Source organism: Vampirovibrio chlorellavorus (genome assembly GCF_003149375.1).
GTDB lineage: Bacteria > Cyanobacteriota > Vampirovibrionia > Vampirovibrionales > Vampirovibrionaceae > Vampirovibrio > Vampirovibrio chlorellavorus_B.
In genome coordinates this window covers 281,975-339,645 of the sequence record NZ_QFWH01000001.1, presented here as the reverse complement: position 1 = coordinate 339,645, position 57,671 = coordinate 281,975, and the positions used below count along the sequence as shown (strand labels likewise).

The window sequence follows — 57,671 nt, the reverse complement described above, 5'->3', positions numbered from 1 at the left end:
TGTCATAGCGTATAAAACAATTCAGGCAGTTTATATAGCATGGCATATAATATTGATAAAAAATATGCCATACTATATAATCCAGTCATGAACGAGTTGATACAGATACTGAGCCGAGCAAGAAAACGCATCGGTCTTAGTCAGGCCGCTTTAGGTCAAAAGCTAGGCATGCCGCAAAGCCATATCTCCAAAATTGAAAAAGGAGAGGTGGATCTCAGGCTTAGCAGCCTGATCGATATGGCCCGCCTTTTGGGCCTAGATCTGCTCATTGTTCCCAGAGAGCTAACGCCTGTCATCCAAAGCCTGATGATGCCTGCCTCATCAGGACAAGAGGAAAAGTCTCTTCCTGAGATGCTGCTTTCAGAAAGTAGTGAGGAGCTTGAGTGATGACCGAAATCACTATCCTTGAAGTGTTCTTGTATGAGCAGTTAATCGGGCATCTCACGCGACTGCCCGGTGATAATAACCTGTTTGCTTTCGATGAACGTTATGTGCGTGATCCGGAAAGGCCCACGCTATCCCTTTCGTTTAAAAATTCTTTAGGGGGTCTGAAGTTGCCAGACAGGCGACCGATTCGCACCAAGTTACCCCCATTTTTTTCAAACTTACTGCCAGAAGGCCACATGAGAGAGTATCTGGCCAAACAAGGAGATATTAACCCGGAACGGGAATTTTTCCTGTTGAAGTTGTTAGGGAGCGACTTGCCCGGCGCCTTAACGGTCCGGGAGTCAAGAACCCAGCCCATGTACTTGCCCCAAACCGATGAAATGCCTGTAGTGCCGAGTGATCAACCGGCCAAGCAGGTGTTTCACTTCTCATTGGCCGGGGTTCAGATGAAGTTCTCAGCGATTGAGGAAACCCAGGGAGGCCTTACCATTCCGGTGAATGGGATGGGTGGGCATTGGATCATCAAGTTGCCTTCTGCGAAGTGGAACGGTGTTCCTGAGAATGAATATAGTATGATGCAATTGGCAAAAGCGATGGGGCTAATCGTGCCAGAGGTGAAGCTTGTGGCCTCTGACAAGATAGAGGGATTGCCAAAAGGGGTCATGAACGCTCAGGATTTTGGGCAGTCTTTGGCCATTAAACGATTTGACCGGGGAGACAATGAGCGGCGGATTCATATCGAAGATATGGCTCAGGTTTTTGGCATTTATCCCAGAGATAAGTATAAAAAGGTGAGCTATGAAAATATTGGGAAATTGCTTTGGTTAGAAGCAGGAGAAGAAGCCTTACTGGAATACGTGCGCTTGCTGGTCTTTAACCTTGCGATAGGGAACGGGGATGCCCACCTGAAGAATTGGTCCTTAATATATCCCGATCGACGCCATCCCAAGCTCTCTCCTGCCTACGATCTGGTGTCTACTATCGCTTATATTAATGAACCTGAGATGGGGCTTTCTCTGGCTAAAACCAAAAACATGCTGGAAATATCACAGGCCTCATTCGAGGCTTTTGCCAAAAGGGCAGACTTGCCCGTTCGGCTTGTGGTCCAAACGGCGCTAGAAATGGCCGCTCGCTTTGAGGATGTTTGGAAGGCTCAGGCCCATGAATTGCCGATGGGTGATCACGTCAGGAATAGGATCATCAACCATAAGCAACAAATCCCGCTTTTTCATGAACTAGGCATTGGGCGTATCAAGTCAAAAACAACTCAGGCGAAGGCAACCTCTTCAGAGCAAGTAGAATAGAAGCCAAACCCTTCTTACAGCAAGAGTCTTTTACCATGTTTACAGAAAACCCCGAAACCTTTGCCCGTTAGACCGCTAGGCGGTAGGTCACAGGTTCGAATCCTGTCTGGGGTGTTTTTATTGCCTATTATTTAATGGCTGTGGCTGTGTTTTTTGCCACAGCATTGGCCGTGTTTGTGATCATGGCCGGTGTGGCTCTCATGCTTATGCGACGTCTGTGTTGCTGGCTGCTCGGCAGGCGCAGGGGTTGCCGTGACCGCGGGGGTGCTTGCGGCAGTCGTGGTGGTCTCTTGCGGCTTCGATTGCCCAAACAGGCTGGCGCAAAAGTCCTTGAACTTCTGCCAAGTGGCTTTCACCCAGTCAAAAAACTGCTGAAAACGGGATTGACGCTCTCCCTTTTGGCCTTCGGTGCAGTTCTTGTCACTGCAAGCCTGCCCATCGGCATGGACGTGCCCGGGGCCGTGCCCAAATCGCACACTGCTCTGGGGCAGGGATCGGGATGGAGTTCCTGTCCGAAGCGGATTGGGAGTATAAACCGGGCGGTGAGCAATGGAGGAAATCATAAAAACCTTTCAGTGTGTTTTGTCAAAGTAAGGATCTTCTATCTAACGGTGTCTTTTCCGTTCGGAAGGCTATGGCCAGTCTACCGGGGCTTGGGCGCAGGGCGGCACTGTTCCCACATGTGTTTTATGTCCTTAAAAAAACCTGCCACCAATGCCTGAAACCATAGGCCTACTTTTTGCAGCACGTTTTTATCAGCCAGCGGGTGCGGTGGGGCTTCGGGGTCGGGTTTATTGGGAATAACCTTGTGGGGCATGAACAAGTCCAGGGCGAAAGTTTTCAACCACTCCCGGGTATCTTTGGGTTGGGGCCTGGGGGCATGCCCGAACTGTAGCCTGCGCTGCTCCCCTGTGGATGAAAGCAGATAAGTTGCACGGCTGAGTTGGCTTGGGATGATCATGGCTGCGTCTTTCTGTCGTGCTGACGGGCCTGATGCGAACCCAGCATGGCGGAGCCCATTTGCACGGCCTCATTGGCGCAAATCAGGCTGGCACAGCACCCGTTGGCGCAAATGGTACCGGCTCCGGCCCGGGCCGCAGTATCCGATGCCGCGGTGGCTTGCGCTGTACTTTGGCCCGGCCAGGATTTGGCAGGCAGGGGAATGGCTTTGCCCACCGCGGGCAAGATCGCCAGACCGGTCAGGGTGGTCAGGGCCGATAGCAGAATGCGCGTGGCGGTGGCCGGTAAATGCAGATATGTCTGAGCGGGCTGTTCCGCTTTTTCTCCCAGATAATGATTCAGCCCAGCCAATCCCCCCACCAGAGGGGAGAGGATAACCCCGTGCAAAACATTTTGCAGGTTCAGTTTGGTAACAAGCGGCGTGACCACGGCCACGTTGAACATGGCGCTGAGCCAAACGGGGGGCTTCCAGTGGATGGCCTTTTGAGCTTCTCCCAATCCGCCAATGGCCAGAAGCACCTTGGCCCACTCCTTCCAGTCCGTGGAAAACAGCCGAAAATGGGAAACCGTCCGTGCGGGCAATTTTTTTAGCAGAAGAGCGCCAGTAATCAAAGCGGCGCCCTTACCCACATGCAGCAGGGTCGAATTTTGATGGCTGACATGGGCATTCAAGACCGGTGACTGGGCCTTTGGAGTCTGACCTGCACCCGCTATTGCGGATACCGCCAGGGGAGAAACACCTGTTGCCTGCTTCCAGGCGGAAGGAAGCCCCGGGTTTAGAGCGGTGGCTGGATAGAGTCCGTTAAGGCCGGGCGTGAAGGTAACCATGATAATTGGTAATTGTCCGTTGGATTTTGGTGAGCTTTTATAAAAAGGTTCCGCAAGGGCACAAAATGAAAATGATTTTCATTTTTAAGTAGAGACACCGGTTTGTCAAACGAATAAAATCCACGAGCGTGTCCAGAATGTTTATGCTAACATTCGGCCACAAATAAAAATGGTTTTCATTTCATGAGCGTAGTCACCTCCAATCGTCCAGCCAAATCCACTCAGGCTGTGCTGGAAGCCCTTCAGCAGCTAAACCACGCCACGGCACCCGATGTCATGGACTGGATCAATCGAGCCCCCGGTGCCAAAAAAGTCAGTTTGACCAGTGTATACCGGGCCTTGAACCAGCTGGTCTCGGAGGCTCGCATTAAGCCGCTCAATTTTAATGATGGCCAGGTGCGCTATGAATTGAACAATCAGCACATGCATCATCACCACCTGATTTGCACCCGGTGCGAAAAAGTGCAGATGCTGGACAGCTGCCCGTTTCAGCCCGTTCTCAGTGAACTGAAAGGCAAGTTCCGGGTGGATTACCACAATTTTGAAGTGTTTGGGCTCTGCGCCAGTTGTATGCAAACCCCTTAAATTTTTTTGATTCCGCTGCTATCGATGGAAGGTACAAAACTTGGCTAATGCAAAATCGCTTTCTTTAACCGTTTCCAACCAGGAAACAGAGGCCTCTGATGCTTCTCGTCGGGTGGCCTTGAGTTTCCGATACAGCAAAATTGCCCTGAAAAGTTTCTTATTTGTGCCCCTGTTTCCCTTGTTAGGGCACTATCTGATCGATCAAACCGGCATGAGTCAATGGTTGATCACAACGGGCATTGTGCCTGCCCAAATTTTGGGGGAAGGCTTCGGGCATGTGGGCTTGTGCTTTTCCATTCATTATTTGTTTACGGGACTAAAGGCTGTTTGGAAAATGCTGGCCCTGTTTTGGGTTCGCTAAGCCTCATCACCTATATATAAATACATACACTCCCAGATATAAGGCCAGACCGCATTTTAGGCCTTTTTTCGGTTGTAGGGGATGTTAAAAAAACTTAATCTTCTGGCAGAAGGGCACAATTACGCTCATTTGATTGTTTTTATTACATTGAGAGTATATTTTGATAGTTTTCTTTTTGTATTTCCAGTTTTCCTTTTGCACGAATTTTAATAGAGAGCGCGAGCAATATGATGCAACCCCTTAGCCTTCAAGCCAGACCTTTGGCTGGCCGCCTGCCCTTAATGGCCGCCAGTGTCCCTTTATCTCTTGCTCCTCAAGTGGATGTCACTTCTACTGTGAGCAGTGCTGCTGCCGGTAGTTCGTTCAACATAATGTCCATAGTCCAAATCCTGGTGCAATTAATGCCATTTCTTGAGAGGGAACTGGGCTCCAAACAACCGCAGGCCGGTACAGGCAGTGCCGATGCTTCAAAGGCCCCAGTTGGTGCCGATGCCACAAAGGCAGTGGCAGGCGCTGATCTGGGCTCAGGTGCTGCTGCACCCGGTGGTGCTGCCATTACCGGCAGCCTACCTGCCCTTCCAAGTCTTCCGGGTCTTCCGGGTTATGCTGGCGCAACGTCTCCTGCACCGGTGACACCGCCGGGCTCTGGTGACCCGCCCCCTCCTGCCGGTGGTGGTTATGGTGCCGCAACGTCTCCTGCACCGGTGACACCGCCGGGCTATGGTGGCGCAACGCCTCCCGCACCGGCTACACCGCCAGGTTATGGTGGCGCGACGCCTCCTGCCGGTGGTGGTTATGGTGGCCTAGCACCCAATGTGCCGGGCGCTCCGGGTGGTGCTGTAGTGCCCCCGGGTGGTAAAAAACGTGGCTGTCCCGGTGGCGGCGGAGCTGCCGATATTCCCGGTGCTGGCGCTCCTGGCGCTGTTCCTCCGGGAGGTGCTGCTGGTGCGCCAGGCACGATTCCACCAACAAATGGCATTGGCTCTGCCGATAGTATGACCATTGAGCAGCGTCGGGCCCTGAATTACAGCGACCTGAAAGCCAATCCCAATGGTGGAGCTGACTATGCCAACGTTCGGGGCGGCAAGCAAGCCTTCAATGGCGTATCCGGACGTGATGCCGCCATCATGCACATGGGTGGCCGCGCTCATATTTCCGCTGGCACCAGCGCCAATGGCGTGTCTGGCTCGGCCCGGATTTATGGCAACGTATTGAACAACCCCAACAACTTTACTCCGGATGAAGTAACCATGATTCAGCAGTATGCCGCCGATGAAAAAGCCCGGTACGGGATGATCACCGGCTCCAATCTGGATCACGACTTTGCGGATCAGATGGCAGCTCGCGGCGATATTTCGCCCGAAAAGCTACAGGCTTACCATCAGGCCATTGACGCCCGAGTGGCCAAAATGGTCAACAATCCCAACCGGGAAGCCGTGCTGCAGGAAATAAACCAGCCACTCAATATTACCAGTGATATTGGGACCCTGGAACAACAATCGGGACTAAGCCGGTATGAGCAGGCCGTATACCGTTTGGCAGGTCACGCTACCCTGTTCAGCGGTGACGGCAGTGTCGATGGCGATATTCTGGCCATTACCCTGGGGAACGCGAATTCACTGGATGGACGCTCCTTTGGAAACCAGGACACCAATATCGACCCTGAAACACTGTCCCTGCTGCAGAATGACCTGGCTATTGATGGTCAGTTGAACGGGGATGCCTTGCGGGCGGCCAACGAGAAAGTTCTGGACAAGATCTTCATGGGTGCCCCCGGTGTCACTGCACAGCAAGTTCAAGCCCAGTCCGTGCAGCGTGCCCAGCAAAATGGTCGCACCGCCGCACAAATCCAGCAAAGCCTGCAACTCAGCGCCAATCAAGCCATTCAACAGTTTGGCGGCTTCGTGAAAGATCACCCGGTGATCAGCGCGGTGGGTGCCGGAGCAATGGTCACAGGCGCTGCCGTTTGCCCCTTCCTGGCCGGAACCATGGCCGTGGGTGCGGGTATCGCCGCAGGCACCAAGCTGATGAGCCAGCAAGCCAGACCGGCCGCCTAGATCATCAGCCTCCATACGTCAAAACACGGTAACGACCAAAGCCTACTGGGTTTTGGTCGTTACGTTTGTATGAATCGCCTGACCCCAGTCGCATAAAACGATGCCCTCATAATACAATCAGGTCAAAGGTACTCTGTAACGTGTGGGAAAAGTGCTTATGACCCTTACAAACACAATTTTGCCGCTTAACGGCGACAGCCTGACTCTGGAAGGCTTGCAAGAGGCCAGCTTGAACGCTGCCATCAGGATTGCGCTGGCCGATGACTGTTTGGCCAAATTGCAAGCCTCCCGGCAAGTGGTGGAGGATGTCCTGAAGTCGGGCAAAATGGTGTATGGCGTCAACACAGGGTTTGGGGCACTCAGTCACGTCTCTATTTCCGCCGAGCAGGTGGACCAGTTGCAGGCTAATCTGGTGCGCAGCCATGCCGCTGGGACTGGCCCTGTTCTGGAATTTCCGGTGGTGCGGGCCATGATGCTGCTCCGGGCCAATACCCTGGCCAAAGGCTTTTCCGGGGTTCGCCCGGTGGTGGTGGAAACCTTGCTGGCTTTACTGAATGCCGGGGTTTATCCCAGCATTCCCTCCCAGGGTTCTTTGGGGGCCAGTGGGGACTTGGCGCCCCTGGCCCATATGACGCTGGTGCTGATGGGCGAAGGCAAGGCCTATTACCAAGGCGATTGGTTACCCGGTGCGGAGGCGTTGAAACGAGCTAATATCCAGCCTTTAACGCTGAAAGCCAAAGAAGGGCTGGCCCTGCTGAATGGCACCCAGATGATGACAGCGGTGGGAGCGCTGACCCTGTTACAGGCGGAATCGCTGCTGGCCGTGGCGGAAGTGGCCGGGGCCATGACCATTGAGGCTGTAAAAGGCAGCCAAAAACCCTTTGATGCCCGAGTGGCACAGGTTCGAGCCCATGCCGGACATGCCCAATCGGCGGCTATTATTCGGAATTTACTGGCCGGTAGCGAGATTATGGAATCGCATCGGGATTGCGCCAAAGTGCAGGACGCCTACTCGTTGCGCTGCATTCCGCAAGTGCATGGGGCCGCTCGAGAGTTGATCGCCTCAGCCCGGAAAACGCTGGAAATCGAGATCAATTCGGCCACTGATAACCCGCTGGTTTTTCCCAATGGCGATATCATCTCTCAGGGCAATTTTCACGGGGAGCCCGTGGCCATGGCCATGGAGCAATTGGGACTGGCTTTGTGCGAATTGGGCAGTATCAGCGAGCGGCGCATTGATAAGCTGATGAATCCGGCTTTCAGTGAGCTACCCGCCTTTTTGGCCGGAAAGCAGCAAGAAGGTTTGAATTCGGGCCTGATGATCATTCACTACACGGCGGCGTCCCTGGTTTCGGAAAATAAAATTCTGGCCCACCCGGCGGTGGTGGATACCATTCCCACCTCCAACGATAAAGAGGATCACGTGAGCATGGGAGCCATTGCCGCCCGCAAGGCCGCTAAAATTCTGGAGCATACCCGCTGGGTGCTGGCCGCCGAATTACTGGCCGCCGCCGAAGGTCTGGAGTATCGGGGCAACCTGCAACCCGGCCACGGGGTATGGCGGGTGTACCAAAAAATTCGGGAAATTATTCCGCCCTTGACCGTGGATCGCACCCTGGCCGGGGATGTAGCCCTGCTGGTGCGCCAGATTGAGGACGGCCGTTTGCTGGCAACCGTGCAGGATTGTTTGTCCGCCTAGGCGCAAGTTTTTTAAGAAACCAAGAGCTTCTGGCGAACCCGCTCTTCCAAAATCGGCAATAATCTGGCCGGGGCCTCGGCGATGGAAAATTCCATGGTACAGCCAGCGGCCATTTTATGCCCCCCGCCCCCAAACAACCCCATCACGGCGGCTACGTCAATATCGTGGGAATCGCTGCGGATGCTGATTTTGGTCTGCCCCTGCTCGGTTTCCTTGAACACCACGGCCACCAGCACGGTATCCACCCGGCGAATGGTTTCCACCATGCCGTCCAGATGCTCATCCAAAGCCCCGTGACGGCCTAAAAGCTCCCGAGAGACTACCGTCCAGCCGATGGTTTTATCGGCGTTAAACTGGGTCTGCAACATGGCATCGGCCTGCAACATCACCTGACACAAGGGTTGCTCTTCGTACAATTGCTTAAAAATGTATTCCGGATCGGCCCCGGCGGCGATCAGGCTGGCGGCGGTTTCCATCACTCGCACGGTGGTATTACTGTACTTAAAGCCGCCCGTATCGGTCACAATCCCAGTGTATAGACAAGTAGCGATACTGGCATCCAGCGGAATAGCCATGGCCTTGAAGATATGAAAAGCCACCTCGGCGCTGGCCGCGGCAGTCGGCTCAACAACATTGATGGTGCCAAAGCGATCGTTGCTGACATGGTGATCGATGTTCACGGAGACCTTGGCCCCTTCAAAAATGGGCCGAGCCAGCCCCAGACGATCCGCGGAGCCGCAATCCACCGAAATGGCCATGTCGTATTGACTCAGCAAGGTGGTGGCCGTTTCCATGCGCAACACCTCCTGAATGCCCGGTAAAAAACGGTAGGTATCGGGCATTTTGCCGGAAATCACGCAATCAATGCGCTTAATATGGGGGCAGGCCTTGGCAAAGGCGAACTTGATAGCCAGCATAGAGCCCAGAGTATCCCCATCCGGGCCCACATGGGCAGTGACAAAAATGGTTTTGGCCTGGCCGACTGCGGCTATAAAATCGTCGTAAATGACAAGACTCCTTGTGAATGCTATGTTTGCTCAATATTATACTCCGCCCATAAGCCCCGGAGCCAGAGCCGGAAAACAGGCCGCTCCCCCGGCCCTCACGCCTCAGGAATCGCCGCCGTATGACTCAAGACACCATTCTCGCCCAAGTACAACAAGCCCAAGGCATTGATAAACTGCTGCAAGTAGTGGCCCAGCTTCGTCACCCGGAACACGGTTGTCCCTGGGATCTCAAGCAAACCCACAGCAGCCTGAAACGCTTTATGCTGGAAGAGGCTTACGAAGCGGTGGAGGCCATTGATGAAACCCAGCAAAGCGGCGATTATTCAGCATTAAAAGAGGAACTGGGCGACGTGTTGCTGCAAGTGGTGCTACACAGTCAACTGGCCCAGGACGCTGGCACCTTTGACTTTCAGCAAGTCTGCGATGCCATTGCCGAAAAGCTGATCCGTCGTCACCCGCACGTTTTTGGCACTGTCTCCGTAGACAATGCCGAGGCCGTGGTCAGCAACTGGGAGGCCATCAAGCAAGCTGAAAAGGGGCATGCCAAGCAGACCAGCATTCTGGAAGGCATTTCCAAAAGCCAACCGGCCCTGAGCCGAGCCCTGGAAACCAGCCAAAAAGCGGTTAAAGTGGGTTTTGAATGGCCCAATCTGGATTCCCTGTGGGCGTGTGTGATGAGCGAATACCAGGAATTCCGGGCGGAAGTGGACGCCCTGCCAAGCACTCAACCGATTCCAGCGGAAGCATTCGAGCGACTGGAATCGGAAATGGGGGATATTTACTTTGCCAGCGTCAATCTGGCCCGGCATTTCAAAATCGATCCGGAAGTGGCCCTGACCAAGGCAACGGCCAAATTCACCCAGCGCTTTCAGGCCATGGAAGCCCTGATTTTAGAGCGCTACCCCCAGGCGGAATCTTTGGAAGCCGCCATGGCCAACCTCGATTTTGAAAGCTGGGACGCCCTGTGGCGAGAGGCCAAGCAAAGAACCAGTCTGCTCTAGCTTCATTTTTCAGGGCAGAGTTTCCCACGTCCTACACATTGCAAAATGCCCTGAACCGATTACCTTAACAGTACCCAGCGCCCCCGAACCCAAATTCGACAAGCGGGGCAAAACAAGCTCTGCCGCTTGTTTTTTGGAACATTTCAAGCCAATCCATTGTCTAATCCAATCAAAGCGTACCAGTCCACTCTCAACCGGTCGGATCCAACCCGTTTTTGTGTACAGCCGTTCACGAGCCCCCCTAAGATCTAAAAGCCAAGGGAAACCGCGGGGGGTAACAGGAGCCCGTTGCATGCCTCACCCCGCCCTGATCACACCACCCGCCACACAAAGAAAAACAGACCTTCCCGGCAACATTTTCAGTCCCATCACCCCGCCCACCGGAGTGGCCCGTCGTATGGCGGCCTTAATGGCGCAACTGCCGGAAGCCAGCCGATGGCAACGTATATTTTTGCGCTTTACCAGCCAGTTCAAGCAAAACATGGCCGAACTGGAAGCCCTGATGCACTACAGCAGCAGCCCGGCGGTCTGGGACATTGCCCGTCTGACCCGCAAAAAGGCTCAACAAAAACTCAGCCCCACCGAGCAACAGGAACTGGACTGCCTGACCACGTTCCACGACAGCCCGTCCGTTCACCGCATTACCAGCCTGAAGCTCAAAGAATACACACGCTCAATCAGCGTGGTGGAGCAGCGGGAGTTGACCCACCTGCAGCGCAATCTGTATCAGGGAAAGGGCATTCCGACTCAGGTACTGGACTTGCTTTGGACTCAACCGCCGCAGAACCTAAGCGACCATTTTATTTAATAACGTACTGACTCATAGCGTGGGAGAGAAACAATCAAGATGCTGAGCTTACTCCAGTCCTCCACCCTGATTTATGCAGGCGCTTTATACGCGGTGCTTTGGACGATTCAGGGCCTTCATAACAACAACCGGCTGCAAGCCGCATGGGCTTGCGCTCACATCCACCAAACGCCCCCATTAACCGGTCTGAGCGGCTCCCGATGGCCGTAATTCCAGCTCATCACCAATTTGCGTGACACTTTGGGCAATGGCTCCCGCCGGCAATTCCAGCACCACCTTACCCCCCTTCACAAAGCGAGACACCCGCCAGGGCTTCATGCCCTCCAGCAGGTACAGCACCGTGCCATTGGCATCCAGAAAAAGAGCGTCAAACTCAAAGCGCATAAAAAAGGAATGAATGTCCTGACAAGGGACAATCCACAGCCCAAAGCCCGGCGGAATACCCGGCTTGCCCATCAGGCCCACCAGCCGTTTGAAATAGGAATCCGCCTTTTGCACCTGGTTGGCCACCACGGTCTGCCGGGTTTTGTTAATCACCTCGTACCCCATTGCGCCTGCTCCTCTCACGGCCTCCTACAAAGCAACTACCTCTATTATAGGACGCCTGCCCGGATGCGGCGGATCATCGTCCACCCTTTGGCCGATGAGACTCCCCCAAAAAATTGACCCTTCAGCCGGGAATATCCAACCTTCAGATGATGAGCGGCTTTAAAAAGCTGAGATATGATACTAACAAGATTACTTTAATCAAACGAGTGTGAAAGACGGAATCGGTAGGCTATTTGTGGTGCCCCCTCATTAAGCGCATCACGGATTCGGTATGAAACAGTAATCCCGGTTTGATCCATTTTTTAACTTTGTGGAAGTGTGTGTGTCAGGGAGCTTTAGGAGAAAACGATTCATATGATGAGACGGATGCAATCCTCGGAAACCACTGTGTTTATCGTGGATGATAACGCCAATCACAGCGCGGGCATTAAACAGTTGCTGGAATTACAATCGGATTACCATTTGGCCGGTATCGCCACCAACGGCGAAGATGCCGTCAAGCGTCTGGCCGAAGCCAATGTGGACATCGTGCTGATGGACATCAATATGCCCGAAGTGGATGGCGTTGCGGCCATTCAGCAAATTATGGCCATCAACCCCAACCTAAAAATCCTGGCTCTGACCGGCTACGATGAGTCGGATCTGATCTTCCGGGCCATGAAACACGGGGCCAAAGGCTACATCCTCAAAACCATGGTCACCTCTCAGTTGATTGCGGCCATCGAGGAAGTCCTGAACGGAAAAGTGTATCTGCCGCCCATTCTGGCCACCAAGTTTTTTGATGAGTTCCAGAGCCGCATGGGTAAATCCAACCGGGTGGATCCCACCAAGCAAGCCCTGCTCGGCTATCTCACCTCTCGTGAAAAAGAAGTGCTGAAACTGCTGACCGATGGCATTACCTACAAAGGCGTGGCCGATAAACTGGTCATCAGCGAAACCACGGTTAAAACGCACGTCAACAACATCTTCCAGAAGTTGCAGGTCAACGATCGCACCCAGGCGGTGCTGTACGCCCTGAAATACGGTCTGGTGGATGGCGGTTCCAACCCTTCTCAAATGGCCGGATAAGCTGCACGGGTTTGAAACCCCACACGGTTCCTGACACCAGTTATAATGAGATCAAACACGATGAAATCCCCCGGCCCACCCGCTTGGGGATTTCGTCTTGACTGTATGGCGAGTGAGTGATTTGAAGCAAGGCGTTAAAAAAATCCAGCTGGATGGACTGTTTGGGCATCTATGCTCCTCCACGGGCATGTATTCCCGAGAGACTTTTCAGAGTCTGTATAGCTGTATTACCCGCATGGTGCGGGACTACCGCATGCCGGGCTTTGTGATGACCCGCACCCTGGACGACGAGGTCTTTGAGACCATGGCCCACGCCCTGGCTGATATTCCAGAGCTGCCACTCTTCCGCTTCAATCAACCCGATCTGTTTCCGGTGGAAAGCGGCATTTGCGATCAAACCGGTTTTCTCATTGTGCTGACCAATCGACTCTGCGCCACCTTATACTGGTCGGCAGCCACCCACCCCACCTATCGCATGTACGAAGGGGGATGGACGTTTCATCCGGGGGATACCCGCACCCTGGCCGGGCACCTGATTGCCCACTTGCAGCAGCCCGAACTGGACACCCTGCTGAAAGAAACGCCCGTGGACAGGCGCTACGATGACAAGCTGAACATGTTGATCACCTCGCTGGTGCATGGTCTGGAAAATCGCAACCGGGAGCTGACCGTGGCCCTGGATCAGGTGCAAATTTTAAACAAACGGAACGTGGACACCGAACGGCTGGCAGCCATCGGCCAGCTTTCCTCGGTAATCGCCCATGAAATCCGAAATCCGCTGGGCCTCATCGATCTGTACGCCAAACTGACCGAAGATCATTTGGGGCAATTAAATCTCATCGCCGACAGTGATAAAAAAGCCCTACTGCTCAAAAATTTATCGCTCATCCGCCAAGCCACCAGCAGCCTGGAAGGCATTTTATCGGAGCTGACCAACTACTCTCGTCCCTTGCAACTCAATCCAAAACCGGTTGAACTCTACCAGTTGGTTCGGGATATTTGTGAGTTTTACCAGCCCTCCTATCAGGAACAGCAAATCACCCTGAGCGGCCCGGAAACCGGCCTGATGGAATGGTTAACGCTGGATGCCGACAAGCTCCGCCAAGCCTTGCTCAACCTGCTTAAAAACGCCTTGGAAGCATCCAAACCCGGCACACAGGTCACCGTGCAAGTGGAAAGTAACCCCCTCGACTCCCAGGTGTGGGTCAAGATCACGGATCAGGGAACCGGCATTACCCCGCAAAACAGCCAGAAATTATTCACCCCCTACTTTTCCACCAAGGGCAGCGGTACCGGTCTGGGGCTGGCCCATAGCCGAAAAATCCTGCAAGCCCACGGCGGCAGCGTGGAGCTGCTGTCCAGCGTTCCCGGACAAGGCAGCGTGTTTGCCATTGTTTTGCCCAAAACCTATTCTCAGGAGCCTGTGGCATGAAAAAATTGACGACCACCTCTCAAGCATCTCGCCGTTTTCTACAACGGTTCTTGCCCCTACTCCTGCTATTAATGAGCTCCATCACCTGGAGCGGCTGCGAAATGAAACTGCCCCCCATGCCCTGGGACAAACCCGCCCCCACTGACAAAGCCCATGGCAACAAAGGAGAAGAAGCCACAACCGAAGAGGCTACCGCCGAGGAAAACGCTGAGCCGGCCGAGCCTGCCGATGAGCGCATGCTACTGCCCAAAGCCATGCATGACCTACCCTTTGAGGAAGTTTCCATCCCGCTTTCGGATCAACTGGTCATCTACGGTCGTTTATACGATCCCAGCCTGAGCGAGCCGGGAGAAAATGACATCCCCGACAGTGAAGCGTATCAGGGCCCCAAGTACCCGCTGGTTATTTTACTGCACGGCCTCAACCGGGATCATCTGGCCTGGAGCGACTTACCGGCCACCCTGACCAAAGCCGGTTATGCCGTTTACGCCATGGACCTGCGGGGCCACGGCAAAAGCACCATCACCACCTGGAAGCGTCGGGTCAGTTGGCGCTTGCTGCAGCCCGAGCAGTGGAAAAACCTGCATCGCGATATCATCCAGGTGATTCAGTATTTTAAAAAAGGAGAAGATTACCCGGAGGTGGACGGGAGCCAAGTGGCGCTCATCGGGGAAAAACTGGGAGCCAACGTGGCAACGTTTGCCGGTAAAAACAGTACCGAGGTCAAAGCGCTGGTGCTTCTGTCCCCCGGTATTGAGTTCAAGGGCATCGACGCCAGCCGGGGGTTACTGGAATACGGCAACCCCACCCTGATCCTCAGTAACCATGACTTCAAGGAATCACACAGCCAGGCCCAGCACATGTATAACTGGATTACCGGCCCCAAAACCTTGCAGGTTTACGAAAAAATCGGGGAAGGGGCCGAAATGCTGGGCAATCAGCCCGGGGTGGGTCTACAGATTGAAGCCTGGTTATCCAACATATTAAAGCCCGTACCCGGGGCAAAAGCGGCTGCCGCCGAGGTGAGCGCAGAAACCAGTGGCCACTCACCCGCTGGCAATCCATTAGCAGTGGGCCATAACAGCGAAGCGGCCCAAAAAGAGGATGCCAGCGCCGCCACACCACCCCCGGCCAAGCATTAACGGCGGATCTGATTAAAACCAGGCCAGACAGCCTTCCCCAGACGTTTGTAATTGTTCGAGTACAGCGAGTTCAAGATGGATGCCGGGCAACTTCGCAAAAGCAAATCCATAGTCTGTGTAAGCGGCACGCCGTTTTACAAACGTCTGGGGAAGGCTGCCTTGCCTGAGGTTCAAAACAAGAAGCACCGTTAAGAGGGCAGAGAGAGCGCCGGAATACTGACCACCGTGGGGTGCTTCATGGCCAAAGCCTGAAAGGGCATGCGGCGACTGGTTTCATAGAAACGATCCGGTTCGGCGGTGACAAAATAATCCACCTCCGCAATGGGACGACCGGTCACCTGCGGATTGGCCAGCTGATGCTCAGCCAGCAACCGCTTGGCATCCAGGGCCATAAATACCGCCGGATCCAGAACATCCGCGTTGGGTGACAGAGCGGCCACCTGATCCATGACATAGGGGTAATGGGTGCAACCCAGCACAATGGCCTCCGCCCCCCGATCCTGCAATGGACGCAAATACTGGCGCAATAAAGCATGACAGGCAGGCGTTTCCCCTTGTCCCGCTTCAATCAGGGAGGCCAGATGATCGCATCCCACCTGTGAAAGCAAAACAGGGGCGTTCAAGTCATCCAGCAAAATCTGATACCGGTTGGACGCCACCGTGGCCGGCGTGGCCATCACCCCCACGGTGCGATACTGCCTAGTAGTGGCCAGCCATCGGCAAATGGGCGTCACCGGATCCACAAAAGGCACACCCGGATAACGGCTGAACAATTGGGGAGCCACCGATGCCGCGGTATTACAGGCCACCACCATCATCTTGACCTGATGCCGCTCAAACAGCCAGTGCAGGGAGGCGGACAGATATTCGGTCACCTGAGCCTGGGTTTTCTCCCCATAGGGCATGTGCAAGGTATCGCCGAGGTACACAAATCGCTCGTCAGGCAAGGTTTGCATCAGACGATCCAGAACCCGCAGCCCCCCCAGCCCGGAATCAAATACCCCAATCGGATTTTGAGCGGTGTGCTGGGGAGAAAATGGCAGGGGTTGATTCATTCAGTGGCTACTTTACTGCGTTGGCGGACACTCGGGTTTTCAAATAGTCTACAACACCATCCGCAATGGATCGAGCGGTTTTGGACTTACGCTCATAGGTCTGTAAGGCCGTCAGCTCATTAGGGTTGGACACATAACCCACCTCACACAAAATAGCCGGTACGTTGGTGTGGTGAATCACGTAAAACATGGCCTTCTTGACCCCGCCATCCCGGGCGCTCACCGCGTTAATCTCCCGGTTATGCACGCTTCGGGCCAAGGCAATGCTTTGGGGCGTATAGTAGTAAGTTTCTATGCCATTGGCCGCCGCATTAACCGAGGCATTGTGGTGAATGCTGATAAACAGATCCGGACGAATCTGGTTGGTAATGGCCGTAATTTTAGGCAAGGGCAAAAACTCATCCGTGCTGCGGGTCATAAACACTTTAAACCCTTTGGCCTCCAGCGCATCTCGCAACATCAAAGCCAAAGACAAGTTCAGGTCTTTCTCGTTCACGCCCCCCCGCATGGCTCCAAAATCTTTACCGCCATGGCCGGCGTCCACCACGATTCGGGCGGGAAAAGGGGCCTTGCCGGCAGCAGCCAAGCCCGCCAGATTGGGGAAAGCGCCCGTGCTTTTCGCCACGCGATCGGCGGAGATTTGCAGTTCCAGCACTTTGCCATCATCGGAAATGGAGGGAATGATCCGGGTATCGGCCTGCACCAGCTGAATGGCCAATTTGCTGTTGGGCTGACCTTCGGTCAGGGGCTCCAGACGCATTTTCTCAATTTCAGGGTACTGACGGGCATCAAAGTTGATGTTGGTGGGATGAGCGGCCTGATTCAGCAAGTCCAGCACCAGCCGATCGTCTTTCTTCAGGAAACGATGCACAATGGGGGTGCTGGCAGCCAACCGCAGAATGGTATTGCCCCCTTCCCGTCGCAGGTCGATACTTTGCACCTCACCCAACTGGGTATTCGCCGAGAGCTTGGTGATAGAGGTTCCAGAATCCGGGGTCAGGGCCAGCAGATTTCTCTCGCCGCCATTGTAAATGGCCTCCAGCTGGTCAGGATCGCTGGACTCAATCACAACACGAACCGTATTCTCATCAAATTGACCCACCCGAACCTGACGCATTTCAGGCAGTCGGGTGCTAATGGGTTCCAGCAACTGACGACTGCGCAATACAGCACCCTCCAGCTCCAGCACCAGACGACTGGGATCGCTCAGGGTAAAGCGCTTCTTGATGCGCAAGGTCGTGCCTGCCACCGACTGAATGAACAACTTGTTGTCCCGCACCTGGATGCTTTCAATGATGGCCGTCCCGGCAGGGACCGGCGTATTGAGAATGGTGGTTTGCACGGCCGGGGTTTGCGTTTCCGGCTTGGGAGGAAGCGTCGCCAAAACAGGCGGCTGAGCGGGTATCTTCACGGCAGGCTTGGCCACAGGAGGCAAGGGCTGAGCCACCTTGCCCGCTTGCACGGCGGGCTTGGCCACAAAACTGGTGGAGGCGATCTGGGCCGGGGAAAGTGATGCCGGCGCCAAGCCCAGCACCTTGAGGGTTTTTCCTTCAAATTCCGGGGTCAGTCGGGCCAGGGTCTGATTGTTGTCCACATAAATGGTGGCCCGAACCGAACTGTAAAAAGGACTTTGCGTATCACTGAGTTCAACCCGGTCAATACCCTGTTGATTAATGCGGAAGACGTTTTGCCCACCGGCCAACCGGGCGTTGGGAATATCCAGCACAATGCGGTAGGGAGAGGGCAGTTTTAAAACCGTAAAATTCCGGGTTTCCACCCCGGTAAAAACACGGTTGGCCTCCAGAACAAGCCCGCTGCCATCCGGGCTCACCTGAACCCCCGAAATGCTGAGCAAACTGGACTGAGCCGACTGATGGCGGCTGGCAGCGAATGCACTGGTGCCGCCACCAAACCCACTGACAGCCATCAACGCGCAAGCCAACAAAACGCTCAACAAACGCTGAATCCGGGGTACAAACACCATGCTGATTTCTCCCTGATTGGCTAAATCTGCTAACTCAACTCTAAAAACGACTTTCACAAAACCATTTGAGACGAAACCAAAGCCGGAAGGCTCATGAACAAAAAGCACGCCGGCTTCGGGCCAATGTAATACGCCATTACAAGTGGATTAACCGCCTCAAACAGCTTATTACTATATTAATTGTAGCGGTTTTGACCGGGAAAAGGAAGTCCTTACCGTCAATAGAATCCGTCAACACCCTGAAAGCTCAACCTTAGGCCTTCCTCAAGGCCTTCCTCAAAAAGTGGAACTGCCGTGGAACGCCCCGCGTAGCATCTGTTGAAGCTCGGTCGGGTTCTCGGAGGTCTCCAGCGCGTCTTCGGGCGTAATCAAACCATTGCGAAACGCATTATGCAGAGAATGGTTGAGGCTGTGGGCCCCCTCAAACTCGGCATTGTTCAACAACTGATAAATTTCGCCCATTTCATCCCGCAAAATATAATCGCGAATGGCCGGTGAAACCACCATAACTTCAGACACAGCCACCCGGCCCTTGCCTTCGGCTTTTTTAACCAAACGCTGAGAAACTGTACCTTGCAGCACGCCCGCCAATTGGTTACGGATGGAGTCACGCTCGTAAGGCTCAAAGGCATTGATGATCCGGTTTATGGTCTGCACCGAATCCGTGGTGTGAAGGGTCGAAAAGACCACGTGACCGGTCTCCGCCGCGTGCAAGGCGGCCATCATGGTTTCCCGATCCCGCATCTCGCCTATTAGAATGACATCGGGGTCCTGCCGCAAGGCGTACTTGATGCCATTGGGAAAGGTGTCTGTGTCCATCCCCAACTGTCGCTGGGTGACCACGCTCTTGTCGCTCTGGTAAACGTACTCCACCGGGTCTTCCAGAGTGACGATGTGCTTGTACCGGGTACGGTTAATGGTATTGAGCAAGGCGGCCAACGTGGTGGACTTCCCCGAGCCGGTAGGGCCGGTGACCAGCACCAGCCCCTTGTGCAAGTCCGCAAAACGGCTAATCACCGGAGGATGCCCCAAATCATCCAGCGTGGGAATTTGCAGGGGGATCAAACGCATCACCAGCCCCAGCCGCCCCATTTCGTAAAACAGGTTGACCCGGAAGCGACAGCTGTTATCCAGCATAAAGCTGAAGTCAAAATCCGTCCGATTTTTAAGCCGGGGCAGGGTTTTTTCGGGAATAATGCTTTTGGCGAAATTTTGAATGTCCAACTCCGACAGCGGTGGCATTTTGGTTGGCAACATGTCGCCATCCTTACGCATCACCGGGGCGGCCCCCGCCCGAACGTGGATATCGGAGACACCCTGGGCCACAGCCATTCTCAGAAAGATATCCAGGTCTATCCCGCCCGAGACAGGGCCAGAGGATGATCCGGAGACGTCAGGAGAAGATGCTTGTGGAGGAATGCTCATACCAGTTCCTTGCTTCTTGGGGCGCACAGTCGGGTTGAACCGTTCCTGAAGTATGGGCGCAGCACCTCAGGAATGGCTACCTCCTGATGACTGATTTGATAATTTTCCAGAATGGCGGCCAAGGTACGACCCACGGCCAAGCCGGAACCGTTGATGGTATGCACAAACGCAGGCTTACCAGTGGCTTCAGAGCGGTATTTCAGGCCAATACGACGGGCCTGAAAGTCTGTAAAAGTGCTGCAACTGGAAATTTCCCGATAAACGCCCTGCGCAGGCATCCACACCTCGATATCAAAGCACCGGGCGGCGGAAAACCCGATATCTCCAGCGCAGAGGGCCACTACTCGATAGGGCAACTCCAGCTTTTGCAGGATCATTTCGGCATCTTCCAGCAATTTCAGATGCTCCGCAGGGCTGTCCTCCGGCCTGCACAGCTTGACCAGCTCAATCTTGTCGAATTGGTGCTGACGAATCAACCCACGGGTATCTTTGCCCGCACTGCCCGCTTCCCGACGGAAGCACGGGGTATAGGCCGTCATGTTCAGGGGCAGTTGATCCTCGGACAGCAATTCTCCGGCGTACAGGTTGGTCACCGGCACTTCCGCCGTGGGAATCAGGAACAACTCGTCATCCTTGCAGCGGAACATATCGGCTTCAAACTTGGGCAGCTGGCCCGTACCGGTCATGGCTTGCCGGTTGACCAGAAAGGGCGGCAACACTTCCTCGTAACCCCGCTCGGTATGCGTATCCAGCATAAAGTTAATCAGGGCCCGCTCCAGCCGGGAGCCTTCCCCCCGCATCACCGAAAAGCGGGACTGGGCGATTTTGACGCCTCGCTCAAAGTCCAGAATGCCCAGATTGGCCCCAATTTCATAATGCGGCAACGTGTCCGGGCAGTAACGGGATTTGAATTCATCGCCCCAGGTTCGTAGCACCACATTTTCGGACTCATCGGCCCCATCGGGCGTTTCTGGCAAGGGCATATTGGGAATTTCCAGCAACAAGGCAGATTGTTGCTCCGCCAGCGCTTCCTTTTGGGCTTCAATGTCCTTAATCCGATCAGCCAGGGCACGGGTTTGCTGCTGAATCGCCTCGGTGTCGCGACCTTCTTTTTTGGCCTGGGCAATTTGCTGGGTAATCTGATTACGTTGACTTCTCAAAGACTCTTCTTCCTGAAGCAACTCCCGACGCCGAGCGTCCAGGGCCAGTATGGCATCCACGGACAAATCCGGCTTCCGGCGTTTCAGGGCCTGATTAACAGCATCGGGGTTTTCTCGAATCAGTTTAATATCCAGCATGTTTCCATCCAGGGCACGACCCAAGGGCAATCAGGAAAAGCCTAAACGCTGACTTATGCCGTACCATCGCAAATTCCAACAGGCCCATTATACCCCAGCCCTTCCTTCAGTTATCGGATGGCAAAAGCACTCAATCCAATTACACTGAAAATAAACCCAACGGTAAGTAACAGCAGTTAGCTGATGGCCGACTGGTACAGCATATAAATCCATCCGGCCACAACACCAGCAATGGCCGCAATAATAATGATATTGATGAAATAGGACAGGTACTTGGTTGTGATCAGAATAATTTGCTGCTTATCCAGTTTCATAATGCAACACTCACCGATTTCAGGGGGTCAGGCTTTTTATCGGTCCATTGGCAGTAAAACTTTAATTATTTTGGTGTGTGCGTGTATTGGCCCGGTGGGCTTTGCCAATAGCCCCGAAGAAAACTGGCCGGAACCGGTCTATTTTCCCCAAAAACAAACCACGCCGGAAAAAGACGTCAGCACAAAACCGGAAAAAGACGAGGGCAAAAAGTGGTTTTGGCCCTTCGAAAAAAAAGCCGCCAAGGAAACACCGGGCGCCAGCCAAGCCCCAAACGAATCCAAAACGGGCCCCAAGGACCCGCCAGCCAGCCCCTATCCTTTAATCCGCATTCCCATGGCATTTCAGACCAACCAGGGCCCTATCCCCACAGGCATTTACCTTCTACAGCCCAGCCCCTGCCAACCGGCAAGCGACCCCAGCAAACCCTCCCACAAGTGCTTTAGCTTAACCCAGCGCAATAAACGCCTACTGGTCTTTGAGGCCCATCCAGTCAGCCTGCCCGATATCAATCTGGCAAAAGAAGGCACCCCCAGCCCCTTATCCAAAGCCGATCCCCAAAAACCGGACCCACTCATTGCCAACATCAAACTCTCTCCCGATCAAAAAACACTCTCCCTGCAAGTTCAACAGGGACAAAACACCCTGGAGAGCGATCCTTTTCCGGTTTTTGTGGATCAACGCACCATTTTGACTTATTGATTGATGGATCAGCGCCTGCAATTTGTTAAGTGGAGGCTGCCCTGAAAACACGTTTGCAAAACTGCGTGCAGCTCAAACAAAGGCGAACCGGTCTCAAACATTGCGAACCCTTCACCTTAATAGCAGGGCAGGGTACTTTAAGATACAATAGTCGTCCATAGAGCGCTAAATTTCCGCAGGTACTCTCAGCGATTCTAGACCGTTACGTGTGTTTAATTAAGGAATCTGGAATGATGAACCTCGAACTCCCCGTGCCGACTGGACGGCCCTCTCGCTCCGTGGCAGATATTTTAAAAGAGGCCAAAGAGAAAAAAGTTAAACTGATCCGGCTGCAATTCGTGGACATCCACGGCATGCCCAAAAGCATGGGTATCCATGTGGATCAGCTGGAAAAGGCCCTGAACAATGAAATTATGCTGGATGGCTCCTCCATCGCCGGCTTTCGCACCATTGAAACTTCCGATATGTACTTTTACCCGGATCTCAGCACCTTCTCTGTGATGCCTCAAACCGAGGGCGATCGGGTGGTCGGTCGGGTGATTTGCGACATTTACAACCCGGACGGCACCCCGTTTGATGGTTGCCCCCGGAATAACCTGAAGCGGGTGCTGCAAGAAGCCCAAAAACTGGGCTACATCTACAACGTTGGCCCTGAACTGGAGTTTTTCCTGTTTAAGCGCAACGAGGATGGTACCCCCTCTACCGAAACCCATGATGCCGCCGGATACTACGACATCGGGCCGGATGATCTGGGTGAAATCGTTCGGGGCGAAATCGTGGACACCCTGGAGCGTCTGGGCTTTGAAATGGAGGCCGATCACCACGAAGTGGCCAGCGGTCAGCACGAAATTGACTTTAAATACTCCGATGCGCTGTCTCAGGCTGACAACGTCACCACCGTCAAAATTATTACCCGCCAAATTGCCGCCAAACATGGCCTGCATGCCTCCTTTATGCCCAAGCCGGTCTTTGGGGTCAATGGTTCCGGGATGCACTGCAACCAGTCGCTGGCCAAAGTGGCGGGCGGTAACGCTTTTTACGATGAAAAAGGCGACTATCAACTGTCAGAAACCTCCCTGCACTTTATTGGCGGCCTGCTAAAGAACATTCGGGGTATTACGGCCATTACCAACCCGCTGGTAAACAGCTACAAACGGTTGGTGCCAGGTTATGAAGCCCCGGTTTACGTGGCATGGTCCGCGGCCAACCGTAGCGCCCTGTTGCGCGTACCGGCCAAACGGGGCAACGCCACCCGCGTGGAACTGCGTTCTCCCGATCCGGCGGCCAACCCCTACATCGCTTTTGCCGCCATGTTGCTGGCGGGCCTGGATGGGGTAAAGAACAAGATTGAGCCCCCCAGCCCAGTGACCGCCAACATCTACAAGCTATCCGCCGATGAGCGCCGGGAGCAAAAAATCCCAGCCTTGCCGGGTAGCCTGTATGAAGCCCTGGAAGAGATGAAAAACAGCAGCGTGGCCAAAGAAGCCTTGGGCGAGCATATCTTCCACGAGTACATTAAAGCCAAAACCATTGAGTGGGACGCTTATCGCACCGATGTGACCCCCTGGGAAATCAACCGGTACATGGCCCGCTACTAAACTGACTGGCAGGCTTTTCAAGCAAAGCGGGAGTGCCCTGACCGGCGCTCCCGTTTTTTGTGGCTTTTAATCAGGGTGGTCAATAATCAAGGCAAGTTTGCCCTGATCGATCATAAGTCTCGCAAGGATTGAAGCAATACGGCAGTTTGAGAACCCTTCACCGTCACATCATGCAGCACGTGGGGGTTGATTTCCAGAATATCGCCGGGTTCCACATCAATCACGCCATAGCCCGGAAAGGCAAACTGTAACTGGCCTTGCACCACGACCAGCACTCTGGTCTGATGAAATTTCATTTCCAGAGAGCGGCTGTGGCCTGCCAATTCACTTTGAGAAGGCTGCAACCCCTCTCGATGCATCATGCGGGTCAAAAACTCAAGACTAGGGGAATCGGGAGACTCCCAACGCATAATTTCAAACGGCTTTGAGTTCATCGTCACTTACTGATCGAACGCTTACCAAGTACATAATTATTATATACTAAATTTATTTGGAAGACATCTTGGCCGGTTTGGTACCAATGATGGGCGAGAGCGCGTCGATGTGCGGTCGAACGATCAGGCCACCACCAAAGCGCCAGCGGTTAAACTGTCCGCCCGCGTCCAGATAATCCACATCGCCGTAAGCGGCCAGCCAGTCCGTAAAGTTCAAAATCACGTTGGCATCAAAGGCCGTGCTGAGAGAGGTACCGTTGCCCTCTTCCCGAATGCCATGGCCCAGACGGACGGTTTGCGCCCCGATGCTGCCACCGAATTTGTATTCCAGAAACTTGTTGAACAAACTACCCCGAAAATCCAGACGGCCTGCGTTCATAATAAACAGCTTGGGACTGTAATAACCGCCAAACACATAGTTTGAATTCGCCAGGGTCACCGGCCTCAGGTTGACCACCGGATCTGTGACGCCAGCGGCGGTTGTGTCAAAGAAGCCGTTGGTAGCATTTTTGCTGTAGCCAAAATAGAGGAACTCATAGCCCACGCGCACCTGATGCTTGGCCGCGTAATGCCAGGTATAGCCCAGCGAGGTGAAGGCCTGATTCTTGTAGTTGGTGGGGACTTTGGAACCATTCACCCAAGCCCAGGCATAGCCCAGATTCCAGTCCACATTTTGACTGAAAGGGTTGGTATTGAGTTCAGCGTAAATACTGTTTTCACGGGCCTGACCGATCAGATCACCCCGGAAGGCGCCCAGACCGGGTCTTAAACCAGTCAGGGTCAACAGGGAGGTGTACTGCGGCAAACGGCTCATGCCCACCTTGGCCCGGATGCTATCGGTAAAATCGTATTGGGCCTGGGCCTGAAAAGTCACGTTGGTGCTGTCACTCTGGCTAAAGCGGGTAAAGGCCACATCCCCATCCAAAGTGAAGCGATCCCAGTATTTAATGGTGCTGCCAAAGCCATACTCAAACCCGGCGGTACTATCCGGCGCAACCCCATTGGGTAGATAGAAGCGACCGGGCCGAAAGGCGGCCCGAACCCGAATTTGCGGGGTCAGGGACAGGCTTAACTGGCTGGGAAATCCCCAACTGGAAAGCCGGTTGGTGGTAGCGTTCCCACCCTGACGGGAGTATAAAAACCCGGAGCGGATCATGGGCCGCAAATCGTTGGCCAACCCGCGCTCCAGGTCATCCAGATCATCATTCCTGAAGCGACCCAATCCCGATAAGAGGGGGTTAGTGTCATAATCCAGCGCCGTGTAGGCACCATAAGCTCTGGTCATGCCACTGCGGCCAACCGCGTTGCCCGCAGTCTGACTGGCCGTGCCTTCCGAATTATCGGACCGATTGCCCACACCGGAAAAATCCGCCACATACGTGCCACTCATACCCGACTCATCGGGGGCCTGTAGACTCATCTGATCGGGAACGGCGTCCTGCGTACTCCGAATATTCTGGTTGAGCGTGTTCAACTGCCGACGGGCACTTTGCTGAAGCAATTTGAGGGTTTCCACCGCATCGCTAAAGGCGTCAATTTCCGAGCGCAAGGATTGCACCTCATCGGCGCTGGCATCGGCGATCAATACCCGCGACGCTTCTTGCTGGCCAATGGGCAAGCCAACCGGTCGAGACGGCGGTTTGGGCAGGCCCGCATTCCCATGCGGCAAACTGCCCTCCACGGAAGCGCACTGATCCACAACCCCTACCGGCTCAATCAGGAAGTCCGGCTTCAAATTGCGTTGAAAGGAATCACGCTCGATAGACGTATTGCCTACCAGCACGTAAGACGCCCCCGCGTCCAGAAGCGGCATAAAACCGGATTCCGGCGCTTTTACCGCATCCGAACCGGCCTGATTTTGATCCATCAGGGGCTTGATTTGCTGAATGATTTTCATGGCCTGATCGTAGCGGCCCATCATTTTTTCAGTCTGGGCCAGACCAATGGCCACATCCACGTCATCAGGATACTGCTGGCGCAAATCCTGAAAGAATTTTTTGGCTTCCAACTTGCGACCGCTCCACAAGATGACATATCCCTTGCCCACCAGAGCTTCCCGATGCTCCGGATTCCGGCTGAGAACCGATTCAAAGGCGTCCATGGCCTCACCCAGCTTATGCTCATAGGAGAGCAACTTGCCGTAAGCCGCCAGAATGTCCAAATCGGTCGTGTCTTCTTCGGTCATTTTTTTCAGTAAACGCAGGTTCTCGGCCCGATGCCGCTCACTGGAGAGCAGCAAACCCAGCCACTCCCGCTTGATGGTGCCATCGTCCGGGTAACGCTTGACCAGCTTGCTGTAGGTTTCTACCGATTCGGTGTAATAGTTCTTGTCATTGCGGTAAGCCCGGGCCACCGCCATCCAGATGGCCTTGTTCTGCGGGTACAGGTTCACAATTTCCTGATACACAGGGATCATGGCCGTGGTGGGTTTGTGCCACTTCAGCACTTCCTCAATCCGGCTTTCCCACGCTTCCGTGTTAGCAATATCGGTTTTGCCCAATTCCACGTACAAGCGCAAGGCTTCCGCCCGACGATCCGGTTGCCAGGACAAGAACTCGGCATAGGCGCTCTTGGTCGCCACGTCATCCGGGTTCTGGGCTATCAGGTTTTTAAACAAGTCTTCCACCACAGCGGGCTGGGATTTGTCCGTCTTGATGAAATCCAGAAATTCCTTTTGCACGCTGGCGCTGTTTTGCAAGGCCGGATGGCTTAATGCCTGCTGATAGCGCTTCAACGCCTCATCAAAGCGATTTTGCTCCGCGTATAGCCTGCCAATGCGTAAAGCGACTTCCGGGTCGTCTGGCGATTCGGCAGCGGCTTCGGTGTACAGTTTTTCCACCAGCTCAGGGGCAGGCATGGCGTCGGGGGACAAGTTCAGCGTGCGGAGGTACTCGGCGTACTCCAGTTTTTCACCGGCATTCAGGAGTCCCGCTTCATACAGGCGATGAAACCGATCAATGGCCTCCGGCACCCGAAACAGGCGGGTTAAGGCCCGGGCCTGACGCAACTGGGTGTCCTTGGTCCGCTGAACGGCAGCCGGTAAGGTTTGATCCCACTGAAAGGATTCGGCATACAGGCCCAAATCAAAGGCCAGGGACGATAAAGACTGAATGGTGTCCGCGTCGTTGGCCAAAGGGGTTTTGGCAATATCCCGGGTAATGGCCTCATACAGAGCTTGGGCCTTTTGTTTTTGACCACTGCCCAGCAAGGCCCGGGCCTGCTGAATGCTCAGGCTCGCGTTTTGCCGCCCGCCTTCACTCTGTAGCAGCGTGCTATAAATTTTCAGGGCTTCTTCGGCATGGCCGGTCAAAGACAGCATTTGCGCGTAATCGGCCATAAATTTTTTGTCATCACGATAAATCGTGGCAATGGGCGCCGCATAACGCAGGGCATCCATGGCGTTGCCCTGCCAGAACAAAGCCTGCGCCAGTTTTTTAGAAATACCGGCCTCTCGGGGGTTCAATTGCGAGGCCCGTTGCAGCAAGGTTACCGCCTCGGCCCGCATGGCCGGGTCCCAACTCCACATTTCACCCAGATTGGACAAGGCTTCCACCTGCTTGGGATTCAACTGTAGCACTTGCTGATAGGCGGCTTTGGCCTTGGTGAAATCGGCGGGTGTACCCTGCTTTTGGTAAGCACGGGCCAGCCATAAAAAGGCTTCTTCGCTTTGTGGATTTTGGCGGGTGGCTTGCTCAAACAACGGAATGGCCTTGGCCACAAAACCCCGGTTGTAGTTGGAAATCCCCTGCTTTAAAACGGAACTACCGCCGCCCGATGCTTTGGTGGCTGGCCGATTGGGCGTTTTGGCCAAGGCCAGCAACTGACCCTCCTGAGGGCTCTCATACAGCCGCTGATACCGGTGTGAATCTTCCAGAGCCAGGCCCTGAAACTCAATGGCTTCTTGCGAGGCGTCCTCCGGCAACGGATTTGAATCAGCCTGAGGATAACGCCACTGCATCGCCCCGGTACCGGTAATGGTCGCCGGTGTGATGGCCTGAGCGCTAACGCCAAGACCAATACTCAGAGCCAAGGTTATTCCAACCAATTCTTTTTTCATCTTACTCGTCTGTCCCGTTATTCCAGGGGAGGCTGTCCCCAGTTCGCTATGCGCTTTACCCGGTGTACTCACATCTAAGCGGTCAGGTCACTGAACACAAAAAGTAATGACACTCGAAACTACTGATCTGACTTACGTTACTGACTTACGCTTTTATACTTATCTCATCATTATACTTGTTTTTATTATTATTTAGCATTCCATCCACGGAAAGGCTGCTTTATTCCGCCATCAGGGTTTTAAAAGCCTTGCTTTCCGGCGGCTCGTGCAGGCGGGCGCTCAACAGATCCAGCGTTTTCATATCCAGTCCGTCAAAGTAAACCAGGGCCACATGGTTGCCATAGTAAACCGACACGTCAATGACTTCTCCCGGGTATTTTTCGGCCTGCTGACCATCCCAGGAGAGCTGAATCCAGACTTTTTGACGAATCTGCAAATCGGTGCGCGCTTTTAAATGCACAATCACGCCCAGCTCGCTGACCTCTTGGGTCATACCGGCCACCGGTGCGGAGCCATCCACCGGAATGAGGGTACAGTTCATAAACTTGCTGACCGAAGGCGCCACCCGAATCAAGCGCTCTTTGGGGCGATAAATTTGTCGGGCCAGATCCACCCGTTGCTCGTTGGTCAACTGGGAAAATTCCAGTCCCGCTTTCAACTGGCCACCGCCCACATCCTCAATCCGGCGGACCACGGCGGATAGCTCGCTGATATCTCCCGATTGCCACTGAATGCGGATACGGACAGGCTGTTCCACTTGCAGTTGCGGGCCTTTCTTTAAATAAACGGAAACACCCGATTCACTGATTTCATTGGAAAAACCCACCACAAACTGGTTGTTCACATTCAAAACACAGGACAGAGTGGCCTGAAAACGGGGCGCTCCCCGGCGCAAGGGGGCTTCCACCGCCGAACTCAGGCGGAATGGGGTCATCATTAATTGCCAGAAAGATTTGGAGGTGTGGGTGTACACGTAATCCTCGGCCCAAATCTCGGCGAAGCCAAACATGTGGCGCACCAGTTTTTGATGCTGCTCCTCGGTGCGGTTGACCACCTGAAAGCCAACGTAATGACGGTTGTTTTCATCCACAATGCTGCGCACCACCTGCACGGACAAAATGGTGGTCTCGTTGATATCCCAATCCATAATTTTGAGCAGCACGGTTCCAGAAAGGGGCACCGGCTCATCAAAGACCACCGCCACGCCACTTTCACTGATGTTGGTGGTATACCCCACGGCGATGGAGTTATCCAGCAATTTCAGCTCACACCGAATGCGGCGAAAAATACGCGGGGTGATGCGAAACTGGGGACGCTCCTGAGCCACGTAAATAGCGCCCAGCAACAGCACCAGATTATACAGGGCCCAAACCAGGTTGGTGTAAATCCCCCCGGCATACTCCGGTGTCTGGATGCCCCGAATGATGGCCATACCAATGCCCACCACGGTCAGGGCGGCAATCATGACCTGCGGGAATACAATACGCCAGTTGAAATTCAGTTTTTCGGTCAGCCCCCCCTTGGGTGTCACCCGAAACTTGGCCCGGGTAGGCGAGAGAAAGGTGAGGAAGGTGGTCAGGCTGAGGTAAATACAAAAACAGGTTTCATACACCTCCGACCAAAAACTGTGCCGCACCCCCCGGGAAACGATGGTATACCCCAGGGTGGTGGCCAAAAAGCTGGGCACATAGTAAATCAGGACTTCCACAAAACCGGAGTTGACGGTTTTGTAGCCAAACAGCAGAAAGAAGAGCGGCGCCACCATAAAGATGAGACGGGGCAGCCCGTGGAAAAAGTACCAAATGCCCGTAAAGTAACACAGTCGCTGGGCCAGACTGAGGCCCCGGGCGAACAGCGGGTTCTCCAGACAGTAGATCTGGGTCATGCCCCGGGCCCACCGCAACCGCTGCTTAATGACATCGGCAAAGCTATCCTGGGCCATGCCCGCGGCCAAATCCCGGTTGTAGTACAGGGACTTCCAACCCTGCCCATGAATGCGCATACCGGTATGCACATCTTCGGTAATGGTTTCTACAGCGAACCCGCCCACGCTTTGCAGGGCGGCCCGACGGAACAAGGCCCCGCTTCCGGCGAAAAAGGCAGCGCCCCAGTAATCGTTGCCCGGCTGAATGACGTGGAAAAACAAATCCTGCTCGTTGTTAATTTCCTTAGCCGCCAGTAGATTGCGCTGGAACGGGTCATCGGTGAAAAAGTGCTGGGGCGTTTGTACAAAGCCCATCCGCTCATCCAGAAAGAATCCCACCGTCTCATTCAAAAAGTTTTTACAGGGCACGTGATCCGCGTCAAACACCAGTACCAGCTCCCCGGCACTGTAGCGCATGGCGTTGTTTAAATTACCGGCCTTGGCATGAGTATTTTCTGCCCGGCTGATGTAGGTGACTTTCAGCTTCTCGGCCAGCTCTTTCATTTCCGGTCGGTTGCCGTCATCGCACAAATAAACTGTCTTCTTGGGATAATCAATGGCCTGACACCCCACCAGAGAACGATACAAAACGCTGACCGGTTCCCCGTAGGTACACACCATAATATCCACGCTGGGTAATTGCTCCGGGGTAAACCGGCTGATGCTGATGGCCTGATGATCGGTTTGTCCCCACACCTGAAAATAACCGATGACCATGGCAAAAAAGGCGGTCAACTCCGCCCCGTAGATCAGGACGGAAATAAAAACGGAAAGCGGAGAGCTGAAATCCAGTGTTTCAATGCCCCGCCACAACAGATGGCGAACACTGGTAAGAACCGTCAGCAACATAATCCAGCGCCGTGCCGCCGGGAAAAAGATAGAGGAGACCACAATGCCCACCACCAGCAAGCAAGACCAAAGCACTTGCAGCATCAAGGGCAGGAAAAGGGATTTTTCCGGGAACAGCGGGCGAGACAGAACACCGGAGTAGGTGGAGGCGTAATCGGCAATGGAAGCGCCAGAAGAAAAGGCCGCTGAGGCTGAATCCTGGGTAGGAATTTGCCAGAACACAAAGAGTACGGCACAAACGCCTACCGCCAAGACAATCAGAGCCAACAATTTTTTAAAAGCGCCATTCATCAAGACAGGTTTCCTACAACTTCTTCCACCACTCACTAACTCGGTACAATCCGGCCAGCCTAGAGTTATCATCCCTGTGTCGCCAGAATGAGACACCCTCCAAACGGAGGAGATGTAAAGCCGGTCTTTTTTAAAAAAAGAGGGTGGGCAGCCTGCCTTAAAAATTACACCCAGTGCCGGACATTGGCCGTCACCCAGATGATGTAGGGTGTCCGCCCCAGCAAGACATTCCAGGACAACCAGAGAGCCACCAGGCCAAAAATACCCAGAAAGGCCAGTGGCAACATTGTCAGCCCACTGCCTAAACCAATCACCAAAACGGTTAACCCGCACAACCTGAATACAGACAATAGCAATTGCAAGCCCGAGAAAATCAGAAAATAGGCCAACAGCACAAAAGCGTTCAAAATCAGGCCGGTTAAAATGTGAAAGCGGATAAAGTAGGGGGCCTCTCGTCCGGAACGCCCCACCAGCAGCCAATAAGCACCAGCCATGAGCAAAACCAGGAACATCTTCCATTGAAAGGCCAGTAAAAAGACAACCAGCAGGATGATGAGCAGCAGGCGATTTTGCTGCAAGTAAGACTGATACCGCCCCCCCTGCCGCACAAAAAACTGATACAACACCCCCAGCAGGATGATGAGCATGAAGCCGTTACCGGAAAATCCCATTTCCAGGGTGATCATGTACCCCACAAAAAACAGGAAAAGCACGGCAAACAGCTTAAGGCTCCAATCGCTGGACTTACCGCCGGGAAATTTTAGAACATTGGATGATCTCATACTGATCAGCCTACCTGAAAGCCCCTGATACAAACAAGCTGTTAAACATCAAATCCATCAGACATCCGAGATTGAGCCCCATAAACAACACCTTGGCAGCATGCCCCGCATCGCCCACTTAAGGAAGATTTTTATTGATGGATGTTTTGGCGTTATTCATAAAATTTGGCAGATCGGACTTCACGGCGGTCAGCAATAAGCTGCGGGGCACTAACGGGCCGGGATCCAGTTTCAATGTGTAGCTCAAAATGGTTTTGGTGCCATTGTCTGCCGGGATGAGCCGCCAGGCCCCCTGAATGTCCTTAAAACTGCCGCTGACCCGATGAAAATTAATCAGATACGGCGGCGATAACTCTTGCAGCAAAATGTAGTTAAAGGCCGGAAACAAACTGGTCATGATGACACTAAAAGAGACGTTCTGTTTGTTGGCGGATCGAGACAGCACTTTAACCTGTTTTACCTTCCGCTCAGACTCCAGAAGGGTTTCAGGATCACTGACCACCGTCCAGACTTTTTCCGGCGGTTTGGGAATCAGTATTCTCGCCTCCACCGAAGGCACCGTGTTGGGAGCCGTATATTGCTTGACCACCACCTTGCCCTGTTTCAGGGTTTGCCATTCCACGGAATCCGCAAAGACCGGCGTACTGAAAAGAGCAAGCCAAAAAGCAGTCAGGCTCAGACCCGCAAACAGGCAAGCAACAAACTGTGGCCGGAGAGATTGCCAGGACAGCGACCTCAAAAATGGAATCAACACTGTGACAATCCTCCAAAAGTTTCAGGAAAAGCGCTTTCCGTAATAATATATTATATAACAAGCCCCAAGGCTGACCTTTCAGGACGCTATAACGTATGAGGCCCAGGGTTCCCCATCTATGGACTACCAGAAGCGCTTAGAGTTTCATCCCTTATGTTATCCCCAAGTCAGTGCATTCGCTTATCCATGAGCAAATTAAAACCACCCACAGCCATAAACCAGAAAACAGACACAGCCAACAGGCGGAGCCTGTATTCCTTTGCCTTTGCCGGGCTGGGGGTTATCACGGTGCTGTTGGCCTATATCTGGTTCACCCGGCAAGCCGACTGGCTACCGGAACCCATGCGCGAGGTGTTACTGCCACTAAGCGGGGAACAGAAGATTTTTGTGGCCACCGTGGATGTGGATCGGGAAACCGCCCGCTCTCTGTACCGGGACGCCCTAAAAAACCTGCAGGAAAGCAATTATGAAGCGGCGCTCTCTCAATTCAAGCGAATAGAACCAGTTTATCCAGGACTTCAGGACTTTTTATGGCTACATGAGGCGGAAGCCTACGCAGGACAAGGCAACGAATGGGCCGTGCAAAAAAAGCTGAACAGCCTGCTGAAAAGCCATGCCCACAGTCCCCTGATGGCGACGGCCATCTATCGCATTGGGCAATCCCAGTTTCGGGGGAGCGAATGGGACGCAGCCGAAAAGACGTTTAAGAGCGTCCGAACGGATTACCCCAACACCGACTACGCCATTGGCAGCCTGTATTATCTGGGCGCGTTGAAAAACAAATCGGAGACAACCAGGACAGAGGCCGCCGAGCTGCTGAAGAGCTACCTAAAGAAATGCCCGGACTGCAAATTCAGTGGAGAGGCGGCTGATTTGCTGGAGAAAATACTGCCCAAGCCCACCCCAGAGGAGCATACGCTGATCGGCATAGCCGCTGCCAACCGATCCGAGGAACTTAAAAAAGCGCTAACCCACCTCACGCAGGGAGAGCGGCAAAGTACCTGGCTGGCACTTGGAAAAACCCAGTTGCAAGCCGGACAAACCCAGGCGGGGATGCAAACCCTGATTGATGGCCTGTCATTCGCCAAGACCACCGATGAAACCCGGGCGGCCATCGACGCCCTACTGGCCCACACAAGTGGTGCCAGCCAGCAAATGGCCTTGCTCAAAACCATTCAGTCCAAATTACCCAGCGTCGGGGGCGATTACGTCCTGTGGAAGCTGGCCCAACTGGATGAAGCCCAAGCGCCTGCGCTGTACCGGCAAATTGTCAGCCAGTACTCGCAGGGGGATTACGCCCCGGAAAGCGGCTGGCAACTGCTGTGGCCCTTGTTATCCTCCGGGCAACAGGCCCGGTTCATTGAGGAGGGGCAAAAGTATCTGGCCCAGTACCCCTACAGTAAAGCCGCCCCCAAAGTGCTTTTCTGGGTGGGCAAGTTGCTGGAAAAAAGCCAGCCCAATGAGGCCACCCGGGCCTATCAACGCCTGACCGAGCTATATCCGGCCAACTATTACGCCTTCCGGGCCTCAGGACGCCTGCGGGTTCTCACCCAGAACCGCCCCGATCCGGGCTGGCCCACCCTGAGCAATCGAAGCGACTACCCCCCCACCAATACCGATTTAAACAGTCTGGACATCCTGCCCAAGCCCGATGCCTTTGGAGCCGGACAAACCGGCTGGTACCTTCGCAACGCCGCCAAGGAACTGCAACGCATTGGGGCCACCGAAGACCTGAAACTGCTGGCCACCGAAACCATGGGCACCGTGCCAGCCAGCATCGAGAGCTGGGCAGCCCAGGTCTCCGGCGACCGGGCCAAGGGGCTTCGGGCCATTCGGGATGGCCTGGATCAGCAGGTCAAGGACTCCTTCATCAATAGTGGACGCACCGCCATTCAACCCGCAGGCACCCGGGATGAACTGAAGCTGCTTTACCCGGTCTATTTTGCTGAATTCATCCGACAAGCGGGCAGTAAAAACCGGCTGGACCCTTTCCTGATTCAATCGCTGATGCGGGAAGAGAGCTACTTCAACGAATTTGCCATTAGCACCTCCAACGCCCGGGGCCTGATGCAGCTATTGCCCTCCACGGCCAGAGAAGTGGCTGGCTGGGAAGGCTTAGGGGGCTTTCAAACCCCTGATTTATTTACCCCGGCCATCAACATTCAGTTAGGCTCACGCTATTTAGCACACCTGCACGAGCTGTTTAGCGGAAACTCCATGCCCGCCGTGGGCGCCTACAATGGCGGCCCCAACGCCATGAAACGCTGGGTACAGGCTAGTAACGGCTTTAACAGCGATCCGGATATGTTCGTGGAAAAAATCCCCTACGATCAAAGCCGGGATTACATCAAAAAAGTATTTACCAGCTACTGGAACTACAGCCGCCTTTACAGCCAGCCCGCCATTTAGAAACCCACCCCATCCAGCTCAGCCATAACCTCAACTTTGCAAAGCATGCCTGTATCGTGTAAGATGGGCGGCAATGTTGGTGTGGATGGATGATTATGAAACATTACGGTTCTTTCGTTCTAATGCTACACAGCCACCTGCCGTTTTATCGGAAAGCCGGGATGTGGCCTTTTGGGGAAGAAAACCTTTATGACTGCATGTTGGAAACTTATATTCCCCTGCTCAACGCGCTGAACGAACTACGGGAAGAGGGCATTAAAGCCGGAATTACCGTGGGCTTAACCCCCATTCTCACCGAACAGTTGGCCGACGAGCATCTGCAAGAAGGCTTCATCAAGTTTGTCAAAGGCCGCATTGCGGTGATTGATGAAGATGTGGAGCGCTATCCCGATCCCAAGGTGCCCCATTCCGAGCATCTCAGCTTTTTGGCAGGCTACTACCAACAGTATTATTCCAAAATTCTGGAAGACTTTACCGTCAAGTACCAGAAAAATCTGGTCAACGCGTTTAAAGAACTGCAAGACGCGGACTGCATTGAAATCACCACCTCCGGGGCCACCCACGGCTTTTTACCCCTCCTGGGCACCGATGAGAGCATTCAGGCCCAAATCAAGGTGGGCGTGGAATCCTACAAACGCCACTTCGGCAGAGCGCCTAAAGGCATCTGGCTGCCCGAATGCGCCTACCGGCCTGCCCAAGAGCATGTCGATCCGGAAACCGGAAAGCCCACCTTGCGCCCGGCCATTGAAGCCTTCCTGTTCGAGCATGGCATCAAGCACTTCTTTACCGAATACCATGCCATTGAAGGCAGCGTCAGCAGCGAAATTCGCCGGGATTTTGGCGTGTACCGGGATATTCAGTACATTCCGCTGCCCAACCGTGGCCAAACTGGGTTGACCACGCACGAAGCCTACTGGCTGAAAGATTATCCCGTAGCGGTGATTGGCCGCAACAACCGGGCCAGCTTTCAGGTGTGGTCGGCGGCCCACGGCTACCCAGGCGACGGATTGTACCGGGAGTTCCACCGCAAGGATGCTAATTCCGGCATGAAATACTGGCGCTTAACCAGTAAAGACGCCGAATTAGGCGACAAAATGCTGTATGACCCCGTTTTGGCTCAAAACCAAACCAAAATGCACGCCGATCACTTTGTATCGCTGGTGTACGACATTTTGAAAGAGCAGTACCACAAAACCGGCGAGCCCAAGCTGGTTATGGTGTCCTTTGATACCGAATTGTATGGTCACTGGTGGTTTGAAGGCGTCACCTGGCTGAAGCACGTCATTAAAATGCTGCATGCCTGCGAAGGCGTGGATGTGGAAACCTCCAGCCAGTACCTGGAGCATTATCCGCCGCAACAAGCCATTGAATTGCCGGAAAGCACATGGGGTCAGGGTGGTCACTATTGGGTGTGGAACAACCAGCACACCGCCTGGATGTGGCCCACCATTCACCAGTGCGAAGTCCGCCTGCGCAAGCTGGTTCAGAAGCACGCCAATGAAACGGACGCACTCAAAATCGAAGTGCTTAATCAGGCCTTAAGAGAGCTTTTACTGCTGGAAAGCAGCGACTGGCCCTTCCTGGTAACCACATTCCAGGCCAAAGACTACGCCGTGGAGCGCTTTGAAAAGCACGTGGCCTTTTTCAACCAGCTGTGCGAGATGATTGAAAAGGATCAAATCAACGAAGAGCAACTGGCCGCCAGCAAGGAAGTGGATAACCCCTTCCCCGATCTGGATTTCCGTTGGTTTGAAACCACCAACCTGCCCGCTCCCACATCCTATCCTGCTGAATTACAGACGGTGTAGTCTCAGGAACATACCCGTTTCTGGCACACTGTTTCTCAACGGGGAACGACGCTTCAACCGGAGGGGAATTGGTAATGGGCAATTCAATCAACCTGATTTTAGGCGTTCATAACCACCAACCAGTGGACAACTGGGATCATGTGGTGGAAGAAGCCTTTCGCAAATGCTATCAACCTTTTCTGGACGTGTTGGAGGCTTATCCCAATGTGGGCATGAGCATTCACTACACCGGGTACTTGCTGGACTGGCTGTTTGATCGGCACCCCGGCCTCATCGATCAACTGCGATGCCTGATCCAGCGGGGACAGGTGGAAATGATCGGCGGAGCCTATTACGAACCGGTGCTGGCCATCATTCCAGACCGGGACAAACAGGGCCAAATCGAGAAACTGACCGACCGGGTCGAGGCCCTGACCGGGCAACGGCCTGACGGACTCTGGCTGGCAGAGCGAGTATGGGAACCGCACCTGGTTCAGCCCATTGCCCAAGCCGGTATTCGCTACCTGTTTCTGGATGATAGCCACTTCAAGGCGGCAGGGCTGGAAGAACAGGCCCTTTACGGGCGTTACACCAGCGAAGAGCAGGGCAAGACCGTGGATATTTTCCCGGTGGACAAAACCCTGCGCTACCAGATTCCTTACGCCTCCCCCCAAGCCATCATTGATTATCTGGGCAGCGTGGCCAGTGCAGATGGGCAAAAGGCGGCCATTTACTTTGATGACGGCGAAAAATTCGGGGTCTGGCCCGGCTCTCATCGGCTGGTTTTTAAGGAAAAATGGCTGGATCGATTTTTTAAGGCGCTCAGCGCCAATCAGGACTGGATCAAACCCATTACCCCTTCGCAGTATGTAGCCCAAACCCCACCCTTGGGGCGCGTTTACCTGCCTACGGCCAGCTACAGTGAAATGATGGAGTGGGCCTTGCCCGCCAAACAGTGGAACGCTTACCAGCAGGCATTGAAGTCCGCTCCTCCGGAGCAACAGCGCTTTTTTCAGGCCGGATTCTGGCGGAATTTTCTGGTGAAATACCCGGAGGCCAATAATATCCACAAAAAAATGCTATATGTCAGCGAAAAAATCCATCGTCTAGCGCAGGAAAAGGGCATTCACCATCAGGAAGCGCTGGATGAGCTTTGGAAAGGGCAATCCAACGATATTTTCTGGCACGGGGTTTTTGGGGGCCTGTACCTCACCAACCTGCGCACGGCCAACTATCAGCATTTAATCAAGGCGGAAAACATTGTAGACACCGCTCAACACGGCCCCCGCTTTACCCACATCGAAACACGAGACCTGAATTGCGACGGCCAACCGGAAATTTTGATAGAAAGCACCGCCCAAAATCTGTATTTACACCCGCACGAAGGGGGCAGCCTGTTTGAACTGGACTATCGGCTCAAGAACTTTAACCTGTTGGACACCTTGGCCAGGCGCTATGAACCCTACCACGACCAACTGAAGGAGAACGCCAGCGGCTCCGGGAGCCGGTTGGAGCAACATCTCCATTACGATTGGCACCGTCGGGTCAGCTTGCTGGATCACTTCTGGGGGGAAGGCACGACCCTGGATTCGGTGGCGCAATCCACTTACCCGGAGCAGGGGGATTTTGTCACGGGCCGCTACCAAAGCCATATTGACGGACACACCGTCACCCTCAGCCGGGAAGGTACGGTCTGGATTCACGATCAACCCACCGCCATCCGGGTGGAGAAACAATTGATCGTATCGGACCCCACTCAGGCCCAGACGGTCATTCGCTACACCCTGACCAATCAATCGCCACAGCAGGCAGCCCTGTGGTTTGCCGTGGAGTTTAACGTGAACCTGCTGGCTGGCGATGCCCCCGATCGCTACTACTACCTGCCGCAATCCTCTCCCAAGCCCGCTCAAGGCATCACCCAGGCCAGCAAAGTAGCCGTTCTGGAAACGGTTGACCACAAAACAAAACTGCGCAGCAAGAAACTGATTGCCAAGGAAGCCCTCAAGGAAGTGTACGGCATCGGCCTGCGGGATGAATGGCTGGATGTCGATTACCATTTAATCTGGAACCGGCTGGGTAGCGTGTGGCGCTTCCCCATCGAAACCGTGTCCCAGTCGGAAACGGGTTTTGAAAAGGTCTATCAGTCCAGCGCCATTTTCCCCAACTGGAAATTCAGCCTGCAGCCCGGCGAAAACTGGCAAATAGAAATCACCCAAGGCATTACCAGTCATCATTAGCAGCATCCCCAGGAGCGTTTATCCCCATGCAACATCAAATCATCGGAGACGACATTCAGGCAGTGGCCCTCTCACTGGCCCCGGGCGAAACAGTACGGGCCGAAGCGGGCGCCATGCTGTACATGAGCGACAGCATTGAGATGAACACCCAAGTTGGCACCAACAAGGAGGGCGGCATGGTGGGCGCCCTGATGTCGGGCCTGAAACGGGCGGTTTCCGGGGACAGTTTTTTCATCACCACCTTCACCGCACAGGGACAGGCCGGGCAAGTGGCCTTTGCCGCGCCTTATCCAGGTAAAATCATGCCAATCCATTTGGCGGAAACTGGCACCCTGCTCTGCCAGCGGGATTCCTACCTTTGCTCGGACACGGAAGTGGATGTGAGCATTGCCTTTACCCGCAAGCTGGGCGCTGGCTTTTTTGGGGGCGAAGGCTTTATTTTGCAGAAGCTAAGCGGACGAGGGCAGGCCTATATTCACTCGGGGGGCGGAATCATTCCGTTTGAGCTAGCCGCCGGGCAAAGCCTGCGGGTGGATACCGGGTGTCTGGTGGCCATGACCGAGAATGTTTCCTATGACATTCAACTAGCCAAAGGCGTGAAAAATATGCTGTTTGGGGGTGAAGGGCTGTTTTTTGCCCATCTAAAAGGCCCGGGCAAGGTGTGGTTGCAAGTTCTGCCCTTCAGCCGACTGGCCAACCGCATCTTATCAGCTGCTGTGACGGGTAACAGCGAGCAAAGCAAAGGCCTGGGCGGTCTGGGAGGCAATCTCCTGGGTGGGCTCATCAGCGGCGAGTAACGCCCGCCTCCCAAAAGTCTGTAGTTATGGAATCGCAGCCTTTTGGCCCCTTATCGCCAATTTATCGAAAATAATTTCCATAGAACAAAGTTTCGAGGTATACTATTTTTGTGCAAAAAACGAAATAGCCGTGTGTAACGTTTGCCTGCAATGGCATAGGCAGCAAGACCGCAATTTCGTACCATGATGTTCTGCGAGAGAGTGTTCCGTTGAGAGCAGGCGAAGCACAGACAGGGCAGTCCAAAGCCCGCCCCAGCATTTGATTTATCGATTCCCAACCCGATTGAAAAGGAAACCCGTATGGCCGTTAAAGACAAAGAATCCGCCAAAACCAGCGCCAATCTGGAAGATGCTTCCCTTGAGGAACGCCGGAAGGTCCTGAGCTACACCCTGGACAAGATCGAGAAAGATTTTGGCAAAGGGGCCATCATGAAACTGGGTGACCGTCAGGTGGTGGGGCTCGATGCCATTCCCACCGGAGCCTTGGCGTTAGACTTGAACCTGGGCGTTGGCGGATTACCCCGGGGCCGTGTGGTAGAGATTTACGGCCCGGAATCCAGTGGGAAAACCACCTTGACCTTGAGCGTCATTGCCGAAGCACAGAGAAACGGGGGTATTGCCGCTTTCGTGGATGCCGAGCATGCCCTGGATCCCGAATACGCCGCTAAAATCGGGGTAAAAATCGATGAACTGCTGGTGAGCCAACCCGACACCGGGGAACAGGCCCTTGAAATCACCGAACAACTGGTGCGCTCCGGCGCGGTGGACATTGTAGTCATTGACTCCGTGGCCGCTCTGGTACCCAAGGCGGAAATCGAAGGCGAAATGGGCGATTCCCACGTGGGTTTGCAGGCCCGTTTAATGTCTCAAGCCCTGCGGAAACTGACTGCCATCGTGGGAAAAACCCGCACCACGGTGGTCTTTATTAACCAGTTGCGCCAAAAAATCGGGGTTATGTACGGCAACCCGGAAACCACCACCGGGGGGAACGCCCTCAAATTCTACGCCAGTGTGCGTTTAGACATTCGCCGGGTAGAAACCCTGAAAAAAGACGGGGAAGAATACGGCAACCGGGTCAAGGTTCGGGTGGTCAAAAACAAAGTGGCTCCGCCGTTCCGGGTGTGCGAATTTGACATTCTGTTCGGCCAGGGCATTTCCTCGGAAGGCTGCGTGCTGGATGTGGCCACCGATATGGACATCGTCAAAAAGGCCGGTACCTGGTACAGCTACAACGATGAAAAAATCGGGCAAGGCCGTGAAAAGGCCCGTGACTTCCTGAAAGACAACCCGGAAGTGATGAAAAAAATTGACGGGGAAGTGCGGGCTAAAATCGCCGCACTGCGCACGGCCGCACTGGCCAATCAAGCTGGCGGCGTCGCCACAGCTGCCAGTGTGGACGCCGGAGACAACTAACGCTGACTTCCCGGTTCCATAAAACTGTTGCTCTACTATCACCACACGCTATCCTGTCTCCCTATCCGCAGTCTGCCCCCAAGGCAGACTGCCTTTTTAAGCACTTCTTTTCACCGGAAAAACACCCGCTTCAAGTAAGCCGGAGGCATGTCCCAAGCGGCTCACTTGTGACCCCCGCTCACTTGGGTTAAGATTAAAATTATTTTTTCACAAGTTTAATTCCCTCTGCCCCACAGCCCCTTTTTAAGGCCCTCAAAGCGTTATGGATTCCAAAACACATATTGAACTCCTGTTTTTCGGCGATCTCGTCGGGAAACCAGGCCGAACTGCCGTCAAAGCCTACTTGGACAGCCTGAGCGAACGCCCGGACGTGGTGATCGCCAATGGCGAAAACATCTCCCACGGCTTCGGCATGATTCGCAAACACTACGATGAAATGCGCGAGGCGGGCGTAGACATTTTTACCAGCGGCAACCACATTTGGGATCAAAAAGAGGTTTTTAACTTCATTGATGAAGTCAATCTGCTGCGGCCTTACAACTTCCCGGCGGCTTCTCCCGGACGTGGGGCCCGGATTTTTGAAGTGGCGGGCTGCGAAGTGGGCGTCATCAACCTGATTGGTCAGGTGTTTATGGGCAACTACAACTCCCCTTGGGAGCAGTTTGAAGAGCTGGTGTACGACATGCTGGCCGTCACCCCCATCATCTTCCTGGATTTCCACGCCGAAGCCACCGCCGAAAAAATCGCCATGGCCTGGCACGCCTCCTCACTGGGCGTTAGCGCCATGACCGGAACCCATACCCACGTGCAAACCGCCGATTCCAAAATCCTGAACAACCGCATGGGTTACATTACAGACACCGGCTTTAACGGCTCCTACAACAGCGTGATTGGGATGGAGGCCAGCGGCTCTCTGCAACGGCTAAAGTCCCATTTACCCACTCGCCTGGACGTAGGCCCGGACGACATCCTGCAAGTAAACGCCGTGAAATTTACGATTGAAGTGAAAACCGGGGTTTGCCGGAAGGTAGAACGGATTAACGAAGTGTTCTCCCATAACGGGGAGCCCTTGCAACCGTTCGCCACCCGATAGATGAGAGGGCTCAATGACCTGCGCAGACCGGATTTAACCATCTGGAGGATGGCGCTTCTTTGATGGAACAGTTATAATACAAAAGTGAAAGTGTCTAACCCTATAAAAGGATGCCCTTGATTCAAACTTCTACCGTGCTTGATTTGGAACAGGCCAAGGCTTGGTTAAGTCAGCAGTTGACCGCTGAGCGCTTTGAGCATTCTTTAGGCGCCATGGATAAGGCAGCTGAGCTGGCCGAGAAGTTTAATCTTCCCTCCCTTGAGAAGGATCAGGCCATCCTGGCAGGTCTGTTGCACGATGCCGCCAAACTGATGCCGGCCAGCGAACTGCTCGCCTACTGCCAACAGCATCAGATCCCGCTGGACGAGATGGATCGCAAGACCCCGCAAACCTTACACCCCTTTGTGGGTGCCGAAATGGTGCGTGAGGCCCTGGATTTACAGGAGCCGGAAATTTTAGACGCCATACGATTCCATACCACCGGTCGGGCTGGCATGAGCCGGGTGGAGAAAATCGTTTATATTGCCGATAAAATCGAGGGGAACACCCGCAATCCCCTGTACGTCCAGAAAGTGACATCCTCGCTGGACTTCAGAAACCCCTATAGCCTGGACTTCACCATGTTATATATCCTGGATTCCACCATCCAGTTTCTCATTGAGAAGCATCAGGCCATTCATCCCCGAACCATCGAGGCCCGCAATGACTTTGTGTTAAAGTTACGTGCGGAAAAGCAATTATGAGTTAGTAACCTGTTTAGCAACGCATAGGAGAAATGCTTTTGACCCAGACTCCACAAAACACCATGAGCGCTTTTGAATTGGCCGTGCTGGCCGCAAATCTGGCGGAAGCCAAGAAGGCATCGGAAACGCTGGTACTGGATACGGGAAAAGTTTCTTATCTGGCAGACTATTTTGTAATTTGCACAGGCGACAGCCCCGCGCAAATTCGCACCATCGCCGATGAAATAGACAAAGCATTTCGAAAACACGGACAGGTACGCATCGGATCGGAACTGGATAAAACCTATCGCTGGTGCTTACTCGACTACGGTGATGTGGTCATTCACGTCATGCACCGCAACGAGCGGGAATTTTACCAGCTGGAAAATTTCTGGAGCCACGCCAACGTGGTGGCCCCGGAAAAATGGCTGAACAGAAGCCTGCCGGAAGCCTCCTAGAGCCTAACGCTCCGGCCCTGAGTCAACCCAGAACCTGCAGGGCTGCTGCCCGCCGGATTTGACATCCAGTCTGGACTGATTCGCGCATCGAAACTACTGCTTTTTAAACTGGACGCACTCCAACAGCGCCCTGAAAGCGCCCTTTAAATCAAAGTCAGAATGGCGCTCATCGACCCAAAGATGGCTCTGGTCCCGGAAAGGGCTCTACTCAAAATAGCAGGCGGACTGGGTGGGGGTTTCAAATACAACGGCCTTGGTGATCTCAGGCACGTTTTTCTGGATGCGCTGGTACACGTAACGGGCGATATATTCCGCGCTGGGACTTTCCCCGTTGAATACCACATTCAAATCCTGATGATCCAGATCATCGACAATCTGGTTCAGCTCGGCCTTGAGTACCGTGAAATCAAAGGCCACGTTGGCTTTGTCCAGGGTATCCTTGCGGGCAAACACCTGAACCACGTAGTTATGCCCGTGAGGATTTTCGCATTTGCCCCGATAATTGAGCAAATGGTGCGCAGCGGCAAAGTGTTTTTCAACCATGACTTCAAACATATAAGTGATTTATCACGTACATTGGAAGCACGCAAGCAAGAATTCCGGCAAGACTACCCGAATGGCTACCCCCCACTCGGGCAATTCGCCTGCCGATCAAAGTGTAAGAATTCGCAATGTTCAGCCGGGATCTTAGCGCTACACTCTAGCCATAGTAGTAATTCATCTGCTTATTTACCCCCTGCAAACACTCCTGGAGGGCTTCAGCATGGCTCTGGATCCTGTAATGTTATCCCGTGTTCAATTTGCCTTAACCATCAGCTTTCACTACATCTTCCCGGTCTTTAGCATTGGCCTGGGCCTGCTATTGGTCATTATGGAAGGCCTGTACCTCAAAACAGGCCGGGAAGTCTATCATCAGATGACCCACTTCTGGGTGTCCATTTTCGCCCTGATTTTCGGAATCGGGGTGGCCTCCGGCATCGTCATGGAATTTCAATTCGGCACCAACTGGGCCAACTATTCCCGGTTTGTGGGCGATGTCTTCGGGAGCGCGCTGGCCGCGGAAGGACTGTTCGCCTTCTTTCTGGAGTCAGGCTTTTTGGCCGTGCTGCTGTTTGGCTGGAACAAGGTCAGCAAGCAAATGCACTTTCTCTCCACTGTTTTAGTCTGTCTGGGCGCCCACTTTAGTGCCGTATGGATTGTAGTGGCCAACTCCTGGCAGCAAACCCCCGCCGGGTTTCATCTGGTCAGCCATAACGGGGCCATGCGGGCGGAAATTACCGACTTTTGGGCCATGGTATTCAACCCCTCCTCCGTAGAACGGCTCAGTCACGTTATTACTGGCGCTTGGCTGGCCGGAGCGTTTTTACTGCTCAGTATCAGCGCCTTTTATCTCATTAAGCAAAAGCATCTGGAAGTGGCCAAAGCCGGCATGAACATTGGCTTGAGCGTGGCTCTCATCGCCTCTTTCCTGCAGCTGGTAACCGGTCACGAATCGGCCCTGGTGGTGGCCAAGCACCAACCGGCCAAGCTGGCCGCTATGGAAGGGCATTATCACCCCTACAAAACCGCCGATTTGTACTTATTTGGCTGGGTGGATGAAAAAGCGGAAAAAACGCATGGTCTGGCCATTCCGGGCGGACTCAGCTTCCTGACCCACAACGACTTCCAGAAGCCGCTGGTTGGGCTGGGCAAGTTTCCCAAAACGGAACGCCCGCCCGTCAACATCACCTTCCAGATGTATCACCTGATGATCGCCATTGGCATGACCCTGATTGGTCTCAGCGTGCTGGGCGTGTTTCTCAAATTCAAAGGTACCTTGTACACCTGCAAACCGGTGTTGTGGCTCTTTGTATTTGCCGTTATGTTGCCCCAGATTGCCAATCAGGCGGGTTGGGCCGCCGCGGAAATTGGCCGCCAACCCTGGATTGTCTATGGACTGCTCAGAACCTCGCAGGGCATTTCCCCGGTGGTCAAGGCCGATGATATTCTGGCCTCTATCATCCTGTTTTCAAGCGTGTACACCCTGTTGTTCATTTTGTTCATCTATTTACTCAATCAAAAAATCAAAAAGGGACCGGTGTTTCTGGAACATGATTCCACCCACCTGGATCCTCGCTTAACCGCACAAAGCCGGGAGGGTGATATCAATGTTCTTTGAAGCGCTGGATCTGAATTTAATCTGGTTCTTACTGGTGGGCATGTTGCTGACGGGTTACGCCATGCTGGATGGCTTTGACCTGGGCGTGGGCATCCTGCACTTGCTGACCAAAACCGATGAACACCGCAGGCTCATGCTCAATTCCATCGGCCCGGTGTGGGACGGCAATGAAGTGTGGCTGGTCACCGGCGGGGGCGCCCTGTTTGCGGCCTTCCCCGATGTGTATGCCACGGTGTTTTCCGGCTTTTATTTGCCCTTTATGATTCTGCTGGTCATGCTGATCTTCCGGGCGGTGGCCATTGAGTTCCGCAGTAAAGAGCCCATGTCCTGGTGGCGGCAGGCCTGGGACGCCAGCTTTTCCATTAGCAGCGCCACCAGCGCCCTGCTGTTCGGGGTGGCTTTGGGCAATATCGCCCTGGGCATTCCACTGGACGCCCAAGGCGAGTTTTCGGGCACTTTTTTAAGCCTGCTGAACCCCTACGCCTTGCTGGTGGGCTTGACCACCATGGCCCTGTTTGCCATGCACGCCTCCATTTACGTGGTGATGAAAACAGACGGTGAGCTGCAAGCCCAGGCCCGGGGCTGGATTAAAAACACCATCGCCTTTTTTGTCATTTGCTACGTGACTACCACCATGGCCACCCTGCTGTATGTGCCGCAAATGACCGAGCATGTGCGCAATCAGCCCGGCTTTTTCGTATTGGCGCTGCTGAACATGCTGGCCATCGCCGCCATTCCCCGGGATATTTACTATGGCCGGGATTTGCGGGCCTTTGCCTTTTCCTGCCTCAATATTGCCTTATTAATGGCCTTGTTTGGGCTGGGGGTTTTCCCTTACATGGTGCCTTCCAACCCGCACCCGGAATGGGGCCTGACCATCTACAACGCGGCCTCCTCTCAAAAAACGCTGGGCATCATGCTGATCATCGCCATTTTGGCCATTCCCATGGTCACGGCCTACACCATCAGCATCTACTGGATCTTTCGGGGCAAGGTTAAACTGGACGCCAAAAGCTATTAACCGACTCCCCACTCACCCCGAACACACAAAACTATCCCCTGAAAGCAACCGCTTCCGGGGGATAATTTTATGTTCAGGCCTTACCAATAGCCTCTGACAGCTGATTTGGACTCGGTTTTCATGGGCTCCTGGGCTTGAGGCTGGGCAGGCGTAATCTGCGTATTCTCCTGAGCCTCTTCAACCTTGACGGCAGGCGGTTCCACGGCCACCGCCGCAGGCCGCTGGGTCACCGTGCCCTGCGTTACCAGCAGGCTGTCAGGATCCTGATAACTCAGGAAGCGAACCTCGTCGCTAACCGGGTTGTAGTACCGAAAGGATACGGTACGGTAACTATTGGCCGGGACCACCCAGGAATATTCCTTCCCAATCCGCTGCACCGTGTCAAAGCGCATGGGATAGGGGTTGGGATTATACAGCGTAATGGCCACCTGTCGTCCAAAGCGCAGGTGATCGGCGCTAAAAGTGCCCGGCCCCGGGGTCATGGTCATGGATTTGGTGATGGCTCCGGGATAAGACACCGTATCCTGCCGCACCTGCCCGGATAAACCTTCCGCCCCGGCATAAGCCGATACCACCGCCAGCAAACCCAAGGCAAGCGCCCCGGTTCTGGCCACATTCCGTAGAATTAGCATGGCGTAACCCTCTTCTATTCTATTCTGTTTTTGTAATCATTCAGCGATGAACCAGAGAGAACCGTACGACCTAAAAATAAACGCCCTAACAGTAAACGGCATCAGGCTCAAAAAAAATATTCCCCGCCTGTCTATATCCACACAGCTCAAGGCTTTCAAGGCCATCTATGGGTCACAAAAGCAGCGCTTGAGCATCCTGATAAGCCCTGGGTATCCGCTTACCCTTCGTGGATTTTGTGGAGCAAATGCATCACGTTCGATCAAGCGGAAATCCTCAAAAAAGACCGGTTTGTTACAAAAAGCAGACCTGACCACCCCCCTCAATGCCCAAGCAAACTGTGAAAATTGGCACACCATGGCCGCGCTTGGTGTCAAGTCCCCAAAAGCCCCGCTGGTACAGGATCTGGAAAGTTTTACATACTAAACACGTAGTTGCTTAAACTATTTGCATGGGATGGCTAAAAACTGTATAACAGAAGTGTAAGCAGCCTTTCCGAATCGGGCATTCCACCGGAAAAATCGATTCACACTGTCTATATTCACACACCCTTCACAGTGGGGAGTCAGAGTTTAAGATCAGTCTGCAACAGGCAGTGAAGAAAGGTTGAAATGATGATGATTAGAAGATTGCATCAAACCCCTGAATACCCTTTTTTTCAGTGAGACGCGCTGCCCGGTCAGGAAGTTGATCAATCCTCATAGCGTACAAAAATTAAACCCGTTCTGGCAACAACCCTTTGCTTATCACAAAAGGGCCTGGTTTTTGCTGGTTTACCCAAAGCGTTCCATTTTTTCCGTCCTCTATAGTTCTACATAGCTACGCGAAACAATCCATGAAAGGAAAGCCGCATGTCCAATGCTATGCCCTCATTAGCGTATCAAGTCAATCAACGCCGCATTATCAATGGTAAAGATGATGTGGTGCAACTCTACCCTATCAAACACCAGTTCGCCTGGGATGGTTACCTGGCCGGTAACGCCAACCACTGGCTGCCCAACGAGATCTCCATGCAGAAGGATATTGAACAGTGGCGCTCCAGTTCCATCCTGACCGATGATGAACGTCGGGTGGTCAAAATGGCCCTGGGTTTTTTCACCACCGCCGATAGCATTGTGGCCAACAACCTGGTGCTGGCAGTCTACAAGCACATCACTTCGCCAGAGTGCCGCATGTACCTGCTGCGTCAAGCCTACGAAGAAGCCATTCACACCCACGCCTACCAGTACATCGTGGAAAGCCTGGGGCTGGATGAGTCGGAAATCTTCACCATGTACCAGCGCATTCAGGCCATTTACGACAAGGATCAGTTCGCCTCCGAACTGGTGCCCAACTTGTTAAAACCGGATTTTGCCACGGGCACCTTTGATATGGATCAGTGCTTCCTGGAAAACCTGATTGACTTCTACGTGATTATGGAAGGCATTTTCTTCTACTCCTCCTTTGCCGCCATGCTGTCTTTCCGCCGCCGCAACCTGTTGCCGGGTACCGCCGAGCAGTTCCAGTACATTATGCGGGATGAGTCCATGCACATGAACTTCGGCATTGAGATGATCCACCAGATCATCATCGAGCAGCCGACCCTGTGGACGGAGACCTTCCAGCGAAAGATCAGCAACAAGATTGTGCGGGCCGCCGAACTGGAAGAGGCTTATGCCCATGAACTGATGCCCAACGGCATTTTGGGAATGAACGCTTCCAGCTTTCAGGACTACACCCGCTACATCGCGGATCGCCGCCTGAATGCCCTGAACCTGCCCACCCGCTTCCAGGCCAAAAACCCCTTCCCCTGGATGAGCGAAGCGGTGGATCTGACCAAGTCCAAAAACTTCTTTGAAACTCGGGTCACCGAGTATCAAACCGGTGGCGCCCTGGAGTGGGATGACTTCTAGTCATCCCGACGCGCAGAACCCGTCCACGTTTCGTTCAACCAATCAATAAGGAACCGTTTATGTCAGCAATCTTGGTCCGTCGTCGTGACGGCAGCCTGGAGCCCATTCAGGAAGATAAAATCAATCACGTCATTCAAGAAGCCTGCGAGGGCATTGACGGGGTGAGCTGGTCTGATGTGGCCCTGGGCTGTCAATTGTCCTGGTACAGTGGCATTAGTACCGAGGAAATTGATGAATCCGCCATTATGTCGGCCCGGGCTTTGATTGAAACCCACCCCAACTACGCTTATGTGGCAGCCCGACTGGTGTTAAAGGTGCTGTATCAGCAGGTTTTTGGGCCAGTGAACGCCCGCGAACAGTCCATTCAGAACCTGTATGAGACCCATTTTGCTGACTACCTGCAAGAAGGGGTGAAAGCTGGAATTCTGGATTTCCGCCTACTGGAATTTGACTTGCAGAAGCTGGCCAAGGCTCTTGATAGTACTGCCGATCGGCATTTCCAGTTCCAAGGTATTCAAGTACTGAAGGATCGCTACCTGATTCGCAACCGGGAACAGAAGCTGATTGAGCTGCCCCAGTGGATGTGGCTGCGGGTGGCCATGGGTCTGGCCATTCTGGAACCCGCCAACAAGGAAGAAAAGGCCATTGAGTTCTACAACCTGCTGAAAGACTTTTTCTATGTCTCCAGCACCCCCACCCTGTTCAGCTCCGGTACCGTGCATCCTCAGCTGTCTTCCTGCTTCCTGAACACCGTGGATGATAGCATTGAGGGTATTTTCAAGGTGTATACCGACAATGCCCGCTTGTCCAAATGGGCGGGTGGCATTGGCACCGACTGGACGCCCATTCGGGCCACCGGCGCCCTGATTCAGGGGACCAACGGCCAAAGTCAGGGTCTGATTCCCTGGTTGAAAATCGATAACGACGTGGCCATCGCCGTGAACCAAGGTGGCAAGCGTAAGGGCGCCCACTGTGCGTATCTGGAAACCTGGCACCTGGATATTGAAGACTTCCTGGATCTGCGCAAAAACGTGGGTGATGAGCGCCGCAGAACCCATGACATCAACACGGCCAACTGGATTCCCGATTTGTTCATGAAGCGGGTTCAGGCCGATGCGCACTGGACGCTGTTCAGCCCCGATCACGTGCCGGAACTGCATGACCTGTACGGCAAAGCCTTTGAGGAGGCTTACGCCAAGCGGGAAGCCGAATTTGACGCCGGTCAAATTTTAGGGAAGCGGGTAGAAGCCAAAACCCTGTGGCGCAAAATGCTGACCATGCTGTTTGAAACGGGCCATCCCTGGGTCACCTTCAAAGACCCCTGCAACGTGCGTTCTCCGCAAGATCATGCCGGTGTGGTCCACAGCTCCAACCTGTGTACGGAAATCACCCTGAACACCAACTTGCAGGAAACCGCTGTTTGCAACCTAGGTTCGGTCAATTTGGCCCGGCACGTGGAAAACGGGGCCATCAACTACGATCGTTTAAGCGAGAGCGTTCGTCTGGCCGTGCGTATGCTGGATAACGTCATTGACATCAACTACTACCCCACCCAGGAAGCCAAAGAGGCCAATATGAAGCACCGGGCCATTGGCCTGGGCATGATGGGCTACCAGGAGATGCTCTATCAACTGGATATTCCGTTTGCTTCGGAAAAGCACCTGGAAGTGGCTGATGAGCTGATGGAACGCTTTAGCTACGAGGCCATTAACGCTTCCGCGGAGTTGAGCGAAGAGCGGGGTCACTACGCCAGCTTTAAGGGCTCCAAATGGGATCGGGGTATTTTCCCGCTGGATACCATTGACATGCTGGAAGCAGAGCGTGGCCTGCCCATTGAGTGCGATCGCGTTCAGCGTCTGGATTGGAGCAGCCTGAAGGCCAAGGTGGCCAAGACCGGCTTGCGCAACTCCAACCTGATGGCCATTGCCCCCACCGCCACCATTTCCAACATCGTGGGCACCACCCCTTGCGTGGAACCTACCTTCAAAAACCTGTTTGTGACCTCCAACCTGTCCGGCGAGTTCACGGTCATTAACCAGTGGCTGGTGCAGGATTTGGAAAAACGCGGCTTATGGGGCCCCAACATGGTGGCCGCGCTGAAGGCCGCCGATGGTCAGCTCTCCAAGCTGAAAAACATTCCGGCGGATCTCAAGGAAAAATACCCGGAAGTGTTTGAGATCGATCAGACCTGGCTGATTCGGGCCTGCGCCGTGCGGGGCAAGTGGATCGATCAGTCCCAGTCACTGAACCTGTTTGTGGCCAAACCCAGCGGTAAGTTACTACACGAGCTGTACACCACCGCCTGGACCATGGGCTTAAAAACCACCTATTACTTACGGACCCTGGGGGCCAGCCAAGTGGAAAAATCCACCGTGGATCAATCCCAATTCGGGAAAACCCACTTGCGGCAAGCCGAAACCCAGCCGCAGGCCTGCAGCATCGATAACCCCGATTGCGAAGCCTGCCAATAAACCCAAGTTACTTTCATACGCTTATGAGGTTCCCCTCTTCCCATGGGCCATACGCCCTGCGGAAGAGGGGCTTTTTTTAAGCTGTCTCGACTCTTTTAAAGGCCGTCGGTTCCTGAGTCATTACAACCCGAATAGCCACAAGATCCGCCTGCCGTGCTGGCGGTGCCGGGCGGAGATGGGACACTTCTGCCAACAACAGGGGTAACGGTAGAACTACTTCCACCGCCAGCACTGGCCACAGCAGGAGCGTTAGGGGACTGCCCCCCCATTTGCGAAACCAGGCCTGCCAGCACCCCTTGCAAGGACGTACCCAGGGCATTTAAACCGCCGATGGCCACCACCGCCAACAGGGCCAATACCAGGCCATATTCGGCCAGACTTTGCCCGTTCACGGACTTTACCCTAAAACATTGCAATCGTTTCAAGATGGTCACCCTTTTATAAATACTACCCACTGATTACAAACTGTTTCAGAAACCCAAATATCAAAATGATTGTTTGCATCGGTTTCGGTCAGCACCGCCTGAACTTGAATAATTTGTTACAATTGTTAACTATATTTGTTTTTAAAGCATAGCGGATTGGGTTTTGGCGTGGTTTCTAGTCGGGTGACACTGTGGCAAAGGGTGGCGCAAACTGGCTACCGTTCATTACTGTGGCTACTGGGCTTGTGGGTTTGCGGCATAGCGTTGATGCCATTGGGTAAAATGGCTTTTGCCTGGGAGCTGGATCTGCTGAACATTGTGCAGCAGTGGCACCCTCCCCAGCCTCGCGCGCATCAAAGTCCCATCCGGTTAATCAGCATTGACGCTAAAACCGAAGCAAATCCCATTTACCGGCGTCTGTTCGGCACCAGCTTCTCCAGACGGGCCGCCGGGTACGCCATTCGGTTTCTGAATCGCACGCAACCCAAAGCGGTCATTCTGGATGTCAGCTTTAATGGGGGAGACCACCTCGACGATCGGGCCGGGGATCAGTTTTTGGTCAACAGCATTAAGGGCAGCCCTCCCGTCATTTCGCAGCTCATGTTTGAGAATCTGGGCCCTTCGGCCCAGCGCTGGAAGGCACAGCCAAAGGCAGTTCAGCAAGCCCTGCTGGCCAGTACCATCACGGTGCAAGGGCTCAAGGACTTCCCCGTGTATCAACACCAGAATCGCTATGACAGCCTGGTGGCTCCTTACACCGGCCTCCTCTACAGCGGAATGCGCTTTTACTCCGCCACCCTGGGAACCTTTACCACCGACTTGAGTGGTCACTTCATCGACACACAGACCAAAATCAGGCGATGGGCCGTTTTTTCTCAATACGGCGGTCACATCTTCCCGTCCTTGCCTTTAGCAACGGTGGCCTTGGAGCAGAAAGACTTTAAGCTCAGCCAGCAGGGGCAACTGCGCTGGAAAGATCAGCTCCTGGACCTGGGAGCCGACGGCTCGCCCCTGATCAAGTGGTATGGGCAGGGCGTGAACCCTCAACAACCCGTATACCCGGAATACTCTTTTGCCGATGTGGTTCTCTCGGAACTGAGTCTGGCCTGTCAGGAAAATCCCTCCGCAGAACTGTGCCAAGCACCTGGCCTGCCTCAGCACCCCTTGCTCCAGCCCGATCAGTTTCGAGACCAGTTCACCCTCATCGGCTTTGTCAATCCCAACTTCGACGTTCACCCCACCATCTATAGCAGCCGTTATCCAGGGTTTTACATCATGGCCAATGTGCTGGATAACGCCCTGCACAACGATTTCGTTCGGCCCGCACCCGGCTGGATCAATCTGCTTTGCCTCCTGGGGCTACCAACATTGCTGGGTTTATCCATTTCCCGATTCCCATCCACCCTCATCAACCTGATCGTTGGCCTCAGTCTGGCCGCTGGGCATTTTTTAATTTGCCTATACGCCTACCATGAATGGAATATATGGATATACGCCATCTATCCCATCCTGGCTCTGGCCCTGTGCTTTAGCGGGTTGTACGCATACCAGTACACCAAGGAACACAAACAGCGCCTGCAAATGCGCTATGCCTTTGGCAAATACGTCTCGCCCAGTGTGCTTAAAATAATTGAGCAACAAGCGGGCTAGATTACGCTGGGGGGGGAGCGCCGGGAGATGACCTTTCTATTCAGTGATATCCGGGGCTTTACGGCTTTTTCCGATCAAAATGAACCCGAAGTGGTGCAAACCTATCTATCTCAGTACTTTTCCACCATGAATGGCATTATCATGCACCAGTATCAGGGCTCCATCAACAAACTGATGGGGGACGCCATTATGGCCTACTGGGGCTTTCCTCTGAATCATGAGGATCATGCCTTTTTGGCCGTCAGCGCCGCCCTGACCATGCGAGAGGCCATGGAGGCCTGGCAAAGCCAGGAGGGCCAATTGCCCATACAAATGGGTATCGGCATCAACACAGGAGAGGCGATGATTGGCAACATCGGCTCCGAGGATTTTATGGACTTTACCGTGATTGGCGATGCGGTCAATGTGGCCTCTCGTCTGGAAGGCAAGAACAAAACCTACGGCACCACCATTATTATTTCGGCGGCCACCTTTCAAAAAGTGCAGGATCGGATTAAAGTGCGCAGCCTGGGATGGTGCGAATTAAAGGGCAAAAACGAGCCTGTGGAAATTTTTGAGCCGCTGGAGTTGCTTCCTTCCGCCCGGCTCTGACATTACCCCCACCAGTTAAGAAATATTACAACCGAGCCCGCTTTGAGGGGGGCTCAGTTTTTGTAAGAAAGAACTGTTTGACTCAGCTTTATTTTGCAATAGCATGCTGATGGTTCAAGTGTTCACGTTTCCCTGGTTAAAAAAACAGCCAAAAGTAATTTTGGATTTGTTTCTCAAGTGGTCAGTTATATAAGAAGGCTCATCGTCCCATGATTAATACAACGACACCGTTTCCCCAGCCGCGCTTTGCTGGCAAGAAAGCACAAAACAAACCCTCTGTGTTTAAAACCGCGCTGATCGGTTCTTTACTGGCTTCATCCGGCGCCGGGGCTTCGCTGACTGGCGCTAAGGCCAACCCGGATAAAAACGCCCTGACGAAGGCCTCGCCTTTGGGTGTCGATCACCACCGAGCGCTCGCTTTGACCCAAGGCCAACAAACCGACTGGGATGCGTTGATTTTGGATGAACCGGGAGATGCCTTTGAAGCGGGCTCTGAGGATGAGAAAGTGCCTACCGAGGATGCGAAAAGCAAAGCCAGCCAGCGAAAGCTATTGAACACAAACGCCAGTAGACCCTCGGGACGTCAGCCCTATGCAGCAGCAGTTGCCTCACCCAGTCTTTTAAAAGAGAAAGCCGCTCAGGCCGCCTGGAACGCCTCCAGCCTGACCCCGCGGAATTATGAATTATTCAGTAAAGTAACCTTCCCCTTTACCAAGCCCATGAAGCCCGCCCGCTTGATCCCTTATACTGAAACCAGCATTAAGGCCCAATTGGTACCCTTCCTCAACAAAATTACCAAGGGGGACAAACTAAAAAACGCCCAGGCCTTGGCCGTGTTTAATGACCCCATACTAAAGAAAAAAACCAACAATGATCCCAAAATCAGAGCCATGTTAGCCAGCCTGCAAGCAATGGGTTTTGGTGCTGTTGTTAACACCTACAAAAGTAATCGCTTCTCAACCTTAAAATTTCACCCTGTTCCATTTCAGGACGCTACCGGCTACAGTGTCCGTTTCAGTAATGAAACCCAACAACAGGTGTGGCTAAACCCCAGGTACCAAGGCGAAGACTGGAAACATCTCATCGACACAGTACTTCACGAAGCACTTCACGATGATGCCCAGGGTGGAAACGCTGAAGAGTTAATTAACACCGCAATGGGAACACTGCTGGAAATCAAAAAACGATTATTAGAACCCTCTCTAATCACTCAAAATACCGAACTCTCAAGAAGAATGAATACAGCAGCCTTGGCCAGAATGGCGAGTCGTGGCCCCAATGGTGAATTAGTTCTGCTCAATTCCGCTAAACCCACCGGATTGCCCTGGGGTAGTTTTGCCAGACTCGGACTGTTTGACATCAAGAAACCCCAGGATATAAAAGCTAGCCCGGGTAACCCTCTGTTGGCCTCCTTGATAAAAACTTTCACGGGTAAAACCGTCACCGGAATTCCCAACTTTGACTGGAAGACCATTCAGTTACTGGATCAAAACCAAAAATACCTGAGCTATGAGGAATTGGTGCAAGCGGCGAAGCTACTCCAATTGTCGGTGATGATCCCCAGAACGCCACGCTCTATGATGGAATTGACGGAGGGTTCCAACCAGGGCCCCACGTTTACCGAACTGGAGCCGGAAAAAATGACGACTGGAGTGGCAGCCACCCCAGAGGCCGACGCCAAAGACAACAAAGCTCCCAAGCTGTCCCGTCGCTTCCTGGCCTAAACAAATGCGGATGTTTCATCCGCAGGTGTCATTTCAAAAAGCCGATCTGTTTTTTAAACGCAGATCGGCTTTTTTGATGAGTATGGTTTGTTAACATAAGATTTGTTTACAAACGCAATCATTAGCCGTGCTTTTTCTTGACAGCTTCAAAGATAGATCATTATAGTTAATAATAACAATTGATTATTGTTCAGGTCGATCCAATTTTTTGTGTTGCCGAGTTTACAGCTCACGCTGTCCGGTATTCGGTTCGAAAAAGTCTTTACAGCCCCATGCCAAGCTGGCTGCCAGAACGGGCCTGGTGAGAGCTGGCTTTTTTCGGTATGATTCAGGGGTAAAGTCGGGCTCGGTGGGAAACACCCAATGCAAATCCCCCTGCTGCAAGGGCCAGCCGTGTGTTCAAGTCTGGAAGCACTGTCCAAAGCCGCCGCAGAATGTATGCGCTGCCCTCTGGGAGCCACTCGCATTCGCTCAGTGTTTTCGGATGGCAGCCCCCAAGCCCAGATTATGCTGATTGGCGAAGGTCCCGGCCAACAAGAGGATGAAAGCGGCATTCCCTTTGTGGGGCGGGCCGGACAGTTGCTGACTCAAATGCTGGCATCGGCGGGCATTGATCGCCAGCAGGACATTTATATTTGCAACACCGTGAAATGTCGTCCGCCCCAAAACCGCAAGCCGCAAGCATCAGAAATGGAAGCCTGCTTTCCTTACCTGTCCGGTCAAATCCAGAACGTACAACCCAAAATCATTGTGCTGGCCGGGGCTACTGCCGTCCAGGATATTTTAAAGACCAAGCAAGGCATTACCAAAATCCGGGGACAATGGTTTGAGGGCCCGAACGGGGCCAAGCTCATGCCCATTTTCCACCCGTCCTACCTGCTCAGGAACCCTTCCCAAACGGAAGGCAGCCCCAAGTGGCTCATGTGGCAGGATCTGCAAACGGTTCGTAAAGAAGCGGAAGCTCAGGGCATTCAACTGCACGGCACCCCCAGTCCTTTCATTTAAAGCGGGAACTTAGTGCCTATTTCAGCTCAAGCAACCGTGGAGTCGGTGCGCCACCCGAACATGCAGCTAGTGTTCCGCTTCTGTTGTGGCGGAGAGTAACTTCCACAAAACCAACGACCCCACCAGACCGGCGCAAGCAGAGGCCAATAACACACCGGTTTTGGCACCATTGACAAAATCGGGCGTGGAAAAAGCCAAATCCGCAATAAACAGGGACATGGTAAAGCCAATGCCCCCCAAAATACCCGCCCCGGCAATCAGGGGCCAGTTCACACCTTCTGGCAACTCCGCCAGTTTTAACCGAACCGCCAGCCAGGAAAGGGCAAAGATACCCAGCGGCTTACCCAAAAACAGGCCCGCCAGTACCCCCAGACCAACGGGATGCAGCAAAGCCTCTCCAAGCCCCCCTGAAGGCATTTGAACACCGGCGTTGGCCAAGGCGAACAAGGGTAAAATGCCGTAGCTGACCCACGGATGCAAACTATGCTCCAGTTGCTGCAGGGGCGATTGCACCGCCTCACACATCAGCTCCAGT

At 53.7% G+C, this 57,671-nt stretch carries 50 protein-coding genes (1 of these 50 cut by a window edge); 31 read left to right on the top strand and 19 right to left on the bottom strand.

The features are described 5' to 3' along the window. Positions 1-39 precede the first annotated feature (39 nt). Positions 40-387, top strand: coding sequence for a helix-turn-helix domain-containing protein (locus tag DF283_RS01705; protein ID WP_303672901.1), 348 nt, complete (start codon positions 40-42; stop codon positions 385-387). Then, entirely contained in the window at positions 387-1,691 is a 1,305-nt protein-coding gene (locus DF283_RS01700) for a type II toxin-antitoxin system HipA family toxin (protein WP_303672900.1), read from the top strand. The genes DF283_RS01705 and DF283_RS01700 overlap by 1 nt, the downstream gene beginning before the upstream one ends. 131 nt (positions 1,692-1,822) lie before the next feature. Here DF283_RS01700 and DF283_RS01695 read toward each other — a convergent pair whose 3' ends face one another. The 3 genes from DF283_RS01695 to DF283_RS01685 all read right to left on the bottom strand — a co-directional run bounded on the left by DF283_RS01695 (position 1,823) and on the right by DF283_RS01685 (position 3,479). Then, on the bottom strand, positions 1,823-2,254 hold the full coding sequence (locus tag DF283_RS01695; protein ID WP_303672899.1) for a hypothetical protein: 432 nt from the start codon (positions 2,252-2,254) through the stop codon (positions 1,823-1,825). An 80-nt stretch (positions 2,255-2,334) separates the two neighbouring features. Then, positions 2,335-2,652, bottom strand: a complete 318-nt coding sequence (locus tag DF283_RS01690; protein WP_303672898.1) for a hypothetical protein — start codon at positions 2,650-2,652, stop codon at positions 2,335-2,337. Beyond that, positions 2,649-3,479, bottom strand: coding sequence for a hypothetical protein (locus DF283_RS01685; protein ID WP_303672897.1), 831 nt, complete (start codon positions 3,477-3,479; stop codon positions 2,649-2,651). The genes DF283_RS01690 and DF283_RS01685 overlap by 4 nt, the downstream gene beginning before the upstream one ends. A gap of 183 nt (positions 3,480-3,662) precedes the next feature. On the opposite strand from DF283_RS01685, the gene DF283_RS01680 reads away from it, so the two are divergent. The 4 genes from DF283_RS01680 to hutH all read left to right on the top strand — a co-directional run bounded on the left by DF283_RS01680 (position 3,663) and on the right by hutH (position 8,181). Further along, positions 3,663-4,064, top strand: a complete 402-nt coding sequence (locus DF283_RS01680; protein ID WP_303672896.1) for a Fur family transcriptional regulator — start codon at positions 3,663-3,665, stop codon at positions 4,062-4,064. 40 nt (positions 4,065-4,104) lie between these two features. Then, on the top strand, positions 4,105-4,425 hold the full coding sequence (locus DF283_RS01675) for a hypothetical protein (protein ID WP_303672895.1): 321 nt from the start codon (positions 4,105-4,107) through the stop codon (positions 4,423-4,425). Between the two features lie 401 nt (positions 4,426-4,826). Continuing rightward, complete coding sequence (locus DF283_RS01670) at positions 4,827-6,482, top strand: hypothetical protein (protein WP_303672894.1); 1,656 nt, start codon at positions 4,827-4,829, stop codon at positions 6,480-6,482. A 157-nt stretch (positions 6,483-6,639) separates the two neighbouring features. After that, positions 6,640-8,181 carry a histidine ammonia-lyase gene (gene hutH, locus DF283_RS01665; RefSeq protein ID WP_303672893.1) on the top strand — a complete coding sequence of 514 codons (1,542 nt, stop codon included), beginning with the start codon at positions 6,640-6,642 and terminating at the stop codon, positions 8,179-8,181. An 11-nt stretch (positions 8,182-8,192) separates the two neighbouring features. On the opposite strand, the gene DF283_RS01660 is transcribed toward hutH, so the two are convergent. Next, the gene (locus DF283_RS01660) at positions 8,193-9,146 is read right to left on the bottom strand and encodes a DHH family phosphoesterase (RefSeq protein WP_303673096.1); all 954 of its coding nucleotides are present in this window, start codon (positions 9,144-9,146) and stop codon (positions 8,193-8,195) included. Between the two features lie 161 nt (positions 9,147-9,307). On the opposite strand from DF283_RS01660, the gene mazG reads away from it, so the two are divergent. The 3 genes from mazG to DF283_RS01645 all read left to right on the top strand — a co-directional run bounded on the left by mazG (position 9,308) and on the right by DF283_RS01645 (position 11,207). Then, positions 9,308-10,189, top strand: coding sequence for a nucleoside triphosphate pyrophosphohydrolase (mazG, locus tag DF283_RS01655; RefSeq protein WP_303672892.1), 882 nt, complete (start codon positions 9,308-9,310; stop codon positions 10,187-10,189). A gap of 292 nt (positions 10,190-10,481) precedes the next feature. After that, positions 10,482-10,997 (top strand): hypothetical protein, encoded by a 516-nt coding sequence (locus DF283_RS01650; RefSeq protein WP_303672891.1) that lies wholly within the window; start codon positions 10,482-10,484, stop codon positions 10,995-10,997. A 39-nt stretch (positions 10,998-11,036) separates the two neighbouring features. Further along, positions 11,037-11,207 (top strand): hypothetical protein, encoded by a 171-nt coding sequence (locus DF283_RS01645; protein WP_303672890.1) that lies wholly within the window; start codon positions 11,037-11,039, stop codon positions 11,205-11,207. On the opposite strand, the gene DF283_RS01640 is transcribed toward DF283_RS01645, so the two are convergent. After that, on the bottom strand, positions 11,175-11,546 hold the full coding sequence (locus DF283_RS01640) for a DUF192 domain-containing protein (RefSeq protein ID WP_303672889.1): 372 nt from the start codon (positions 11,544-11,546) through the stop codon (positions 11,175-11,177). The two genes, DF283_RS01645 and DF283_RS01640, sit on opposite strands and share 33 nt — an antisense overlap. A 354-nt stretch (positions 11,547-11,900) precedes the next feature. Here DF283_RS01640 and DF283_RS01635 point away from each other — a divergent pair, with 354 nt between their 5' ends. From DF283_RS01635 to DF283_RS01625, 3 genes are all read left to right on the top strand, one after another. Then, positions 11,901-12,614, top strand: a complete 714-nt coding sequence (locus tag DF283_RS01635) for a response regulator transcription factor (protein ID WP_303672888.1) — start codon at positions 11,901-11,903, stop codon at positions 12,612-12,614. A 97-nt stretch (positions 12,615-12,711) separates the two neighbouring features. Next, positions 12,712-14,046 (top strand): sensor histidine kinase, encoded by a 1,335-nt coding sequence (locus DF283_RS01630; RefSeq protein ID WP_303672887.1) that lies wholly within the window; start codon positions 12,712-12,714, stop codon positions 14,044-14,046. Beyond that, positions 14,043-15,188, top strand: a complete 1,146-nt coding sequence (locus DF283_RS01625; protein WP_303672886.1) for an alpha/beta hydrolase — start codon at positions 14,043-14,045, stop codon at positions 15,186-15,188. The genes DF283_RS01630 and DF283_RS01625 overlap by 4 nt, the downstream gene beginning before the upstream one ends. A gap of 188 nt (positions 15,189-15,376) precedes the next feature. On the opposite strand, the gene murI is transcribed toward DF283_RS01625, so the two are convergent. The 5 genes from murI to DF283_RS01600 all read right to left on the bottom strand — a co-directional run bounded on the left by murI (position 15,377) and on the right by DF283_RS01600 (position 21,264). Then, positions 15,377-16,243: a glutamate racemase gene (murI, locus tag DF283_RS01620; protein WP_303672885.1), complete on the bottom strand. Its 867-nt coding sequence runs from the start codon at positions 16,241-16,243 to the stop codon at positions 15,377-15,379. Positions 16,244-16,250: 7 nt separating this feature from the next. Beyond that, positions 16,251-18,227 carry an N-acetylmuramoyl-L-alanine amidase gene (locus tag DF283_RS01615; protein ID WP_303672884.1) on the bottom strand — a complete coding sequence of 659 codons (1,977 nt, stop codon included), beginning with the start codon at positions 18,225-18,227 and terminating at the stop codon, positions 16,251-16,253. A gap of 276 nt (positions 18,228-18,503) precedes the next feature. Then, positions 18,504-19,652, bottom strand: a complete 1,149-nt coding sequence (locus DF283_RS01610; protein WP_303672883.1) for a type IV pilus twitching motility protein PilT — start codon at positions 19,650-19,652, stop codon at positions 18,504-18,506. Then, a complete protein-coding gene (gene serS, locus DF283_RS01605) occupies positions 19,649-20,950 on the bottom strand; it encodes a serine--tRNA ligase (protein WP_303672882.1) in 1,302 nt (433 codons plus the stop codon). Before serS ends, DF283_RS01610 begins: the two co-directional genes overlap by 4 nt. 176 nt (positions 20,951-21,126) lie before the next feature. Further along, on the bottom strand, positions 21,127-21,264 hold the full coding sequence (locus DF283_RS01600) for a hypothetical protein (RefSeq protein WP_303672881.1): 138 nt from the start codon (positions 21,262-21,264) through the stop codon (positions 21,127-21,129). Position 21,265: 1 nt separating this feature from the next. Here DF283_RS01600 and DF283_RS01595 point away from each other — a divergent pair, with 1 nt between their 5' ends. Then, the gene (locus tag DF283_RS01595; protein ID WP_303672880.1) at positions 21,266-21,964 is read left to right on the top strand and encodes a hypothetical protein; all 699 of its coding nucleotides are present in this window, start codon (positions 21,266-21,268) and stop codon (positions 21,962-21,964) included. A 233-nt stretch (positions 21,965-22,197) separates the two neighbouring features. After that, the gene (gene glnA, locus DF283_RS01590) at positions 22,198-23,562 is read left to right on the top strand and encodes a type I glutamate--ammonia ligase (protein ID WP_443082980.1); all 1,365 of its coding nucleotides are present in this window, start codon (positions 22,198-22,200) and stop codon (positions 23,560-23,562) included. 110 nt (positions 23,563-23,672) lie between these two features. Here glnA and DF283_RS01585 read toward each other — a convergent pair whose 3' ends face one another. From DF283_RS01585 to DF283_RS01565, 5 genes are all read right to left on the bottom strand, one after another. Beyond that, positions 23,673-23,924, bottom strand: a complete 252-nt coding sequence (locus tag DF283_RS01585; protein ID WP_303672878.1) for a cupin domain-containing protein — start codon at positions 23,922-23,924, stop codon at positions 23,673-23,675. A 124-nt stretch (positions 23,925-24,048) separates the two neighbouring features. Further along, positions 24,049-28,026 (bottom strand): tetratricopeptide repeat protein, encoded by a 3,978-nt coding sequence (locus DF283_RS01580; protein ID WP_303672877.1) that lies wholly within the window; start codon positions 28,024-28,026, stop codon positions 24,049-24,051. A gap of 247 nt (positions 28,027-28,273) precedes the next feature. Then, positions 28,274-31,117 carry a glycosyltransferase gene (locus DF283_RS01575; RefSeq protein WP_303673095.1) on the bottom strand — a complete coding sequence of 948 codons (2,844 nt, stop codon included), beginning with the start codon at positions 31,115-31,117 and terminating at the stop codon, positions 28,274-28,276. 164 nt (positions 31,118-31,281) lie between these two features. After that, complete coding sequence (locus DF283_RS01570) at positions 31,282-31,899, bottom strand: hypothetical protein (RefSeq protein WP_303672876.1); 618 nt, start codon at positions 31,897-31,899, stop codon at positions 31,282-31,284. 118 nt (positions 31,900-32,017) lie between these two features. After that, positions 32,018-32,653 carry an SRPBCC family protein gene (locus tag DF283_RS01565; protein ID WP_303672874.1) on the bottom strand — a complete coding sequence of 212 codons (636 nt, stop codon included), beginning with the start codon at positions 32,651-32,653 and terminating at the stop codon, positions 32,018-32,020. Between the two features lie 153 nt (positions 32,654-32,806). On the opposite strand from DF283_RS01565, the gene DF283_RS01560 reads away from it, so the two are divergent. The 8 genes from DF283_RS01560 to rsfS all read left to right on the top strand — a co-directional run bounded on the left by DF283_RS01560 (position 32,807) and on the right by rsfS (position 43,569). Beyond that, the gene (locus tag DF283_RS01560; protein WP_303672872.1) at positions 32,807-35,062 is read left to right on the top strand and encodes a lytic transglycosylase domain-containing protein; all 2,256 of its coding nucleotides are present in this window, start codon (positions 32,807-32,809) and stop codon (positions 35,060-35,062) included. Positions 35,063-35,151: 89 nt separating this feature from the next. Beyond that, complete coding sequence (locus DF283_RS01555) at positions 35,152-36,870, top strand: glycoside hydrolase family 57 protein (RefSeq protein WP_333782273.1); 1,719 nt, start codon at positions 35,152-35,154, stop codon at positions 36,868-36,870. 74 nt (positions 36,871-36,944) lie between these two features. Next, on the top strand, positions 36,945-39,086 hold the full coding sequence (locus DF283_RS01550) for an alpha-amylase/4-alpha-glucanotransferase domain-containing protein (RefSeq protein WP_303672870.1): 2,142 nt from the start codon (positions 36,945-36,947) through the stop codon (positions 39,084-39,086). A gap of 26 nt (positions 39,087-39,112) precedes the next feature. After that, complete coding sequence (locus tag DF283_RS01545; protein ID WP_303672868.1) at positions 39,113-39,883, top strand: TIGR00266 family protein; 771 nt, start codon at positions 39,113-39,115, stop codon at positions 39,881-39,883. 300 nt (positions 39,884-40,183) lie between these two features. After that, positions 40,184-41,296, top strand: a complete 1,113-nt coding sequence (recA, locus tag DF283_RS01540) for a recombinase RecA (protein WP_303672866.1) — start codon at positions 40,184-40,186, stop codon at positions 41,294-41,296. A gap of 262 nt (positions 41,297-41,558) precedes the next feature. Then, complete coding sequence (locus DF283_RS01535; RefSeq protein WP_303672864.1) at positions 41,559-42,389, top strand: TIGR00282 family metallophosphoesterase; 831 nt, start codon at positions 41,559-41,561, stop codon at positions 42,387-42,389. 116 nt (positions 42,390-42,505) lie between these two features. Further along, on the top strand, positions 42,506-43,132 hold the full coding sequence (yqeK, locus tag DF283_RS01530) for a bis(5'-nucleosyl)-tetraphosphatase (symmetrical) YqeK (RefSeq protein WP_303672862.1): 627 nt from the start codon (positions 42,506-42,508) through the stop codon (positions 43,130-43,132). A 38-nt stretch (positions 43,133-43,170) separates the two neighbouring features. Beyond that, entirely contained in the window at positions 43,171-43,569 is a 399-nt protein-coding gene (rsfS, locus tag DF283_RS01525; protein ID WP_303672860.1) for a ribosome silencing factor, read from the top strand. Positions 43,570-43,773: 204 nt separating this feature from the next. Here the strand turns inward: rsfS and DF283_RS01520 are convergent, their stop codons facing one another. Continuing rightward, a complete protein-coding gene (locus DF283_RS01520) occupies positions 43,774-44,124 on the bottom strand; it encodes a 6-pyruvoyl trahydropterin synthase family protein (RefSeq protein WP_303672858.1) in 351 nt (116 codons plus the stop codon). 214 nt (positions 44,125-44,338) lie between these two features. On the opposite strand from DF283_RS01520, the gene DF283_RS01515 reads away from it, so the two are divergent. Beyond that, on the top strand, positions 44,339-45,727 hold the full coding sequence (locus DF283_RS01515) for a cytochrome ubiquinol oxidase subunit I (protein WP_443082979.1): 1,389 nt from the start codon (positions 44,339-44,341) through the stop codon (positions 45,725-45,727). Continuing rightward, the gene (gene cydB, locus DF283_RS01510; RefSeq protein ID WP_303672855.1) at positions 45,717-46,748 is read left to right on the top strand and encodes a cytochrome d ubiquinol oxidase subunit II; all 1,032 of its coding nucleotides are present in this window, start codon (positions 45,717-45,719) and stop codon (positions 46,746-46,748) included. The genes DF283_RS01515 and cydB overlap by 11 nt, the downstream gene beginning before the upstream one ends. 80 nt (positions 46,749-46,828) lie before the next feature. Here the strand turns inward: cydB and DF283_RS01505 are convergent, their stop codons facing one another. Next, the gene (locus DF283_RS01505) at positions 46,829-47,380 is read right to left on the bottom strand and encodes a hypothetical protein (protein WP_303672853.1); all 552 of its coding nucleotides are present in this window, start codon (positions 47,378-47,380) and stop codon (positions 46,829-46,831) included. A gap of 46 nt (positions 47,381-47,426) precedes the next feature. Here DF283_RS01505 and DF283_RS01500 point away from each other — a divergent pair, with 46 nt between their 5' ends. The 3 genes from DF283_RS01500 to DF283_RS01490 all read left to right on the top strand — a co-directional run bounded on the left by DF283_RS01500 (position 47,427) and on the right by DF283_RS01490 (position 51,741). Next, complete coding sequence (locus tag DF283_RS01500) at positions 47,427-47,804, top strand: hypothetical protein (protein ID WP_303672851.1); 378 nt, start codon at positions 47,427-47,429, stop codon at positions 47,802-47,804. 425 nt (positions 47,805-48,229) lie between these two features. Then, positions 48,230-49,270 (top strand): ribonucleotide-diphosphate reductase subunit beta, encoded by a 1,041-nt coding sequence (locus DF283_RS01495; protein WP_303672849.1) that lies wholly within the window; start codon positions 48,230-48,232, stop codon positions 49,268-49,270. A 59-nt stretch (positions 49,271-49,329) separates the two neighbouring features. Then, the gene (locus DF283_RS01490) at positions 49,330-51,741 is read left to right on the top strand and encodes a ribonucleoside-diphosphate reductase subunit alpha (protein ID WP_303672847.1); all 2,412 of its coding nucleotides are present in this window, start codon (positions 49,330-49,332) and stop codon (positions 51,739-51,741) included. Positions 51,742-51,836: 95 nt separating this feature from the next. Here the strand turns inward: DF283_RS01490 and DF283_RS01485 are convergent, their stop codons facing one another. Beyond that, a complete protein-coding gene (locus DF283_RS01485) occupies positions 51,837-52,166 on the bottom strand; it encodes a hypothetical protein (RefSeq protein WP_303672845.1) in 330 nt (109 codons plus the stop codon). Positions 52,167-52,334: 168 nt separating this feature from the next. Between DF283_RS01485 and DF283_RS01480 the strand changes: the two genes are divergently transcribed. The 4 genes from DF283_RS01480 to DF283_RS01465 all read left to right on the top strand — a co-directional run bounded on the left by DF283_RS01480 (position 52,335) and on the right by DF283_RS01465 (position 57,136). Continuing rightward, a complete protein-coding gene (locus DF283_RS01480) occupies positions 52,335-53,816 on the top strand; it encodes a CHASE2 domain-containing protein (protein ID WP_303672843.1) in 1,482 nt (493 codons plus the stop codon). Between the two features lie 27 nt (positions 53,817-53,843). Beyond that, positions 53,844-54,407 (top strand): adenylate/guanylate cyclase domain-containing protein, encoded by a 564-nt coding sequence (locus DF283_RS01475; RefSeq protein ID WP_303672841.1) that lies wholly within the window; start codon positions 53,844-53,846, stop codon positions 54,405-54,407. A gap of 209 nt (positions 54,408-54,616) precedes the next feature. Next, positions 54,617-56,131: a hypothetical protein gene (locus tag DF283_RS01470; RefSeq protein WP_303672839.1), complete on the top strand. Its 1,515-nt coding sequence runs from the start codon at positions 54,617-54,619 to the stop codon at positions 56,129-56,131. 363 nt (positions 56,132-56,494) lie between these two features. Continuing rightward, on the top strand, positions 56,495-57,136 hold the full coding sequence (locus DF283_RS01465) for a uracil-DNA glycosylase (RefSeq protein WP_303672837.1): 642 nt from the start codon (positions 56,495-56,497) through the stop codon (positions 57,134-57,136). A 66-nt stretch (positions 57,137-57,202) separates the two neighbouring features. Here the strand turns inward: DF283_RS01465 and nhaA are convergent, their stop codons facing one another. Further along, positions 57,203-57,671: the final stretch of a Na+/H+ antiporter NhaA gene (nhaA, locus tag DF283_RS01460; protein ID WP_303672835.1), read on the bottom strand. Its footprint extends 920 nt past the window's final position; the window shows 469 of its 1,389 coding nt (coding positions 921-1,389); its start codon lies beyond the right edge, outside the window; it ends in the stop codon at positions 57,203-57,205.

What these genes read in the sequence shown, in the direction of transcription:
- DF283_RS01545 (WP_303672868.1), top strand. Translation starts at nt 39,113, where the DNA reads ATGCAACATCAAATCATCGGAGACGACATTCAGGCAGTGGCCCTCTCA.
- DF283_RS01705 (WP_303672901.1), top strand. Translation starts at nt 40, where the DNA reads ATGGCATATAATATTGATAAAAAATATGCCATACTATATAATCCAGTC.
- DF283_RS01505 (WP_303672853.1), bottom strand. Translation starts at nt 47,380, where the DNA reads ATGCTAATTCTACGGAATGTGGCCAGAACCGGGGCGCTTGCCTTGGGT.
- DF283_RS01680 (WP_303672896.1), top strand. Translation starts at nt 3,663, where the DNA reads ATGAGCGTAGTCACCTCCAATCGTCCAGCCAAATCCACTCAGGCTGTG.
- DF283_RS01470 (WP_303672839.1), top strand. Translation starts at nt 54,617, where the DNA reads ATGATTAATACAACGACACCGTTTCCCCAGCCGCGCTTTGCTGGCAAG.
- DF283_RS01645 (WP_303672890.1), top strand. Translation starts at nt 11,037, where the DNA reads ATGCTGAGCTTACTCCAGTCCTCCACCCTGATTTATGCAGGCGCTTTA.
- hutH (WP_303672893.1), top strand. Translation starts at nt 6,640, where the DNA reads ATGACCCTTACAAACACAATTTTGCCGCTTAACGGCGACAGCCTGACT.
- DF283_RS01500 (WP_303672851.1), top strand. Translation starts at nt 47,427, where the DNA reads ATGAACCAGAGAGAACCGTACGACCTAAAAATAAACGCCCTAACAGTA.
- DF283_RS01520 (WP_303672858.1), bottom strand. Translation starts at nt 44,124, where the DNA reads ATGTTTGAAGTCATGGTTGAAAAACACTTTGCCGCTGCGCACCATTTG.
- DF283_RS01685 (WP_303672897.1), bottom strand. Translation starts at nt 3,479, where the DNA reads ATGGTTACCTTCACGCCCGGCCTTAACGGACTCTATCCAGCCACCGCT.
- DF283_RS01595 (WP_303672880.1), top strand. Translation starts at nt 21,266, where the DNA reads ATGCAACACTCACCGATTTCAGGGGGTCAGGCTTTTTATCGGTCCATT.
- DF283_RS01640 (WP_303672889.1), bottom strand. Translation starts at nt 11,546, where the DNA reads ATGGGGTACGAGGTGATTAACAAAACCCGGCAGACCGTGGTGGCCAAC.
- cydB (WP_303672855.1), top strand. Translation starts at nt 45,717, where the DNA reads ATGTTCTTTGAAGCGCTGGATCTGAATTTAATCTGGTTCTTACTGGTG.
- DF283_RS01535 (WP_303672864.1), top strand. Translation starts at nt 41,559, where the DNA reads ATGGATTCCAAAACACATATTGAACTCCTGTTTTTCGGCGATCTCGTC.
- DF283_RS01700 (WP_303672900.1), top strand. Translation starts at nt 387, where the DNA reads ATGACCGAAATCACTATCCTTGAAGTGTTCTTGTATGAGCAGTTAATC.
- DF283_RS01625 (WP_303672886.1), top strand. Translation starts at nt 14,043, where the DNA reads ATGAAAAAATTGACGACCACCTCTCAAGCATCTCGCCGTTTTCTACAA.
- mazG (WP_303672892.1), top strand. Translation starts at nt 9,308, where the DNA reads ATGACTCAAGACACCATTCTCGCCCAAGTACAACAAGCCCAAGGCATT.
- DF283_RS01695 (WP_303672899.1), bottom strand. Translation starts at nt 2,254, where the DNA reads ATGATTTCCTCCATTGCTCACCGCCCGGTTTATACTCCCAATCCGCTT.
- serS (WP_303672882.1), bottom strand. Translation starts at nt 20,950, where the DNA reads ATGCTGGATATTAAACTGATTCGAGAAAACCCCGATGCTGTTAATCAG.
- DF283_RS01550 (WP_303672870.1), top strand. Translation starts at nt 36,945, where the DNA reads ATGGGCAATTCAATCAACCTGATTTTAGGCGTTCATAACCACCAACCA.
- murI (WP_303672885.1), bottom strand. Translation starts at nt 16,243, where the DNA reads ATGAATCAACCCCTGCCATTTTCTCCCCAGCACACCGCTCAAAATCCG.
- DF283_RS01570 (WP_303672876.1), bottom strand. Translation starts at nt 31,899, where the DNA reads ATGAGATCATCCAATGTTCTAAAATTTCCCGGCGGTAAGTCCAGCGAT.
- DF283_RS01650 (WP_303672891.1), top strand. Translation starts at nt 10,482, where the DNA reads ATGCCTCACCCCGCCCTGATCACACCACCCGCCACACAAAGAAAAACA.
- DF283_RS01495 (WP_303672849.1), top strand. Translation starts at nt 48,230, where the DNA reads ATGTCCAATGCTATGCCCTCATTAGCGTATCAAGTCAATCAACGCCGC.
- DF283_RS01615 (WP_303672884.1), bottom strand. Translation starts at nt 18,227, where the DNA reads ATGGTGTTTGTACCCCGGATTCAGCGTTTGTTGAGCGTTTTGTTGGCT.
- glnA (WP_443082980.1), top strand. Translation starts at nt 22,198, where the DNA reads ATGAACCTCGAACTCCCCGTGCCGACTGGACGGCCCTCTCGCTCCGTG.
- recA (WP_303672866.1), top strand. Translation starts at nt 40,184, where the DNA reads ATGGCCGTTAAAGACAAAGAATCCGCCAAAACCAGCGCCAATCTGGAA.
- DF283_RS01490 (WP_303672847.1), top strand. Translation starts at nt 49,330, where the DNA reads ATGTCAGCAATCTTGGTCCGTCGTCGTGACGGCAGCCTGGAGCCCATT.
- DF283_RS01690 (WP_303672898.1), bottom strand. Translation starts at nt 2,652, where the DNA reads ATGATCATCCCAAGCCAACTCAGCCGTGCAACTTATCTGCTTTCATCC.
- DF283_RS01610 (WP_303672883.1), bottom strand. Translation starts at nt 19,652, where the DNA reads ATGAGCATTCCTCCACAAGCATCTTCTCCTGACGTCTCCGGATCATCC.
- DF283_RS01585 (WP_303672878.1), bottom strand. Translation starts at nt 23,924, where the DNA reads ATGATGCATCGAGAGGGGTTGCAGCCTTCTCAAAGTGAATTGGCAGGC.
- DF283_RS01600 (WP_303672881.1), bottom strand. Translation starts at nt 21,264, where the DNA reads ATGAAACTGGATAAGCAGCAAATTATTCTGATCACAACCAAGTACCTG.
- DF283_RS01670 (WP_303672894.1), top strand. Translation starts at nt 4,827, where the DNA reads ATGCCATTTCTTGAGAGGGAACTGGGCTCCAAACAACCGCAGGCCGGT.
- DF283_RS01475 (WP_303672841.1), top strand. Translation starts at nt 53,844, where the DNA reads ATGACCTTTCTATTCAGTGATATCCGGGGCTTTACGGCTTTTTCCGAT.
- DF283_RS01560 (WP_303672872.1), top strand. Translation starts at nt 32,807, where the DNA reads ATGTTATCCCCAAGTCAGTGCATTCGCTTATCCATGAGCAAATTAAAA.
- DF283_RS01635 (WP_303672888.1), top strand. Translation starts at nt 11,901, where the DNA reads ATGATGAGACGGATGCAATCCTCGGAAACCACTGTGTTTATCGTGGAT.
- DF283_RS01575 (WP_303673095.1), bottom strand. Translation starts at nt 31,117, where the DNA reads ATGAATGGCGCTTTTAAAAAATTGTTGGCTCTGATTGTCTTGGCGGTA.
- DF283_RS01465 (WP_303672837.1), top strand. Translation starts at nt 56,495, where the DNA reads ATGCAAATCCCCCTGCTGCAAGGGCCAGCCGTGTGTTCAAGTCTGGAA.
- DF283_RS01555 (WP_333782273.1), top strand. Translation starts at nt 35,152, where the DNA reads ATGATTATGAAACATTACGGTTCTTTCGTTCTAATGCTACACAGCCAC.